Genomic DNA, 53,974 nt, shown 5'->3' with positions numbered 1-53,974 from the left:
CGGCCGGTCGACTCGGAGAACAGGGCGGATGCGGCATCCACGCCGTTGCTCTCGATGATCTCGTTCAGCCAGACGCGGGCGCCGACACCGAAGCGCATGACACCCTCGGCGAGAGCCTGCGCGAGGCCGCCTTCCGAGACGTCGTGCGCCGACGAGATGAGCCATTCGTCACGGGCGGCCGAGAGCAGACCCGCGAGGCGCTTCTCGCCGGCGAGGTCGACCTTGGGCGGCAGTCCACCGAGGTGGTCGTGCACGACGTCGGCCCAGGCCGAACCCGAGAGCTCGGTCGAGGTGGTGCCGAGCAGGTAGATGTTCTGACCCTCGTCCTGCCATCCGGAGGGGATGCGGCGCGAGACGTCGTCGATGATGCCGAGCACGCCCACGAGCGGTGTCGGGTGGATCGGCACGTCGCCGGTCTGGTTGTAGAACGAGACGTTGCCGCCGGTGACCGGGGTGCCGAGTTCGTAGCAGCCGTCGGCCAGGCCGTCGACCGTCTGGCCGAACTGCCACATGACCTCGGGGTTCTCGGGAGAGCCGAAGTTCAGGCAGTCGGTGATGGCGGTCGGCACGGCACCGGTGACGGCGACGTTGCGGTACGCCTCGGCCAGGGCGAGCTGCGCACCCGCGTACGGGTCGAGCTGGCAGTACCGGCCGTTGGCGTCGGTCGAGATCGCGAAGCCGAGACCCGACTCCTCGTCGACGCGGATCATGCCGGCGTCGTCGGGGAAGCTCAGGGCCGTGTTGCCGAGCACGTAGTAGTCGTACTGGTTGGTGATCCAACTCGTGTCGGCCAGGTTCGGGGAGGCGACGAGCGCGAGGAACTGCTCGCGCAGCGTCTCCGGGTCGTTCGCGCGGGGCAGGTTCTCGGCGGCATCCGCCTGCAGGGCGTCGATCCACGTCGGGTACGCGACCGGACGGTCGTAGACCGGGCCGTCGACCGCGACGGTCGAGGGGTCGACGTCGACGATGCGCTCGCCCTGCCAGTCGATGAGGAGGCGTCCGTCGCCGGTGACCTCGCCGAGCACGGAGGTCTCGACCTCCCACTTGTTCACGACGGCCATGAACGCGTCGAGCTTCTCGGGGGCGACGATCGCCATCATGCGCTCCTGCGACTCCGACATGAGGATCTCCTCAGCCGTGAGCGTGGGGTCGCGCAGCAGCACGTTGTCGAGCGAGACCTTCATGCCGCTGTTGCCGTTGGCCGCGAGCTCGCTGGTCGCGCAGGAGATGCCGGCGGCGCCCAGGTCCTGGATCGCCTCGACGAGCTCGCCACGGTAGAGCTCGAGGCAGCACTCGATGAGCACCTTCTCGGCGAACGGGTCGCCCACCTGCACGGCGGGGCGCTTGGTCGGGCCGGTCGAGTCGAAGGAGTCGGAGGCCAGGATGCTGGCGCCGCCGATGCCGTCGCCACCCGTGCGGGCACCGAACAGGACGACCTTGTTGCCGACGCCGGTCGCGTTGGCGAGCTTGAGGTCTTCATGGCGCAGCACGCCCACCGCGAGCGCGTTCACGAGCGGGTTTGCCTGGTAGACGGAGTCGAAGACCGTCTCGCCGCCGATGTTCGGCAGACCCAGGCAGTTGCCGTAGAAGCTGATGCCGCTGGTCACGCCGTGCACGACGCGGGCGGTGTCGGGGTGGTCGACCGCACCGAAGCGCAGGGCGTCCATGACCGCGACCGGGCGGGCGCCCATCGAGATGATGTCGCGGACGATGCCGCCGACGCCGGTCGCCGCACCCTGGAAGGGCTCGATGAACGACGGGTGGTTGTGCGACTCGGCCTTGAAGGTGACGGCCCAGCCCTCGCCGACGTCGACGACGCCCGCGTTCTGGCCCATGCCCACCATGAGGCGTTCCTTCATCTCGTCGGAGACCTTCTGGCCGAAGCGGCGCAGGTAGTTCTTCGACGACTTGTACGAGCAGTGCTCCGACCACATGACGGAGTACATCGCCAGCTCGCCCGACGTGGGGCGGCGGCCGAGGATCTCCTTGATGCGCTCGTACTCGTCGGGCTTGAGTCCGAGGGCCGCGTACGGCTGCTCCTTCTCGGGCGTCGCGATCGCGTTCTCGACGGAGTCGGGGACGTGCTGGGGGGAAGGTGCAGGGGCGGTGGTCACGCGCACTCCAAAGGACGGGGCCGGCGGGGCATGCTCAGTCTACCGGCGCGGGTGGGGCGGCTCTCCCGCGAATGCGGGAGGTCAGATGCGGTCGGCGCGGATGGCGTCGAGGATCTGTGCGGATGTCTCGTCCTGGCGCTGCGGTGGGTGCGACAAGGCGCCCTTCTTCGTGGGGAGAGTGACCCTTCCGGTGCGCACGAGTCGCGACCACGCGGTGTCACGATCGCTCTCGGAGAGGGCGGAAGCGATGTCTCTCCTCGTGTGAAGCACGCGATGGACTCGCACGGCGTCCGGATCATCGGTGTAGATGACGAGATACGGATGGTTTCGAAGAGGGAAGGCGCGGATGTCGGGAATCTCGGTCACCAGCTCGAAGCGCGCCGATCCCAACGAGGGAAACGCGGCGAGCCGACTCATCGCATGCTGGAGGTCGTCGATGAACGCGATCGCGACCGGCGGCCCTGCTTCGTTGAGGTAGCGGGTGACCGCGCCGTCGATGTCCTCATCCGCCCGCCTGCTGGTGACGACCCGCCCCGCAGTCACGCGTCGGCGGCGTCTGCGTGGACGCGGTCTCGGAGGCGATCGAAGTACGCCTGGTCCACTTCGGAACCCGGCCCCGACGTCATCCCGTCGACGACCAGGGATCGCAGCTGCTCGCGGGCCTGCTCATGGCGGATCAACTCGCGCATGAACTCGCTGATGTTGCTGTAGCCGCGCTCGACCACCTGCGTTTCGACGAAGTCCTTCAGAGCGTCCGGAAGAGAGATGTTCATCGTGGCCATGCCTCCACGCTAATGCCAATGGCAAAGTTTGTCATCGTCCCAGTGGACCTCACCGCGGGCAGCGATTCCGTCCCGCGGAGGCGCATTTGCAGAGAATGAGGAAAGGTCGCAGGAACTCCTGGATCAGGAGGACAAGTCCTCCCTGCCTGCCGCCGCGAACCGCCCCGCCAACATCCCCGCGGCCTCGCGCAGCGGCGCAGGGCCCACCACCGTGAACGGCGCATCGAACCGCGCGACCGCGGCGAGCACGCCGACCCACGACCAGGAGCCGATCGTGATCCGGCACGAACCGTCGGCGAGCTCCTCCAGCTCGCCGTCGCCGACCCAGGGCGCGACCTCGTGCGCCGGGAGTTCGACCACGACCTCGCCCGCGCACGGCCAGCGGTCCTCGGCCGCCGACCCCTTCGCCCGTGCGGCGAGATAGGTCTCGGCGTCCGCCGCCGGCAGCGGGCGTGGGGTGAACGTCGGTCCCGTGGGGATGCGCGGCTGCATCCGATCCAGCCGGAACGTGCGCCAGTCCGCGGCATCCAGGTCCCACGCGAGCAGGTACCAGCGGCCTTCGCGGGCGACCACCGCGTGCGGCTCGGTGCGTCGGGCCGGGCGATCGCGGTCGGAGCCGTAGTCGAAGCGCAGCACCTGCCGGTCGCGCACGGCCGCGCTCGCCGCTTCGAGCACCGCCGGATCGACGCGCACATCGGCAGCGGCACCCGAGAAGCGGATGCCGTCGACACGGTGCCGCAGCCGCGAGGGCATGACCTGCCGCACGGTGGCGAGTGCCCGCGCCGCGCCCTCCTCGATGTCGATGCCGCTGGAGGGGACGGTCTGCAGCGCCACCGCGATCGCCACCGCCTGGTCGTCGTCGAACAGCAGCGGCGGCAGCTCGGATCCGGCCGCGAGACGGTAGCCGCCGTCGGGGCCCTTGATCGCGCCGATTCGGTAGCCGAGCTCGCGCAGCCGATCGACGTCGCGGCGCACCGTGCGCGGGCTGACCTCCAAGCGTTCGGCGAGCACGTGGCCCGGCCAGTCGCGCGGTGTCTGCAGCAGCGACAGCAGCGCGAGCATGCGCGACGAGCTTCCGGTCATGGGATTCAGTCTGCCCGAGGTAGAGGACAGAAACCGACCGCTACCCCTGTGATCGTTGCACTCAGGCGATTCCGAACGGCGGGCCGTATGAGAAGGAGAGACCGATGACCATCACCACCACGACCCACCTGAACTTCCGCGGCACGGCTCGGCAGGCGCTCGAGTTCTACCGGTCCGTCTTCGGCGGCGAGGTCACCGCCGCGACCTACGGGCAGTTCGGAATGCCGGAAGGGGTGCCCGGCTTCGACAAGATCGTGTTCGGGCAGCTCGAGTCGGACGGCCTCCGCCTGATGGCGTACGACATCCCCGGACTGGACGACCCCGACCCGACGGCGACCGCCGGCACCACACGCCGGGAGAACGGCGCGACGATCACCGACCGGACGTTCTTCCAGTCGCTGCGGGCGGACTCGCTCGACGAGATCCGCGGCTACTGGGACGGTCTGGCCGACGGTGCGACGGTCATCGAGCCGCTCGCGGCCTCGGCGTGGTCGGCCGGGTTCGGGATGCTCACCGACCGTTTCGGCGTGACCTGGGTGCTCGACGTGCAGGCCGGCTGACCCCGCTGCCGAACCACCCCCTTCCGTTCGACCCGGCCCCTTGTGTGCGCACGCAAGGGGCCGGGTCGGACGCAGAGGGCCGGGACGGCATCACGCACGCGGCCGTGCGAAGACCGTCACGCGGGAGGCCACTGCGGATGCCGCGCCACCGCCACCCGCGCGGCCAGATCCGCGCGGACGGGCGACCCGGCACCGCCGAGCCCGACCGCCTCGGCCCACCCGAGCGCGAGCAGGGCATGCCCCGCCGCGTTCGGGTGGAACGCGTCGTCGAGCAGGCCCCACGGCATGCCCTCGTTGCCCGGACCGGTCCCCGCCGAGAACTCCGCGAACGCGGCGTACTGATCCACGACCACCACGCCGTCCCGCGCGGCCACATCGCGGATCGCCTGGGCGAACTCGCCGATACGGGCGCGGTCGGGGGCGTGCAGCAGGTCGACGGTCGGCGGTGTCTGCAGCACCGGCACCGCACCGCCCGCCCGCACCCGCCGCACGAACTCCGCTATCGAGTCCGCGAACGCCGACATCTCGATCACGGGGTCGAGCCACTCCGTCGTGCAGTCGTTCGTGCCGATCATGAGCGTCACCACGTCGGGCCGCCAGTGCGCCACGCGACGGTCGAAGTCCCCGAGGATCAGGTCGGCCCGCCACCCCGTGATCGCGGTGTTGATCACGGCATCCTGCACCCGGCCGGCATCGCCGCGGATCAGCTCGTGCAGGTGGTCGACGTAGTTGCGGGCCCCGCGGGTGTGGATGAGGCCGTGGGTGATCGAGTCGCCCGTGAACACCCAGGTGACCGGCGCCCCGGAGGCGAGCAGCCCCCGGAGCGCCGCACGATCATCCGTCATCCGGTGACCTTCAGCTGCACGTCGATGAACCGCGGCCGATAGATCGAGGCGTCGTCGTACACGTCACCCACGTTGTCGAAGGTGTTCACGTTGTAGGAGACGAGGATGCGGTTGCCCTGACGCAGATTCGGATGCTCGTGCGCGTTGTAGGTGAACACGTCGGGGTCTCCGTAGCTGCCGAGCGCCCCGGTCTCGGGCGTGCGATACAGCTCGACCGGGTCGGTGAACGGACCCGTCGGCGAGCACGAGGTGCGCGCGACGATGCGGGTGCTGAACAGCTCGGACGTGTCCTGCGTCACCAGCAGGTACCCGTCGCGGAAGGGGGCGACGCTGAACTCGTTGGCGACGTAGGGCACCACGGGCACGGCATCCGCCTCGTCCGCCACCCACGTCGAGCCGTTCCAGTAGGTCCATGTGCCCTTCAGGCCGTCTTTGCCCTGCACCTTCGCGACGTACGCCGAGCGCACGCCACCGGGGTCGGCGATGCCGTAGATGTAGGTCGTGCCGCGCTCCTCCAGCGTCCACGATCCCCAGTTGATTCCGGTGGCCGAGGGCAGATCCACGATGCCTTCCAGCTGCAGCGTCTGCCCGTCGAGCGTGGCGAGCCGGTTCGCGGTCCACGCGAAGTCCCACTGCCCGGTGCCGGTGCGCGCGAACTGCAGCAGCGGCACCTGCACGGTGCCGTGACGGCCGGGCGTCGGGTCGCCGATCCAGTACCACTTGCCGTCGGGTTCGGGCGGGATGATGCCGGCCGGGTCCTCGGGGGTGCCGCCGGTGATGGTCGTGAGGTCGCCGCGGCGGTCCTGCACCACGACGGAGTTGTTCACGAAGGGCGAGTCGGTCGGGCGCGACCCGTCGGGGTTCACGGTGCCGAGGAACGTGTCCGAGAAGAACCAGCCGGTCTTCCCCTTGCCGAGCGGCATCGAGTAGGTGCTGTCGCCGCCGGTCCACTCCCCGCCGGTGTTCCCGTAGGTCGTGAAGGTCTCGGTCAGGTTCTGGTTCACGCTCGATGTCGCCGTGAGCGTCTTGTCCACCAGCGAGCACTGGCCGGGTCCGTGTCCGCCGCCATGTCCGCCCCCGGCCGGAACCGTCGCGCTCGCCGGGGCGGCGAACAGCGCTCCGGCACACAGGGATGCGGCGGCGAGACCCGCCGCGATCATGCGTCTTCTCATCTCGATCACTCCTTCGTGTTCGTGTAGGTACAGCGTGGTCCTGCGGTTCGTGCAGTGCTCAGGCGGTCGTGCTCAGCGCCCGGCGGTCTCGGCGATCCCTCCCGAGGCGTCGATGTCGTAGGTCTTCTCGCCCACCCGCAGCCCGCGCAGCACCGCATGCGGGTCGAGTGCGGCGACACAGCCGGCCGCGCGCACCGTGCCGTCGGTCGTGACCGAGACGCCGAAGAGGGCCTCGATCACGAGCTCGACCCAGGCGCCCGACGAGGAGCACGACCAGTCGATGATGTACGGCAGCTGTGGCGGGGCCTTTCGCGCGCCGCCGTTGATCCCGGGTACGGCTTCCTCGACGAAGTGCGCCTGCCCCATCGGGCCCTGGTTCGCCGTGCGCGACAACCCTTCGACCCACGATGTGAGCACCTCGGGGGCACCGAGGGCGGCCAGGGCTCGTCCGGCATCCGCGGGCCAGGCGGGGTAGGCGCCGTTCCACTGATGGTCCGGGCGGGGGCTGTAGCTGGCGTCGGGGTCCCACGGCGAGAGCGCGCGCATCCAGTTGTCGGTCTGCAGTTCGCGCTGGAAGAACGAGACCATCTCGTCGCGGATGCTCGGCGCGAGGTCGTCGGCCACGGTCGTGCCGACCACGCTGAAGTCGTAGCAGTGCCGCACCGGCAGCTGCGTGCCGTCGGGTTGTCCGGCGGCGAAGATGCCCTGACCCGGGAGGTAGCGCTCGATCACGGCCGGGAGCAGGGCGTCGGCCTCGGCGCGCAGTTCCGTACCGCCCGACGCGTCGCCCCGCAGGTCGGCGAGCGAGGCCGCCGTCCGCATGCTCCACACGTTCGCGGCGTTGAGGCTCGCGACCTCGTGCGTGTACGAGCTGACGCACTCGAGCAGGTTGTCGATCTCCCCGTAATCGGCCAGGGCGCTGCCTCGGCGTAAGTCCTTCCATGCCATCGCCCACTGCCGCACCGACGCGGCGACGGTCTGGTCGCCGACGATCTCGTCGAGGAACGCGGTGTCGCCGGTGAAGCGCACGTAGTCGTGCACGAGCCGGGTCATGGCGTAGTCGTTCACCGAGTACCAGCGCCCGACCGGCCCGCCGGTGAGCGAGGAGGTGCCGAAGTGCGAGTGGATGTCGAGAGAGATCCAGTGCCGCACCTGGTTCCGCATCTCGGCGGGGTCGAGCAGCGCGTGGCTGACCGAGCTCAGGCTGTAGTCCCAGATGAACGTGGTGGTGCCCCAGTAGTTCGGCATCAGGGTGTCGTACGAGCGGCCGAGCACGTTGCCGGCGAAGTCGCGGCGGAACCAGATCACGCCGAGCACCGCCCACCAGTACAGGCGGCGGAGCGGAGCGGATGCCGTCTCCAGCACCGGCAGCGCGCCGGAGAACTCCCCGTCGTCGGGGTCGAAGGCGGCGTGCAGCTGCCGGTTCCAGAAGTCCTCGGCCGCGGCGACGGCACCGGGCACATCGGCGATCACGGCGTCGTACGTGCGCGCCGCGTCGTCCGCAGAGATCCCGACCGCCTGCACGTACGCGGTGCGCGCGACGCCCCCGTCCGGCACGGCGAGGGCCACGAACAGCTCGCCGCCACGACCGTTCCCGCCGATACCGGTGTCGAATTCTTCGGGCAGCGAGGCCACCCCGCTCAGCGCCGCCGATCCGCCCGCCAGGCCCTGCACGCTCCAGGCCGCGGCATCCGCCGACGAGAACACCAGGCGCTCGCCGTCGACGGTCGCGGTGTCGCGCTCCGAGGGCGACTCCGCGTCGAGCCAGGCGTCCGGCGAGCGCGTGACCCGGGCAGCCGCCGAGAGCCCGATCCGCACCTCCCGATCCTGCGATCCGGTGTTCCGCACCGCGATGTCGATCGCCACCGCCGTCTTCCCCGGCACGCACACCGTCGTGGTCTCGATCTCCAGGTCGCCGACGGTCGCCCGCCGCACCACCCGATCCGCCCGCCACTCGTGTGTCACGGGCACGCCGTACGAGGCGAACAGCCGTCCGTCGACGAACAGCACCGCGGTCTGGGTGAGCCCCTGCGACACGGGCGGGAACTGCACCGCGCTGATCGCGGTCAGGTCGTGGTCGACGCGCACGGTGCCGAACATGTTCGTCAGCCCGGTCGGCGCGATCAGGTCGTCGTAATGGTGGGTGACGGCGTCGGCGGCGAGGTCCTCGACGGTGGGGATGAGCGGATGCATGATGCCTTTCGAGGGGCGGGAGAGAGGGTCAGTACTGGCCGAGCGCGAGGCCCTTGGCGAAGAACCGCTGGGTGCAGAGGAACAGCACCACGGTGGGGAGCGAGACGAGCACGGCCGCGGCGAGCACGACCGACATCTGTGCGCCGCCGTAGGTGCTCTGCATGCCGGACAGCGTCGTGATGATCGGACGGATGTCGTCGGACTGGCTGAGCGTGAGGCCGAGCAGCAGGTCGTTCCACACGAACGTCGCCTGCAGGATGAAGATCGCGACCAGCGCGCTCGACGCCATCGGCAGGTACAGCCGCACGAAGATGCGCCAGGTGGTGGCGCCGTCGAGCACCGCGGCCTCGAACACGTTGTGCGCGACGCCGGTGAAGAAGTTGCGCATCACGAAGGCCGAGAACGGGATCGAGATCACCGTGTAGATGATCACCATGCCGACGCGGGTGTCGAACAGGCCGATGCGCGAGTAGGCGTCGAACAGCGGCAGCAGCACCATCTGCAGCGGGAACACCGTGCCGCCGAAGATCACCACGAACCACAGGAAGCCGCGCTTGAGCCGCAGGGCCACGATCGCGTACCCGGCCGCGGCGCCCACGAGCACGGCGATGGTCGGCGAGACGATCGAGTAGATCAGGGTGCTGAGGATGCTGTCGCCGAGGCCCGACAGCTCGAACGCGTCGGCGATGTTCTGGAACAGGTGGAAGTCGGTGGGGATCCACGACTCCTTCGAGGTGAAGGTCATCGGGTCCTTCATCGCGTTCACGACGAGGAGATACGCGGGCAGCAGCCACACGAGTCCGAGGATGACGAGCACGGCGGTGCGGATGATCTTCGACATCACATCTCCTTCTTCGGGGAGAGCTGCTGACGCAGGTACAGCACCGACGCGACCAGGGTGATGACGGTGAGGAACACCGCGATCGCCGAGCCGAGTCCGTAGTCGCTGTTCACGAACGTCTCCTTGTACATCGTCAGCGCGAGGGTCTCCGAGACCGTGCCCGGTCCGCCCTTGGTCATGCCCCAGACGATGTCGAAGGTCTTGAGGCTCGCGACGATCGAGAGCCCGACGACCACGGCTGTGAGCGGGCGGAGCATCGGCCAGAGGATGCTGGTGAACAGCCGCACGCCGCCGGCGCCGTCGATGCGGGCGGCCTCGAGCGGTTCCTTCGGGATGGCCTGCAGGCCGATGGTGAACAGCAGCGCGTTCACGCCGACGCCCTGCCAAGACGAGGCGATGATCATGACGATCGTGTTGAGCGGAGCATCCAGCAGCCACCGCGGCGGGTCGGTCACGCCGAACGCGGCGAGGGCCTGGTCGAGCGCTCCGCCCGAGGAGAGGATGAACGACCACACCACGCCGACGCCGATGCCGGAGAGGGCGTAGGGGATGAGGAAGGGGAGGCGCAGCCAGATGCCGCCGCCGAGGTTCCAGGTGAGCAGCGCGATCGCCAGGCCGATGCCGACCGGGATGATCAGGGTGCCGATCACCCAGAGCACGGTGTTCATCGCGGAGCCCACGAAGTCGCCGTCGGTGAACATCTCGACGTAGTTGTCGAGCCCGATCCAGTCGGGGCTGCCGAGGCCGTTGTACTGCGTGAAGCTGAGGAACACCGTCCACAGCAGGGGGAGGTAGAGCAGGACCGCGACCAGGATCACGCCCGGGGCGATGAAGCCCCGGGCGGACCACTGGTACGGCGACTTCTGATGCGCCATCCGGTGCTTACTCCTGCTCTGCCCAGTACTTGTCAGCCGTGGCCTGGATCTTCTCCAGGAACGGCATCGGGTCGCCGGGGTTGGCGTTGAAGGCGCCGAACTGCTCGATCGCGGTGGTCACGATCTCGGTCGGCATGGCCTCGAAGAACCGGTCGTACAGCATGTAGTCGTCGCCGGCGATCTCGGTGCCGAGCTCGGCGAGCGCGGGGTCTGCGACCTTCGCCTTCGGGTTGAACGCCACGTCGCCGTGCGCGTCGTTCCAGGCGGTCTGCGCGTCGGGCGACATCCACCATTCGGCGTAGGCGAGTCCGAGGTCGCGCTGCTTCGAGTTCTCGGCCGTGCAGATCGGGCCCGACTCGACGGCGACCGGGGTGGCCTCGAGGTCGTCGCTGACGGCCGGGATCGCGAACATCCCGTAGTCGTCGGTGGTCATGCCCGCGCCCTCGAGGTTGCCCGCGAAGAACGTGCCGAAGTTGATCATGGCGTAGTCGCCCTGCTTGAGGCCGACCGCGGGGTCGGTGGTGCTGCCCGCGTCGCTGAACCAGCCGGCCTCCTGCTCTTCGAGCCACAGGTTCATGACGTCGACGATCTCGGGGTCGGTGTACTTCACGTCGCCCGTGGTGAGCCCGGCGTACAGGTCAGGGTCGGTCGAGGCGACCAGGTGCTGGAACCATTGGAACGTGAAGAGCACGCTGGTCTGGTAGTACGGGGTGACCCCGGCATCCTTCAGCGTCTCGGCGGCGTCGTTCAGCTCGTCCCAGGTGGTGGGCACCTCGATGCCGTTGTCGGCGAAGGCGGCCTTGTTGTAGAACATGATCCAGTAGGCGATGTTCATCGGCACGCAGTACTGCTTGTCGTCGAACGTGTAGCTGTCGCGCAGGTCTTCGCTCACCCAGCCCTCGTCGACGGCCTTGGTCCAGATGTCGGTGGTCTCTGCCACCAGGCCCTCGTCGACCAGCTGCTTGAGCGAGTCGCCGGTGTGCCAGGTGAACAGGCCCGGTGACTTGTCGGTGCGGAACGACTGCTTGATGAAGGCGTCGTACTGGTTCGCGTCCGAGTAGCCGGTGGTCTTGAGGGTGATGTCGACGGCCTCGCCGCTGACCTCGTTGAGCGACTCGAAGTCGGGCTTCCACGCCGCCTTGTCGGTGTAGAAGTTGAGCGTGCCGGTCACCTCTCCGGCGTCTCCGGATCCGGAGTCGCCGGAGCACCCGGCCAGAGCCAGGGTGCCGAGGAGGAGACCGGCCGCGGCAGCGGCGATCGTGCGTCGCGAAATCATTCAGAACTCCCTTGTTCGTTTGGTATCGTTACCAGAAATCTGGTTTCACGCTACCAAGGTGATGAGTGCGGTGCAAGGGATTCCCTCGCGGGATCCTCGCGGGTGCTGCGTCATTGCGGATGCTGCTTCGGGTTGCTGTGTTCGGTTGCGTGTCGGTGCGTGTTCAGTTGTCGCTCGTGCGCGAGCCGCGCACGTACGCCTTGACGGTCGCGAAGCGGGCGCTGCGCGAGTTCTCGGTGCGCTCGATCCGGTACGCGCCCACCGCGGCGGGGACGATGAACGTCTCGGCGTAGTGGATGACGAAGGGCTCGAAGGCGCCGGTCGGGCTCACCACCTGCACCTCATCCCCCTCGACCAGGTTGAGCACGTTGACCGTGCCCTCGGTGTCGTGGTCGGCGCCGTCTGCGAACCAGTGCCGGCGCACCTCGATGAACTCGAGCTCGTGCAGGCCCGTGCTCTCCTCGATGACGTCGCCCTCGGTGCGGATGGTCTTCACCTGGCCGAGGAGGTTGTCGCCCACCCAGGTGGTGTCGCGGTCCCACTGGATGTTGCGGGCGCCGTGGTCGAGGTGCACGGGGCGGGGGATGCCGTCGAGGCCGACGCGGCCCCAGTCCCAGAGCTTGAAGGTGAAGATGAACGGCGTCGCCGAGATCTCCAGCACCATCGAGTTCGCGCCCGAGCAGTGCACGGTGCCGGCCGGGATCGCGAAGTGATCGTGCTTGCGGGCCGGGAAGGAGTTGACGTACTTGTCGGCCGGGAACGGATGCTCGCCGTCCTGCGCCGTCGCCAGATCCTGCAGCATCTCGGTGCGGTCGATGCCCTCCTTGGTGCCGAGGTACACCACCGCGTCGTCGCCGACATCGAGCATGTAGTAGCTCTCGTCCTGCGTGTAGTGCATGCCGAACGTGTTCTGGATGTAGTCGGTCAGCGGGTGCACCTGCAGACTGAGGTTGCCGCCGTCCATCGTGTCGAGGAAGTCGAAGCGGATCGGGAACTCGGCCCCGAAGCGGGAGAACGTCTTGGCGCCCAGCAGGTCGACCGGGCGGCGGAAGACCAGGTCGAGGGCGGGGATCTCGATCACGCCGCCCTCTCCCTCCAGCAGCAGCGAGTTCTCCTCCGGCACGCAGTCGAAGCACCACGCGTAGTTGTCCTTCGAGGGGTCGAGGCCGATGAGGTTCTTCATCCACTGCCCGCCCCACACTCCGGGGTCGAAGAACGGCACGACGCGGAACGGCCGATGCGCGGCATCCTTCAGCGCCTGGCGGAAGGCGGTGCCGGTGATCATGCCGGCTTCGGGGGAGTCCGGATGCCGCTCGGCCGGGGCGATCGCGTTGCCGTCGAGCACGAAGTCGACCGTGTCGAACAGGCTGCGCTTGTGGCGGTCGGCGACGCGCCACTCGACGAAGAAGCCGCGCTTGTACTTGCGCAGGTTGTCTTCCGCGGCGTTGTCGGCGCGCCAGTTCGTGGCGCCCTTGCGCTGGCGCAGCTGGATCTCCCAGCGGGCCATGTCGACGAGCACGGTCGCTGCGGCACCGTCGAGTCGGGGGCGGAGGAGCTCGGCGCCCCAGCCGATCACGACGGTCGGGTTCTGCGCGATGCTGCCGGCGAGGGCGTCGAGCTTCGCGGCGTCGTAGAAGTCGGTCAGCGTGAAGTGGCTCATCACTCCGAAGACGCGGTCGTCGGTGAGGTTCGGGGCGATCAGCTGCTCGACCTCGGCGACCGGGCGGGCGGCGGTCTCGACGTCGACCACGGTCCAGTCCGGCAGGGCCGCGCGCACCGCAGCGGTGAGGGCGGGGACATCGACTCCCGGGTAGGTGTCCACCAGCAGTACCGGAGCGGTGCCCGTCACGCGGGCGCAGGCCTCGGCGAGTTCGGCGGCGGCGGTCCAGCCCTCGGCGCCGCGGAGGATGCGCTCGCCCGCGGGGAGCGCCACGGTGGGCTGGGTGTCGTAGCGACCTCGGGTGGTGTGCCCTTCGTGCATGTCGCTGATCGGGGTGGTCACTGTTCCTCCTGCGGTGTGGCGGTGCGTGTGGTGTTGACGTGTGTGGTGCCGACGTGTGTGGTGCCGACCCGGCCCCTTCCGTCCGACCCGGCCCTTTGTGTACCGCCGTAAGGGGCCGGGTCGGACGAAAAGGGGTGGGTCGAGGGGGGTGCGGTCGTGGGGGGTACGGTCGTGGCGCGGGCGAGGACGCTGAGTCCGCGGGCGACGGAGAGCTCGGGCTCGGGCGGGACGACGAAGCGCGGCGGCGTCATCGAGGGCCAGAGGTGTGCGCGGACGTGGGCTTCGATCGGGGCGCGGACCGCGTCGCCCGCACGCAGGATCCCGCCGGACAGGATCACCACCGCCGGATCGTACGAGTGCACGAGCGAGGTGACGACCGCACTCCACGCGTGCAGGAAGCGTTCGCGGATCGCGGGGTGCGCGTCGGTCGTGAAGACCTCGGTCATGGTGGTGCCGGCGGGGAGCGCCCATGTGCTCGCGAGCGCCTCTCCGCATCCGATGTTCCCGCACGGGCAGACCGGTCCGTCGAGGTCGACCGTGAGGTGTCCGCCGAGGATGCCGGCGTGCCCGGTGCGTCCGCGCAGAGGCGTGCCGTCGATCAGGGCCGCGGTGCCGATCCCGGTGCCGAGGGTGACGAGCGCCGCATCGCGCTCGCCGGCCGCGCTGCCGGTCGAGGTCTCGCCGATCAGGGCCGCTCTGGCGTCGTTCTCGACCACGGCGGGTAGGCCGAACTCGGTGAGCGCCCAGGCGTTCAGGTCGAAGTCCTCGAGGAAGTCGTACTTGGCGTTGGCGTGCAGCATCCGTCCGGTGCGGGGGTCGACGACGCCCGGGACGGCGATGGCGACTGCTGTGGCTGTGGCGCCGGGTGCGGTAGTGGCGCCGGATGTGGTGCCGGATGTGGTCTCGGCCAGGAGTCGGCGTGCTTCGACGACGGCGGCGGGCAGGTCGGCAGGGCTGCCGAGCACGGGGATGCTGCTCGTTGCGACGACACGGTCGCCGTCGGTCACGGCGAGCTTGATCTCGGTGCCCCCGAAATCGATGCACAGCTCCATCCGGCCTCCTCGTCGCCTCATCCGACTGCCTCGTCGATGATTGGTAACGTTATCAACGAGGTGTGGGGGTGTCAACACCCGACCGAATGTCGGGAGTTCTGCCGAGTGCACGGCCTCCTTGCGGTGATTCTCCCGACGGGTGTCCGAACTCCCGACGGGTGGACCTGATCCCGACAGGTGGACGTGCCCCCACGGGTGTCCGAACTCCCGACGGGCCTTCCGAGCCCTTCGCGGCGACGATTCGCCGAGATGATGACGATTCGCCGACTTTTCGTCACGAAACGTCCGGGAATTGTCCGACCCTCGGCGAATCGTCCGACCTCGGCGCGGGTCGTCGCCCGCCCCACCCGTCCCGGGGCGGCGAGTCAGCGCACGCTGCGGAGCGAGACCGGCAGCTCGACCTCGCGCGGCGCGGTGTCCCGGTCCCCTCCGTCGAGGCGGTCGAGCAGCAGGCGCGTGGCGGTGCGGCCGAGCTCGCGGGGGTCGTGGTCGATCACGCTGATCGGCACAGGCGAGAGTTCGGCGAGCTCGAAGTCGTCGAAGCTCATGATCTCCGGGAAGTCGGCGGGCGTCCGCAGTCCGGCGTCGAGCTGAGTGCTGATCTCCTTGAGCGCGCCGATGGCGTTGCGGTTGTTGGCGCAGAAGATGGCGGTGGGCGGATGCTCGGCACCGAGCAGTGCGCGCGTGGCTTCGCGGGCCTGGTCGACGGTCTGCTGGTTGGCGGCGACGAGGTGCGGGTCGACGGCGAGCCCGCGTTCTTCGAGTGCCCGCGCGTAGCCGGCGTAGCGGCGCTCGCCGGTGAAGATCGAGAGGGCGTTGCCGAGGTAGCCGATGCGGGTGTGGCCGTGGTCGATGAGCGCGATCGTTCCGCGGTAGGCGCCGTCGTCGTCGGCGAGCACGACGCTGTCGACCGCGAGTCCGTCGATACGGCGTGAGGCGAGCACGACGGGCACGCCCTGGTTCTGCGAGTGCGCGAGGTGGGCCGAGGTGGGGCCGGCCGGGACGACGATGAGTCCGTCGACGCGGCGACCGAGGAAGTCGCCGACCAGGTCGGCCTCGCGCACGGCATCCTCCGACGTGTTGCCGAGCAGGATGCGGCGGCCGGTGAGTGCGGCCTCCTCTTCGACGCCGAGCGCGAAGGTGCTGTAGTACGGGTTGGCGATGTTGGTGATCGCGACGCCGATCAGTCCGCTGCTGTGGCCGGGGCGGATGCTGCGGGCGTTCTCGTTGCGGTGGTAGCCGAGTTCGGCGACGGCTTCCATGACGCGCTGCTGCACGTCGGGTTTGACGTTGAGTCCGCCCGAGAGCGTGCGCGAGACGGTCATGGGGCTGACGCCCGCTCGGATGGCGACCTCTTTGACGGTCGGGCGGCGCGTGCGTTCGCTCATCCTGCCCTCCGACGTGTCGTGCCTGCGATCTAGGGAACGTTACCAGCGGGTTCTGGGATCCACGGGGCCGTCGCGGGATGCCGCGCCCACCGTCACGGACGGAAACGCGAGGTGCGACCGCGCCGGAGCGTCCGTAGATTGGATGGACCCCGCTGTGAATGGAGTCTCCCGTGCCCGCCATCCGTGCCCCGCATCCGACCTGTACGAACGCCGTCGGCTGAGCCGGCGGAACCACGACGATGACCGCGCACCCCTCCCCGCATCCGTTCGACGAACGCACCCGCCTCTTCCTCGACCGGCCGCAGAGCCGCAAATGGAGTCTGCATCCCGGTCGCATCGGGGCGTGGGTGGCGGAGATGGACTTCGGGGTCGCGCCCGAGATCGCCGAGGCGCTGCACCGGGCTGTCGACGACGAGAACCTCGGATACCTCTCTCCGCCGCAGGCCGCGGAGCTGGGTGAGGCCACCGCGGAGTGGATGCAGGGGGAGTACGGCTGGGCGGTCGACCCGGAGCGCGTGCATCCGGTCTCCGATGTGATGGCGGCTCTCGGCGTCGCGGTGCAGGAGTACGCGCCGGCAGGTTCGCCGGTGATCGTGCCGACTCCGGCCTATATGCCGTTCCTGACATATCTGCCGGCGATCGGACATCCGGTGATCGAAGTTCCCGGTGTGGAGGTCGACGGACGCTGGCAGCACGACCTGCAGCGCATCGATGAGGCGTTCGCCGCGGGTGCCCGGACGCTCGTGCTCTGCAACCCGCACAACCCGACCGGAACGATCGTGGGTCGTGAAGAGCTGGCGGCCATCGCCGAGATCGTCGAGCGGCACGGCGGCCGGGTGTTCGCCGACGAGATTCATGCTCCGCTGCGCTACGACGGCGCGCCGTTCGTGCCGTATGCGTCGGTGTCGGAGGCGACAGCGGCACACACGGTGACGGGCACGAGCGCGTCGAAGGCGTGGAACATCCCGGGGCTGAAGACGGCGCAGCTCATCACCTCGAACGAGACGGATCAGCAGCTGTACAAGCGGTTCGGGTTCGCGGTGCAGCACGGGGCTTCGACCCTCGGCGTCGTCGCCTCGACGGCCGCGTATCGGGCGGGCAAGCCTTGGCTGTCGGACGTGATCGACTACCTCGACGGGTCCCGGCGGGAGCTCGCCGCGCTGGTCGCGGAGCATCTCCCCGGCGCTGTGTACCGGGTGCCCGAGGCGACCTACATCGGCTGGATCGACACCCGTGCGCTCGGTATCCCGGGCCCGCCGGCGGAGTTCTTCCGCGAGCGGGCCGGGGTCGTGCTCACCGAGGGTCGGCTGCTCGGGCGGGGTGCCGAGGGCTTCGTCCGGGTCGTGTTCGCGACTCCGCGCCCGATCCTCGAAGAGGCATTCGCGGCGATGGGCGATGCCGTGCGGCGGGCCGGCTCCGCGCGCTGAGGCGCCCGGGTCGGACACCTCAGCGGAGGGTGTCAAGGGGCTCTGTGGTTGTCGGTCGCCTGTCGTAGAAAGGGAGGCGAGAGAAGGGATCCCGCATGGCCGCAGGTGATATCGAGACGTTCCATCGCAATGGCATCTGGTTCAACCGCATCGAGGGTGAATCGCAGACGTTGGGCGCGAGTTTCGAGACCGAGGCCGAGGCGGTGAAGGCCGGACGTGGTGCGGCGATGGCGCGCCAGGTCGCCCACACGGTGCGCACCGAAGAGGGCCCCTCCAAGGACGAGAGCGCGTACGAGCGACACCCGCGAGACCTGATCGGATGAGCGTGCCGCCCGAATCCACACCCGCTGCCGGATCCGAGCGGCGGATGCTGTTGCAGGCATGTGTCAACGGCGCCAGGGATCCGGCGGAGCATCCGTGGCTGAGCCTCGACGAGGGCGTGGTCGCCGACGATGCCGCCCGGGCGGTGGCTGCCGGTGCTCGCGAGGTGCACGTGCACCCGAAGGATGCGGCCGGGCGCGACAGTCTGGCTGCCGACGATGTCGCGCGATGGGTCGCGGCGGTGCGTCGAGCGGCGCCGGGTGTGCCGGTCGGGGTCACGACCGGCGAGTGGGCCGAGCCGGAGGTCGAGCGTCGCCTGGCCGCGATCGAGTCGTGGACCGAGCTGCCCGACCACGCATCCGTCAACTGGCATGAGTCCGGCGCCGACGAGGTGGCGGCCCTGCTGCTGCGCCGTGGTGTGGCGGTCGAGGCGGGGCTGTGGGATGCGGCGGGCTTCGAGGTGTGGAAGCGCTCGCCCGTGCGGGCACAGTGCTTGCGAGTTCTGATCGAGCTGCCGGATGAGCCCGCCGAGACCGTTCGCGACCACGCCGAGGGGATGATCGCGCACGTGTCGCTCGAGGAGCCCGATCTGCCGGTGCTGTTGCACGGCGAGGAGGGTTCGACGTGGCCGTTGTTCGACCTCGCGGTCGAGCTCGGCTTGGATGCGCGCATCGGCTTGGAAGACACGCTGCTGCTTCCCGATGGGAGCACGGCGCCGGGGAATGCGGCCCTGGTGCGCGCGGCAGTGGAGCGGATGCGGGGAGTCTGACGCGAGGTGTCGTGGGTCTGCGGCATCCTGAAGCCATGTTCGGCGACAGCATCCTCCTCATCATCCTGTTCTGGTCGGCCGTGATCCTCATCGGCGTCCTCATCACGTGGCTGGTGATCTACTCGGCCGTGCGTGCGGCTCTCACGTCGCACCGGCAGGCGATGGCGAGGGATGGGCGTCCCGGTCAGGTCTGAGCAGCGGGCGGAGCGACGGACGGCGGGGGTCGTCGTCTGCTCGCGGATTCGGTCGCGCCTGCCTTGAGCGGCGGGTTCCATCTGGCAGGGTCTCCCCATGACCGAAATATCGCCCGCTGCCGATCAGCCCGCGCGCGCTCGCGCCCTGGCCTTCGCGATCGGGGTCGGCGGGGGTGTGCTGGGGATTCTGCCCTGGCTGATCGGCGGGGGCATCCTTCCGCTGCAGAACCTGTGGGCGGCGGCGACGATGCCCGAGGACATGCCGTTCGTGCTGCTGCCGCTGAGCCAGTACTTCGCCACGTTGCTCTTCTCGGTGCTGCTTCTGGGCGGAGTCTTCGCCGGGTTCGCGGTGCATTTCGTGGCGCGCCGTCGCGCGGTCGCCGTGTGGCCCGCGGCGCTCGGGGTGCTGCTCGTGCACGCGATCGCGGTGGTGCAGAGCTTCGCCGTGCTGGCCGGAGGGCTCGGGCTCGGTCGCGGCGGCGACAGTCGGGTGATGCTCTACTTCGCCGGGCTTCTCGGTGGTGTGGTCGCGGCGATTCTCCTCGCCCAGCTGGGCTTCTGGATGACATCGCGGCGGTCGGTGGGCGTGGTCGCCCTCGGGGTCGTGCTCGCGGCGGTGCCGTTCGCCACCTGGGTGGGCCGCTGTTTCCTGGCCGTCACGGGCGACGCATTCCCGCCGGTGTTCCTGCCCTATCTGTCGCCCTGGCTGCCGGCGATCGTCGTCGGTGCGGCGCTGGTGTGGTGCGGGGTGCGGCCGGCCTGGCGGATCGTGGTCTGGGTCGCAGGTCTCCTTGCGGTGTGGGTCGTCCCGGCGCTGTTCACGGCGATCCAGTACGGACTCGGCATGCGGGTGCTCGACGGCAACCTGCCCGAGATGGCGCAAGCGGCGGTGCAGGTGTTCCCGATGGTGCTCGCCGAGGTGTGGCTCCCGGTGGTCGTGGCGCTCGTGATCGGCGTCGTCGGCACGGTGGTGCGGATGGTGGTGGAACGGGATCGGACGCCCGCGGTCGTGCTGGAGGACTCAGCGCGCATCCAGTGACTGCCAGAACTCCACGATGCCGGCCGCGAGTTCCGCGGGCTGTTCGACGGGAACGAGGGTGCGCGCGCCTTCGATGACGAGGGTCCTGGCGTCGGGGATCCGGGCCGCGGCGGCATCCATCACCTCGGGTGTCCATTCGCCGCGGTCGTCGCCGGTGACCAGGAGGGTGGGCGCGGCGATGCGTGGCAGACGGTGGGAGGCATCACCGCGGTTGATGATGAACGAGGTGACGGTGGCGGCGATGCTGCGTCGCGGGGCTCGGTTCAGGGCGTGATCGATGACGGCGGTCATCGATCGGTCCTTCACGTGCGGCGGGATCAGCTGGGCATCGTGGATCACGTGCCGGAGGTGGGCGATGGGCCCGAAGTGGGCGAGGATCTGGTTGGCGATGATGAGCTTGATCCGGAACACGGGGTCGATCGGCTCGACGGGCGAGCTCACGGCGACCAGCGAGCGGAGGGTGTCCGGGAAGAGCGCGGCCATGGTCATCCCCACGTGACCACCCCAGGCCGCACCCACCCAGTCGACGCGTCCGTCGCCCCCGAGCTGCTCGATGATCTGCGCGCCGGCTTCCGCGCACTCCTCGATCGAACTCACCCGCGACAGCGGTGTGCTCGCACCGTAGCCGGGGCCGTCGAGCACGACGAGCGTCCGGTGCGGGGCGAGTGCCTCGACGACCGAACCCCAGGAATCGCCGTCGACGAACATGCCGTGCCACAGAACCGCATAGGGGCCGCTGCCCATGACGGTGGCTGCGATGTCGCCGAGCGAGGTGCGGAACCGGGTCTGAACAGGAGCATCTGTGTGATTCATGGCTCCAGCCTGGGGCTCGAAGGGCGACTCGATCCTGGCTCTCGACCGGTTGCAACGTTCGTGCAATGATCGGCTGTGGCCACCGCGCGCGTGCAGCTTCTCGACCGGATCGACGCATCCGTCGACGGCACCCGAATCGAGATCGGGGGGCCGCTTCCTCGCGGCCTGATCGCTCGGCTCGCTCTCGAGCGCGGCGCGCCGATCACCCTGGACGACCTGATCGACGACCTGTGGGCCGAGCCGCCCGCGCAGGCGCGGACGACCGCGCGGGCGTACATGTCGCGACTGCGCTCGACGGCGCTCGGCCCGTGGCTCGAGGGCGGGCGAGGCGGCTATCGTCTCGTCGACGATCCCGGGATGCAGGTCGACCTCTGGGCGTTGGAGGATGCCGTGGCCGGGGCCTCCCCGCCCGACTCCGAAGAGGTGCGATCGCTGCTGCTGCGGTGGCGGGACTCGCCGCTGCAGGGGTTCGGCGATCCGCCCTTCGCGGCTCTCGCGCGCGCGCGGGTGCGGAGCGTCGTCGACAGGGTGCGATTGCTCGGTGTTCGTGCCGACCTGGAGGCCGGCGACAACGCCCGTGCTCTGGTGACGCTGCAGGGTTTGCGGGCCGCTCATCCCGAGGATGACGATGTTCTGGCGCTGCTGCACACGGCGCGTGCGCGGGCCGATGCCGGGGATCGAGCGATGGCGCGCCTGGGTGGGGGTGTCGTGTCGCAGCGCGATCGCAGTCGTGTCGCCCACCCGACGCCGAATCACGGGGCATCCGCGGGCCGCATGTTCGGTGTGCCGGCGCCGATCGCCCCGATGGTCGGGCGTCGGGAAGAGCGTGCGGCACTGACAGCCGCGCTCGATGTCGCGCGCCTCGTCACGCTCACGGGTGCCGCGGGCGTGGGCAAGACGAGGCTCGCGGTCGACTGGCTGGGCAGTGATGCGGTCGCCGGCGAGGACCACATCTGGTTCGTGAGCGTCGGTGCTGGTGTCGACGTCGGCGGCGGAGACGAAGCCGATGCGACCGTCCGCGAGGTGATCGCGTCGGCCGTCGGAGCACCGGATGCGGAGCCGGCGACGATCGCGGAGCATCTGGCCGACCGGCGCGGCATCCTCGTGATCGACGGGGCGGAGGGGGCGAGCTCCGGGGTGGCATCCGTCGCGGTGGCTGTGCTCGCGCGGGCCCGCGGAATCGCGGTGCTCTCGACATCGCGGCGGACGCTCGGCGTTCCCGGCGAGAGCGTGCTGCGGGTCGATCCCCTGCCCGCGGCGGATGCGCGCGAGCTGTTCGAGATGAGGGTCCCTCCTGCTGCGCGCGTGGCGGATGCCGGTGCTGTGCTGCAGCTCGTCGACACGCTGGGCCGGCTTCCGCTGGCGATCGAGCTGGCGGCCGCGCGGACCGCGGTGATGCCGCTCGCGGAGGTGGCGGATTCGATGCTGCGCGAGATCGACCGCTCGGAGGAAGCCGGGGAACCTCCGTTGGCTGCGGCGCTGCGGTCTTCGCTGCAGCTCTTGACGACTGCGCAGCGCGACACCCTGCGCAGCCTCGCCGGGTTCGCGGCGCCGTTCACTCGCGAAGCCGCAGCGGCCGTGTGCGGTAGCCGGTCGCGCGACCGCGACCTCGATCAGCTCGTGTCCTTCTCGCTCGTCTCGGCGGAGGAGGGAGGAGCGGCGCCGGTGTTCCGCATCCCTGCGCTCATCCGGCGGGCTGCCGTCGGCGGTGAGCCGCTCGACGAAGAGTGGCATCGGCGGCATCGTGCGTGGTTCGCGTCACGGGCTGCCGAGGCCTCCGTCGCGCTCACTGCCGACGGCTCTGCGGAGGTGATCTCGCAGCTGCAGGTCGAGTGGCCGGATGTCGTGGCGGCGTTCGACTCCGCGATGCTCGTCGGAGACGGGGAGGCCGCGGCGACCATCGCCGGGGGTTTGCTGTGGTTCGGCGTGCGGGCGGGGAGGCAGCAGGAACTGCTCGAGATGGCGCGCCGGGCTTCGGCTCTGTCGGCGACGGCCACTCCGTCTCTCGAGGCGGCGCTGAGTCTCACGAGGGGGTTCCTCGCGTATCAGCTGGGTCAGATGTCCGAGGCGGCGACATGGATTTCGGCGGCGCGGATCCCGGCGGAGCTCTCCGGAGATCGTGTGCTGCGGGGTCTCGCTGCGGCGTTCTCCGCCTACCTCCACACGCTCAGCCCGGAGCCGACGGGTGACCCGGTGGCGGAGGTGGCCACAGCGCTCGCCGACGTCGATGAGATGCCGGATGCTGCCGCGGCGATGATCCTCCTCATCACCGGCCAGGTGCATCGGGCGTCGGGGCGTTCCCGGGAGGCGATCGAACTGCTGGGGCGTGCGGGTGCGCTCGCGTCGAGATGCGGTCACGAGTGGGTCATGCTGATGGCGCCGGTCGTCGCGGCGAAGGTGCGGCTCGATCTACGGCAGGGGGCGGCGGCGATGGCCACGCTATTGCCGGCGGTGCGGCGGAGCGCTGCCGGCGGTGATCCGGTGTCGCTCCTGATCGCCGTCTCGGTCGCGGCGGGGGCGGCGGCTGCGCTCGGCGCGGATGCGACGGGGGCGCGGATCATCGGAGCCGTCGATGCGATCGGCAGGCGCTACGGATTCGACCCTCGAGCCAACGAGCCCGCCGACTTCGCGCTGTATCGCCGTCGGGTACGCGAGGGACTCACGGCCGAGGAGTGGCGGCGGGCGTATGGTTCCGGTTTGCTCTGCGAGATGGACGAGCTCGTCGAGATGGCGGAGACGCTCGTCCGGGTGTGAGGCGGTGTGTGACCGTCAGCGGCGGTCGCGCTCCCATCCCGACCAGTCGGGGCGGTCGACGATGCAGAACCGGTTGCCCTCGGGGTCTTCCATGATCACGTAGTCCGCGTCGGCGGGGCGTCCGTCCCAGTGCACCTCGCGGGCACCCAGCTCGGCCAGCCGGCGCACTTCGGCGGCCTGGTCTTCGGCGTAGATGTCGAGGTGGATGCGCGGCGGCAGCACCCGTTCTGAGTGGTGTGCGTCGAGGGAGATGCAGGGGGCGTCGGCGTCGCGGGGTTTCAGCACGACCCAGTCGTCTTCCGCCGGATCGCGTTCGACGTAGTCGAGGGCGGCTTTCCAGAAGCGTGCCTGTGCGGGGAGATCGTTCACACGGATCACGATCGATGCGAGCTTCAGCATGCGGTCGAGTGTAGGGCGGGGTGAGGCGTTCGGGGCTCAGCCCCCTTGCATCCGGGGCGACAAGGTGCGGAGTCGGCGGCATCCCGCTGCGACCAGCGGTTGTCACCGCGCCGACGACATGGGATCCTGGCCGCGTCGATTGTCGGGCTGATGGGGGGAGAGAGTATGAGTGTCTCGGAGCAGAGGAGCGGGGTCATCCGCCCCCGACCGCACGTGGTGAGTCGTCTCGCGGTCCCTGCGGTCGCCGCCGTTCTGGCACTTCTTGCGGGCATCTCGACAGCGGCGGCACTGCCGGATCTCACCATCCGCTACCTGAGTTTCGCGACGATGATCGCTGCCGTTCTCTCCGGTGTGGTCGCCGTGCGCCGCGGAACGGCGTGGGTGCGGGCCGTGAGCGCGATCGTCGCCGTCCTGACCCTCATGCTCGGATCCACCTTCTTCGGCCTGACCTACTCGTAGACATCGCTCCGCCGAGAGGCGGGATTCGTCCCGCGAGGTCGGTGCATTCGTCGGGGAGTGGCGAAAGGCTCTGCCTCGGAACGCGAAACGCCCCCGCCGTTCGGGTCGGCGGGGGCGTTGGTTTCGCGGGTGCGGCTTACTGCACCGACCATCCGCCGTCGGAGGCGAGGATGGCGCCGTTGATGTTCACGGCGTCGTCCGACAGCAGGAACGTGATGGATGCCGCCAGGTGCTCGGCCGTCGCGACGGTCGGGATCGCCTGCTGGAACGGGGCGAGGCGGCCGGAGCCGTACTCGGACATGTTCGGGGGCATCGGGATGCCGGTGGCGACGCCGCCCGGGGCGACGGAGTTCACGCGGATGCCCTTCGGCCCGTACATGAAGGCAGCGGACTTGGTGACGCCGATGATGCCGTGCTTGCTGGCCGTGTAGGCGTTGCCGGAGGCGTTGCCGCGCAGTCCGGCTTCGCTCGAGACGTTGAGGATGGCGCCGCGACCGGCTGCTTCCATGACGGGGATGACCGCGCGCATGAGCTTGAACGGAGCGGTGAGGTTGATCGCGATGACGCGGTCCCAGACGGCATCCGGGGTCTCGCCGGCGGGGGAGAAGTCGTCGTTGATGCCGGCGACGTTCGCGAGGCCGTCGATGCGGTCGCCCGCGGCGGCGATGACGGCGTCGATCGCGTCCTGCTTCGTGAGGTCGCCCGCGACTGTGACGATGTCGGCATCCGGCAGCTCGGCTTTGAGGGCGTCGAGCTTCTCGGCGGCGATGTCGCTGGCGATCACGCGTCCGCCTTCGCGGGCGATGCGCGAGGCGGTGGCCTTGCCGATGCCGGAGGCCGCGCCCGTGACGATGACGGTCTTGCCGGCGAAGCGGCCGGAGGTGACCTTCTCGGTCCAGCCCTCGGAAGCGTCGTCTTCGGGGATCTCGCCACCGTTGGCTGCGCGCACCAGGTCGTCGACGACCGACTGGGGGAGCTGGCCCTGGCTCATCGCGACGAGCTGCTGCAGCGGAAGGCCCAGCACGGGGGTGAGGAGTTCGGGGTCGGCACCGGTCTGCTCGAAGAGTGCGCGGATGAGGGGCCCGCCGGTCGGGTCGTTCATCCAGTCGCCGATGGTGGAGTGTGCGGTGAGGGCCATGCTCTTTCTCCTTGTTCGAGTTTCGCAACGCGCCTATTTCGCAACGGTGCGTCTACTTATATTCCAGTGTACGCCTGAGTACGCTCGAAAGGTGCCCCGTCCTCGTAGTGAAAAAGCCCGCCAATCCGTGCTGGAGGCGATGCGGCGCGCGCTCGCCGCCGACGGGTACGAGGCCGTGACGATCGAGGGTCTCGCCGAGTCGGCGGAGGTCTCGAAGCAGACGATCTACCGGTGGTGGCCGTCGAAGGCCGCGATCCTCGGAGAGGCGCTGCTCGAAGGCGGGTTGCCGGGGGCAGACGTGTCGGTGCCTATGACGGCCGACCTCGGGGCGGATCTGCGGGCGTGGTTCTCGGCGATGTCTGACGGGCTGGCTCGGCCCGAGGGCGTGGCGCTGGCGCGGGCGCTCATCGAGGTGACGGCGGCCGATCCCGAGCTCGGGTTGGTATTGAACGAGCGGCTGGCGGCGCCGATCCGCGAGTGGGTCGCGGAGCGAGTGTCGCGCGGGCGTGATGCGGGAGATGTGCGAGCGGATGTGGATGCTGCCGCGATCGCGGATCAGTTCATCGCGATGGCCTCGTACTCCGCGCTGATCGGACAGCCGTTGAGTGCGGAGCGGGTGGAGGAGACGGTGGTGCGGTTGCTGCGGGGGATTGCGGAGTAGGGGAACGGTGACACCTACTGCCTCGCCTGCCCGACAAACAACGGCCTGAGCGCCAGTCGTGTCCACCATTCTGCCTACAGACGAGCTGTTCGCCGGTTGGGATACTTGCCGGTGCCCGATATCTCCGGGCTCGTTTCGAATGGAGAACGTCTTGAAGATGAAGCTCATTGAGGCCGTCGGCACTGCCGTCGCGGCGGTGCTGTTGTGCGGCGGCGGGGTGGCTCACGCTGCAACGCCCGAGTCCTTTGCTGACCCGAACACGACGACAACCGTTGAGTTGCCGGCAGAGATGACGGACACGGAGCTGCAGTCCCTCCTGGCGGCGAACGACAGAACCTTGAACTTCACCTCAGAGTCAGGGATCTCCGCGCGTGCGGGAGGTGACTACTGCCTGATTTTCCCGGGGAACATGTGGAGCAGGACGTCCGGGAACATCTACAAGTACGGCACGGTGGGATCCAAGCCGCGCTTAGGCAACTGCACGGGCGGTGTCGTCAAGACGAAGCTGGAGAGCTACGTCTACAAGCGGACTGGAGCGGGCTGGACCAAGGTGACAAAAGCGTTCCTGAGCTATGGCACCGGCAACATGGAGCAGAAGTCCGTGAAATACATCTGCAAGGGCAAGGGGACTAACACGTTCCAGGTGATCAGCGTAGGCACGGGAACGAACTCTCGTGGACAGAGCGCCGTGGGAACTGATTCCACGGGCTCATTCTCGCTGAAGTGCTCGTGATCTAATCGCGGTGGGCCGGAGCCAACGTATGCGCTCCGGCCCACCGCGCCGTCGTCACACCTCTATGCGAGTGGCCCTGTCCGTCAGGCGCCACGGCACCGAGTACTCCGCATACTTCATGCCATTCGAGGACATGTGTTTGACCTCCTCCGCAAAGGCCGCCGCATCCTCAGCGTTGTCGAAGACGCCGTAGATGCCAGCGTCATCCTCGTCATCGAACACAATCCACACAGAGCTCATACCTACATTCTCCAACAGGCGAGCATGATCACGGCGGCGGCGGCGGCGGCAGCGATCGCGAATCAGTTTCTGGGATCCGGGCTCAGGAATCGCTGGAGCGTGGCTCGCGCCAGATGATGCGCAGCGCCACGGCCAACGCTCCGACAGTGAGGACGAGCGCTGCGAGCCAGAAGACCCACACGACGTCCTGGAACAGGGGCAGATTGGCGGCGACAGGAAGCGCCCCGCCGACGAGGATCATCGCCACGACGATCGCGCGCTCGAGCGCCGTGCCGCGGACACGCTGAATCGTCACGAAATCATCGCCTTCGGTACGCATTCCCCTGCAGCGGAAGGTTCGAAGATCGTCATTGTTGCTCCTTCGTTGATCGACCCCGCCCTGACCGTTAAGACGTTATTGGTGTCCAGAGCGCTGAGCGACGTGAGGCACGAGCCCCCAATGTTGCCCTGGGTCCGTCGCAGACGAAGTATATCGGCTTGTCCTCATATGTGTGCTTTGATGGCTCGCATGAAGGTGAGCAGGCAACTTCGGGGCCCGCGGACGCATCTCGATCCTTTGAGCGGTCGGCATCGGTGGGCCGTCCGGGTGCGGAACTGCTGAGCCCGAAGCCATGGGTTACGTCGGCGCAGGAGTAGCTCTTCTCCTCTGGGGAGCCTTGGCTGGACGAGCGGGGCGGAAGGTAGGGACTGTTCTCGCACTCATCCCTATTGCGGTGTGGTTCGGCTTCCTGGCGTGGTTCGGGTGGGCAGACGGCCTTGATAGCCCGGCCGGAGATGCGCTTCCCGCGTACCTTGTGATCGGGCTGCTTGCTTTCTTTGTCGGATCGAACCTCGCGAGCGGGGCCGGAGCTTCGCGGAGCGCCCGTAGGGAGCAATGACCTGCTGATGGATTGGGGAAGACGATCGTGACGATGAGTATCGAAGGCGAGATTCTGACGTACGTGTTGACGGCTGCTCTGGCCGTGAGCGCGGGCCTTGTGCTCGGAGGGGCGCCATCGACGACCTATAGGAGGACGGGCTTCATCCCAGGTCTTCTGATCATGGGAGTGGTCGTCGTGGTGGGCTTCGCTCTCGGGGCGCGCGCACCGTGGATGGGCCCAATCTTCGCCATGGTTTCCTTGCTGACCAGCACGCTCGCGGCCGCGGCTGAGAAGAGGAACGAGTCGGCGTTCGCAAACGAAACCTTCTGGAACCGCGTGATCGCGGTGCTCAATGTGCGTCGCGGTGTGCCCCTTGATGAAGTCGGCCGCAATGTGCGGGATCCTGAACTGTGAACGACGCTGCCGTTGCGTATTCGACCTTTCCTGAGGAGCGTGAAGTATGACCGCATCAATGTTCAGCTGGTGGGGCCTCGTCATCAGCGTGGTCGCTCTTGTCGTGATCGTGGCGATCGTGTTCTTCGTCGTGCGGGGGATCGTTCGATTCTTCCTGCGACGCCGTCCAGAGCGACCGGGCGCGTCCCCTTCATCTGTGGAATGAGCCGGCAGCGGATCGAGATTCGATCGACGGACTACTGCTCGACGCTGGCTGAAGACTGCGCCTCGGTCCGTCCCTCGGCGAACCGCGCTTGCGCCCGGTCCTGACGCCGTCCGACCTCGACGAGCTCCGTCGCCTTCGGCAGGCCCATCGGCTTCGTCGAGACGTACACGCTCTCGGCGGTGTCGACGCGGAATGTCTCGTGCCAGACGCCGACCGCTCCCGGAGCCTTGCGGGCTGCGCGGTTGAAGGCGGTCCAGGCGGGGCGGTGCTGCTGGTTCGGGCTGGACGCGTAGGCGTAGAGCTTGTCGACGGATGACCAGTACTGCACGACGTAGGGTCCGCCCGAGCCGAACAGCAGGTGGTAGCCGAGCATGCCTGAGTCGGGGTCGGTGCTGACTTCGCGCAGCATCCCCGGCATGGCGAAGAAGGCCGGCATCCACAGATCGGGACGCCACCAACGGTTGATCTGCATCCCGATGTGGAACACGACGAGCTCGCCCTCGTGGCGGTGGGTCATGCGGCCCGTGATGACTTTCGACATGATGACTCCTTGCTTGGATAGTTTCACTATCCATAATGGATAGCGCTACTATCGAAGTCAAGAGGTGGCCATGAGAATTTCCGAACTGTCAGCCCAGACCGGCGTGACCGTGCCGACGATCAAGTACTACCTGCGCGAGGGGCTGATGCCCGAGGGCGAGCGCAGTGCGCCGACTCAGGCCGCGTACGGTGAGAAGCACGTGGAGCGGCTGCGGGTGATCCGGGCGCTGCTCGACGCGGGGGTGAGCATCGCCGAGACGCGACGGGTGCTTGCGGCGTTGGATGAGCCGCCGGAGAGTGCGCACGACCTGTTGGGGACGGCGCATGCGGCGATCACTCCGCCGGTGGATGAGTCTTTGGATCTGACGGACGCTGAGGCCCTTGTGGCAGGGCTCGGGTGGAAGCCGGGGATGTGCGACGAGGCAGTGCTGCATGCGGTCGCGCGGGCGCTGCAGGGGTTGGAGCGGGTCGGGTTCACCGTTCCGGATGCGGCGATGGCGGAGTACCTCGCGAGCATGCGGCGGATTGCGGATGCGGAGATCGCGGGGGTGCCGGAAGAGTCTGCGGAGGCCGCGGTGCGGTACGTGGTGCTGGGGTCGGTGCTGGTGGAGCCGTTGTTGCTGGCGTTGCGGCGGGTGGCGCAGCAGGTTAGCTCGGGGGAGCGGTTTGGATCCAATCCCGCCTGACACTCCTTGCGGCACAGCGTGCTGTTCGAAGCGTCGGTTCCACGCTGCGGAGGGCGCACGCGGTGCATCCGATCGCGGCCGTGCAGTCGGAGATCTCGCTCTTCGCCCGCGACATGCTGCGCATCAATGGGGAGGCGACGGCCCACGAGCCCGGCACCGGGGTGGTGGCATCCTCTCCGCTCGGGCGCGGGACGCTGACCTCGGGCATTCGTTCGCTGGACGAGCTGGCGCCCGAGGATGCGCGGCGCGGACTGCCGCGCGTCCAGCCGGAGGCCTTCGCGGCGAACCGTCGGCTGGTGGAGCGGGTCGCGGAGGTTGCGAGGGAGCATGGGGCGACGGTCGCGCAGGTGGCGCTCGCGTGGGTGCTATCGGAAGGCGTGGTGCCGATTCCGGGGACGCGGAGGCGGGACCGGTTGGAGGAGAACGCGGGGCGGCGGAGATCGCATTGAGTCAGGACGAGCGGATGCGGTTGGCGGATGCTGTGCCGGTGGCCGAGGCTGTGGGATCGGAGGATGGGGTCGATGCGGGGGTGGGGTGGACCGGTGGGCGAGAGAAAGCCCCAGACAGCAGCATGCACCGGCATTGGGGTCGCAGTGACCTCGCGCGCTCGGCGGTCGAGCCTCGTTGGCTCGCCACGCACTGATCGCTGTGTCCATGGATCTTCGATCTCGGCGGCCGGTCCCTGTGCCAGCAGTGCCTTGGTCCTATGTCGTAGTTCCATCATGCGACGCGACTGAATGAGGCTTATTACCGACTGCGATCCCTCCGCAACCATCATGCGCCCTCCATAGACTGTGGTTGTGAATCTGGGCTTCAACGCGTACATCCGCGAATCGGAAGGCCGGGGTCGAGTATGACTTCCGGATTGGGAAAGAGCCACGAGGATGTGGCGGTCTCCGCCATTCTGGAAGACGCCGGCTTCGTTGTGCGATCTGCCCTTGCGTTCCGAAGGCACTCACCTGAGCAGCTATCCGTTCTCGGGATGGCCATGCTGCCTGCATTCGGTTTGATCACTTACGAAACTCGAAAATGGCTAACCCGACATCGACCGGACCTTGCGCAGACCTTGCCTGATGCGGAGCTGGAGCTTGTCGAATCCATCCGCAACGCATCCAAGTGGTTTGATGCGAGCGAAGATGGGCAAGATGTCGCAATCGAGCGCTTTCGCGCTCTCACCGTGGATCACAAGTCGCAGTTCATGGGCAAAACTCCGTTCTCGTGGGCACGAAAGTGGGAAACCGACCTTGGCCTCTACACGCATCGCGGGGTCGATGTCCTCGACACGCACCTAGTCGGGACGATTCTGGGAGCCGACGCATTGGAAAAAGCTACAGTCGTGCGCGATATGTCGGCGACGGTGTCGGCGCAGGCAGCTGTTCTGACGAGCGAACGTGAGGATCTCCCGTCATTCATGGACGCGTTGCAGCCCTTCGGCCGGCGGGATGTACGAAGCGACGACTACTACTCGGCTGCTGGAATGGATGATATCGCCGAGAGCGGATACCTTCACTTGCTGCGCTCGACCTTGGGATTCTTGGAGCTGCTTACGCCGGCTAGTCCCCACGACGAGGGAGTGCTGTTCAAACTCCAGTTCGTTGGCCTCTACCATGCGACGCGCGCCATTCGACGCTTGGACGCAAGAGTCGCACCTCCGAACCTGCTGACGGACGGGGATGGGCCTAGGCAGCTTCGAAACGATCTCGTCCACTATTCGCCTAACCATGCGTACCCGATCTCTGCTCTCGACGGAGCGCGGCCCAGGCAGGCGCTGGCCGAGCACGCATTCAACGATCGCTTCTCGAGCGTGGCCGGGCAGGTGCGCTCTTCAGTTGCCACGCTTCACGCACAGCTGCGTGCACGCCTAGGGCACTGAGCGCCGAGCGGACTCGGTCTCGGTCCGAAGCGGACCCGGTGGGTCATTGCTGAAGCGCTATTTTCTCCCGGCCGCGGCGGACTGAGCTGTCCCGCGACTGTCCGCCCCTCCGCAAACCGCGCCTGCGCCCGGTCCTGCCACTTCCCCATCTAGACCGTCTCCGTCGCCTTTGGCAGCCCCATCGCCTTCGTTAATGGGCTCCAACCTCTCAGTAGTGTTTCAGGATGTACTTCCAGGCCGACTCCATCGGCTCGCCGGTGCGCGGCAGGGAGTACTTCTTGAACAGGGCGTTGAGCTCGCGCTTGACGGCCTTCATGGACGACTCCTTGGTGGTCCACTGCGGGTGCACCGCGTGGCTGACCAGCTGGTCCACCTCCTTGGCGATCTGGCTCACCATCACCGTCATCCCTGCGGGCTTGTGCTCCTCGAAGATGCGGGTGAGCATCCCCACGTTCGGGTCCGGCAGGTCGGCGAGCACGCCCTCTTCGTCCGAGTCCTCCACGGTCTTCAGGTCGGTGGCGACGCTGAACAGCTTCACAAGCCAGGCAACCGAGTCGTCCGCGTCTGAGATCACTCTCTGCCGTAGCTGGTCCAGCCGTTCGGCGATCGAGCTGTAGGCGCCGACGTTCGCGCCACCGCCTTCGAGCTTTTTGCGGATCCTCGCCGTGAGGGAGTCGACGATCTCCTGGGCAGACTTGCCCTCGTACTCGGTCGGCACGGGCGGCAGCTGGCCAGAGTCCGTCATCTTCCGGATGGTCTCGGCGTCGGCGATCACCACGGCGATGTTGCGGTCGTCGACCCGAACGTTGCGCATGTGCGCGTGCACGAGCTCGCGGGTCTTCGGTCCCAGACGCTCCCAGAGGATGTCGTCCTCATCACCTTCGCTCGGGATCGCGGCATACACCTGCGCGTACCAGCGGTAGTCGCCTTCCCAGTCCGAGAGCTGCTCGTCGGGGGCAATGGTTTCCCACAGCCCCTGGGCGTACAGGTACTCGGCGCGGTACTCGGCGCGGTCCTCGCTGTCTTGCGGGACCCGTTCCAGGGCCTGCTGAAGCGAGTCCATCGACCCGTCGCGGGTGATGCCCACGAAGCGGCGACGCATCTCCTTCAGTGCGGCGTCCAGGCTCTGCAGTAGCGCGTCGGTCTCGATCTGCCGCTGTGCGTGCTCGGGGTCGCTAGGGGCGATCGCGCGCGCGAACGCACCGCCGAGGCCGACATAGTCGACGATCGTGCCATACCGCTTCGTGAACCCGGTGCCCGGGTGTCGCCAGGGCCTGTTCGTGCGGGTGATCGTCTGGAACAGCGTGTGCAGCTTCATCGGCTTGTCCAGATACAGCACACCCTCGATGGGCGCATTGAAGCCGGTGCCGAGCTTGGCGGTCACGACCAGGAACTTCAGGTCGTCTTCGACGTCCCGGAACCTGTCCAGCAGCGCCTCCTCCTCGCCCTCGGAGAGCTTGTACGACTCGAACTCGGACTTGCCTGTGGCGGAGATCACTACTGCTACTTCTGCGGCTCTACCAGCCGCCTGCAACTGCTCCCGTAGTGCCAGCACATACAGGATGCACAGCTCCTGGTCGGCGACGACGACCTGCGCCTTCATCCCGTGCGGATCGATCGAGGCGTAGAAGTGCGCGACGATGTCGGCCGCGACCTGCTGGATGCGCTCGGGGTTATGGAAGATCGCCCGGGCGTTGGCGACCCGGCGCGCGAACGACTCCTTCTGCGTGTCGCTGAGGTCTTCCTCATCCGCCAGCGCGTCGAACGCCGCGTCCAGCTCCTCCTTGGCGACGTCGAACCGGACGGGCCTGGGGATCACCCTCATCGGCACGGTCGTGCCGTCGGCGATCGAACGATCAGAGTCGTAGGTGTCCAGCGCCCAGCCGGGATCCCGCTCGTCACCGAACAGCTGATAGGTGTTTCGGTCCAGGTCCGCGATCGGGGTGCCCGTGAACCCGAACCGGTGCGCGTTCGGCAGGGCAGCCCGCATGTCGGAGCCCAAGGACCCCTCTTGTGTGCGGTGCGCTTCGTCCACGAGGAGGATGACGTTCTCTCGCTCGGTGAGGACCCCGGCGCCGGCGAACTTGTGTACGGTCGCGGCGATGATGCCCCGCGCTCCATCTCGGAGGGCCTGCTGCAACGCTGCGGTGCTCTGGGCCTTCACCGGCTCCGGCACGCCCGCGGAGGCGAACTGGGCGAAGGTCTGAGTGACCAGCTGCGTGCGGTCTGCCACGGCGACGATGGTCGGGTTGTGCATCCGCGGGTCGAAGTAGAGCCGGGTCGCCACCCACGACATCGTGAGCGTCTTCCCCGACCCCTGCGTGTGATAGATCAGGCCCCGAGAACCTGCCGCGCTGGTCGCGCGGGCGAAGATCTTCTCCACCGACTCGTACTGGAAATAGCGTGGCAGCAGCTTGATGGTCTGGCCTGAGCCGCCGTCCTGCCGGTCGTACATCGCGTAGTGCTCGATTAGGTTCAGGACCACGCGCGGCGCCAGGAGGCCGGTGACGCTCATCACGACCCGGTCCCAGCCCTCGATGGTCGCCGGCACGGTGCTGGATCCCCACCTCTGCCAGTGATCGAGCGGAGTGCGCACGCCGGCGTACCGGAAGTCCTTGCCCTCGGTGGCGAAGGAGAGCACGTTCGGGACGAAGAACTCGGGCTGGTGCTCCTCGTAGGACACGTAGATGTCCTTCGCGCCGTCCTTCCAGCTCTTCACCACCGACACCGGCGTCTTCGTCTCGCCGATGACCACGGGGATGCCATTGATCCAAAGCACCACGTCGAACCGGGCGCCGCGGTAGGTCACCTCGTCCGAGACCAGCAGAGTGTTCTTCTCTGGGTTCTCGAAGTCCAGCAGTTGGAACGGCTCATCGTGGTTGGTGTCCGGCATCAGCACCGTGCCGCCGCCGCGCAGCAGGTGCGTGAACTCCTCGTTCACGACCATGAGCCCCTCGGACTCGGCCGACAGCGCCACCTGGCGCACCTTCGCGAGCACGGCATCCGTCCTGCCGGTGAGCTCCGGGTTCAACCTCTCGATCGCGTCCCGCAGGTCCGCTTCGATGAAGACCTGCTGCGTCGTACGCGGAAGGTTCTTACCCTCGACGTGCGTCCAACCGGTATCCACCAGTAGGTCGATGAGCGCGGACTGCACGGTGCCCTTCTCGGTATAGCCGGTCATGCGGCAACCTCCTCGTTAAGGTTCAGGAGTTGGTCATAGCTCGAGGGGATCTCGTGCTCGCCCGAGAGCAGGACGGTGAGCAGGTTACTGCGGAGGGTTCGCAGGGCTTCGGCGGTGGCGCGGGCCGCTTCGGCGCTCGCGTGAATTGCCGCCACCTCAGCGACGATGCGCTCCTGCTCATTAACGGGAACAAGCGGAATCCGGACGCGTGCCAGTTTCTCGCCGGTCAGATGCTTGATCGTCGATCCAGAAACAAAGTCGTCAAGTTCTCCGCGTGGCGCGGCGTACTCGAAATAGGCCTGAAGGTAGTGCGGGACAAGATCGTGGTTACAACGAATCCGATGCAGAGCCTTCTGGAAAAAGATCCCCTCAAGGTCCTCAGCCAGAACTGCTGCCCGGCCGATCTCGCCCCCTTCGCACACGAGGACATCCCCTCGGAGCAGGCGGAATTCGACGCGGTCTGCAGCGGTGAACGGCATCGTCTTGAGGTCGCGAAGGTCAAGTGAGCCCCATCGGACGTTGCTGTTCCTAAGATAGGGCGCATCAGTTCCAGTATTCTGCGCCTTGGACAACATCTTCCCCAGCCGCATCTTGGCGAGAGATCCAAGTGGCACTCGCCGGTCGGCATTAGCGAAGTGTTGTGCGAGCAATTCCATACGGAGCTGGGCGGCCGAACCGGCCTCGATGCCAGCCACCTCGACCGCATCATCGACAGCCCCGAGCAGGTCCACGATCCGGCGCTGTTGACCAATGGGCGGCAGTGAGATCGGGATCGACTCGAATGCGCCCTTGCTAAGCGTCTTGCGCCTCAAAACCGTCCCTACGCAACGCGTTGACATCTCCTCGTGGAACTTCGGCCATGTCGTGAGAAGCGCCATGTAGCCCGGCAGAATCTGTGTGCGATCAAGCACGTAGACCGGGAAAGTCTGTGGTGTGACGAACGATTTCTCGAAGTCCGTCGTGACCACCGAGCTCGGTGCCTCGAACGCGGTGATCGTCCGGTAGACGAGGTCGTCCGCGTGCAGTTCCATGAGCTTCTCGAACTTCATCGAATCGCCGCGCGCAGGCTCTCGATCAACGAGACCCCAGCCACTTCGTTGCACGCCGACTATCCGGTAAAGCTCGTCTGCGCGAACAGGGGTGAAGTCGGACCGTCGCGTGGCCACGTCCCCCAAGCAAACCTCCCGCCACCCCTCACGCATCGAAGGCCGCCTCCCGTAGCCGCAGGTCCAGCGCCGCGCGCGCAGCGTCCATGGCCTCCTGAGCCTCACGCAGCGACGCCAGTGCTGCATCGACGTCAGCCTCCGCGCGAGTCTCCGTCTGGATGTACCGACCGATGTTGAGGTCGAAGCCATTCTCGCGGATGTTGTCGCGGTGCACGAGCTCGAGAGCGAGCCCGCCCGCACCGTCGATATCGATGCCGCTCTTGTAGGCCGCGTCGATCGCGTCGACGTCGTCGTCGCCCAGGGTGTTTTGGTTCTTGCCGGGCTTGAAGCGAGTCCGCGCGTCGATGAACAGCACGTGCTTCTCGCGCTCGCCGCTCTTCTGCGCGCGGAAGATCAGCAGACAGACTGGGATCGTGGTCGAGTAGAACAGGTTGTTCGGTAGACCGATGACAGCCTCGAGCTTGTCCTGCTCGATGACCCACTGGCGCATCTCGGCTTCGCGGCCGCCGCGGAAGAGCACACCGTGGGGCATGACCACGCCGACGCGCCCGGTGTCTTCCTTCATGGTGGAGATCATGTGCTGGATCCACGCCCAGTCGCCGTTCTTCGCCGGCGGGACGATGCCGCCCAGCGCCCGCTTGTAGCGGTCCTTCGCCCAGGTCGATGCCGGCCAGTTATCCAGCGAGAACGGCGGGTTGGCGATCACGACGTCGAACTTCCGCAGGCGTCCGGCGTCGTCCTTGAGCTTCGGGTCACGGAACGTGTCGCCCCGCTTGATGTCGAAGTCCTCCACGCCGTGAAGGTAGAGGTTCATCCGCGCGATGCCCGCGGTGGTGAGGTTCTGCTCCTGGCCGTACAGGAACAGCGACCTGGGGTTGCCGCCTGAGAGCTTCACGGCTTCGGTCGTCTCCACGAGCATGCCCGCAGAGCCGCAAGCGGGGTCACACACGGAGTCACCCGCCTGCGGGTTCAGGATCTTCACCAGCAGGTGCACGACGTGCCGCGGGGTGAAGAACTCGCCAGCCTTTTTGCCCGATGCTTCTGCGAACTCGCGCAGCAGATACTCGTACGCTGATCCAAGCATGTCGCCGGAGACGTGGTTGGGGTCGAGCGTCAGCTTGTCGAAGACCTGCATGAGCGCCCGGAGCGCCGATTGCGGGATGCGCTCCTGGTTGGACCAGTTCACGTCCCCGAAGACGCCGGCGAGCTTGCCCGGATTGGCTTCCTGGATGGCGACGAGGGCCTTGTTCAGCGCCTTGCCACTATTCTTCGTGACCTCGAACGTGTCATCCCAGTGAGAGCCTTCGGGGATGACGAAGGTCTGATAGTCCTCGTCCTCGAACTCCTGCGACCATTCGTCGCCCAGGTCGTCAAGCGCCTGCTCATGGTGGAAGTCGTAGACGTCGCTGATCCACTTGTAGAAGAGCACCGGGAATACGTAAGCCTTGAAGTCGCCGGGATCGACGGGGCCACGGAGCGCATTCGCAGCTCCCCAGAGAGCCTGCTCCAGCTCTCGCTGCGTGAGGTGGTTAGGGTTCGCAGGCGCGAGTGTCATCGGGTCTCCTTCTCACGAATGCGCGGCCCCTCACCGCGTCACTCGATCCCTACCGTATCGGCCTACCTGCGTCCCGAGCTTTGCTCCCAGGTCGGAGAGATCCATCAGACCACGTGTCGTGGCGCTCAGCTAGTTCTCGCCTGCACGAACTTTGCAATGGTCATGCCCTCCACCAGCTCGCTGGCATCAACATCGAGCGCTTCGGCGATGCGTGCCAGCGACCGCACGTTCATCAGGCCTCGCCCGCCTCGTAGCCGTGGATGTTGGACGACTCGATCTGACTCGCTTGCGGCGGCAAGCTGATCGATGGTCATCGAGCGGTCCTTGCGAGCGGAGATCCGGGAGCCGATGTGAGCGGCATGAGCACCTGGAGGCCCTCAGTTCAGATTCATCCCATGCGCTCGGCTGTCCAGTGCGTTCTTCCAGAACGACTCGCGCGCCAGGATCGTGTCAGCCCGGGTCTTCGGGTCGAAGATCTCCAGGATGGAGTACTGGAAGTTGTCCACGATGTGCGCATCGCCGAGGTCCTGGCGGAGCTGTTCGAGCTCCCGGTTGCCGCCGGTGAGGTTCTTCAGGTGCGCGTAACTGGACCAGCGCTGCCACAGGCCGTTAGCCTCCCCGGACGCTACCCCACGTACAACCGCCCGCAGCTGAGGTCGGTGATCACATAGACGCCCTTCACGCTGGAGAGCGCGTCCTTCCAGCTGGGCTCATCGCCGGCGATGATGCGCTGCAGCTCGTGATGCCGCAGCCGGACGTTCTGGTATCCGGGGAAGGTGCCCAGCTTCACGTCCGGTGCGAGCTCGTAGACCTCCGGTGCAAGGCTCTCCTGCAACCCCACGTAGTGGCGGAGGTACGGGGCCCGACCGATGGGCCGGTCGAGCTTGATGATCAGGCGCTTGATGTAGTCGTCGTGCAGCTGGAGCGGGGTCAGCTCATACCCCAAGCCGTCGAAGCGATCGGGCTTGATCTCCCGCACCTCGAATGCGCCCCCGAAGATGAAGTACTGGGGTCCATAGGGGTAGTACTGCGCGAAGGAGAGCAGGTAGCGAGCACCACCCATGTTGTTGTTCGTCTGCTTCGTTCGCCACTGATTCAGCCGGAGCCAGTGGTCATGGTCGTCCATGAGGAAGTCCCACGCCTCACCGCTGCCATCGCCGGCGCGCATGTTGAGCTTCACCTTCGTGAGCTGCGGCTCCGGGACTGGCAGGAAGTCGGTGAAGGTGATCACGAGTTGCTCCCATCAGGCTGGCGGCGAGCGAACGGACGCTCCCAGAAGTCACTCTACGGATACGCCCCAGTCCCAGATGAGCGGTGGCGCAACGACACCCACTCGACGCGCTCGCGCTCGTCCTTCGACCGACCGTCCAACCGATATGCTCGCGATGACCCGGCGGCGAGTTGTTCTCCCGGGACCAGGAGAGGGAGAACCCGATGACGGACAGTGGCGTGCGCGCTGAGGCCGAGACCACGAAGTACGACACCAGGAGCGTCCAGACGATCCGCGGCACCGAGAAGCTCACGATCGCGAAGTGGGAGAAAGATGGCTGGGAGCTCGTCACCCAGAACAGCGGCAAGCTCCGCACCGAGCTCGTCTTCCGCCGCCCCAAGCCTCCGTTCCAGTGGAAGCCGCTCGCGATCATCGGCGGAGCGCTCGTGGTCCTGGGCATCTTCATCGGCATCATGGTCGCCGTCACCGGCGGCGACAAGGGTGACACCCCGGCGCCGGCGGACACCCCCAGCGCCGAAGCTGTCGCGCCGCGAGACGAGCCGTCGACAGAGCCCGAGGAGCCCATCGCGACGGCTCCCGCCGAGGAGCCTGCGCCCGATCTCTCCGCTGCCGTGCCGATCACCGTCGACGAGCTGCTCGACAGGCTCAACTCCACCGACATGGGAGGCATCACGACTGGCGACCTCTTCAAGGTCACGGGCGAGCTGTTCATGTCTGATCTGTGGATGACAGGGGCCACCGGCGACTACTTCGTCATGCTGAAGGCGCAGGGCGGCGCCCAGGACCTGACAGTCTTCACCGACGAGTCCGAGGCTGCCAGTTGGACGGACGGCACGAAGGTCGAGATGGTGCTGCGATCAGAGGAAGCCACGATCGACGGCGAGACGAGCGGCGGTTGGCTGCGCGCAGTGTCGACTACGGTGCTCCCGTAGGAACACTCCGAGGCTCTCTTCCCGAGCGCGCCGGCGGATCTCTTCCATCGTCTCCCGTCGGTGGGAGGATCGCACGATGAACACCTCGCGCGCAGATGACCGCCATGCCCGCGCCGCGATCGCTGCTTTCGATCTCATCGAGACGGAGGTCCGCCCGCATCTGGCCGCCGGCGGCAACCTTTGGACCAAGGGGTCAGGAGGGTACCCGCGCCGGCTTCGGCAGATGCTTCGTGCGCTTGACGACGGCCATGCGGTGACCTTCGCGACCCGGGACGCGATGCAGCTGTCGCCGGGCGAACGGAAGGTCGAGCACGTGATCCCGTTCAAGCGGATCATCGTGGAGATCGTCGATCCGAGCCAGGCTGATCCGCGATCGAACACGCGCCAAGAGCCGATCGCAGGTGGCCCGGCCACGTCGCCAGAGCACCTGCTGTCGATCTTCAACCAACTCCTCCAGAAGTGCTGGGTCACCAAGGACGAGCACGACCGCCTGAACCGCGCCGGCAGGAGTCTTCAGTGGGATGCGCCCGACGGCGACGGCTGGGCGCGGTATCGCCTCGCGGATGTGGTCGCGTACCCACTGGCCTAGCCCTTTCGGGCACACGCACAGTCATCGGGGTGGGCGCTTCCGGTGTGACACCGCGGGGTCTGCCATCTCTGCGGCAGATAACTCCCGGCTGGGGAGCTCGCCGCCTACGAACCCGCCGCACGTCGAGTGCGCTGCTTGACCTGCCCCGCTGAGCCTCTCTGGCAGCACGCTCAGATCGCTCCATCCTGGAGCGTCCCGCTCGGGCAGATCCGCTTGAAGTGGATCGATTTCGAGCGTCGACAGGGCACCCGCTCGGCGTCGATTGCGTCGGGTGTCTCGAAGTGTTTCACTGCGCAGACGACGATGGGTGGTCAAGTCCCCGGTAGTCGTGTATCGCTGTCCTTGGTGTGAGGGGTAGGGCGCTGAGCTGGAGGATGGTGTCGGTCGCCTCCTCGTTTCCGGTGTCGCGGACGAGGGCGAGTCGGCCGTTGGCGAGGATGTCGGCGCGGGCGGCGTCCAGGTGGGCGTGCGCGGTGGGGAGCTTGTCTTCGACGTACTCCAAGAGCCGGTCGAACTGTGCGTGGACGCTGGCGGCGTCGGGCTAGTGGTAAACGGAGTGCAGCATCGCTTTGAGTGCCGGCCAAATGCTCTTCGGACATACGTCTAGGTGTGCTTGCACTCCGGGAAGGTGAGCGAGTCTGGTGGAAGCGTCTGTTGCGCGCAACCTGCAAATGTTTAACATGGACCGTTCGAACTCGCGTGCTCCATAGTTGTCGCCGGTACACGGATTACGGCCCCGAGCACGCCGGGGAGTAGTCTCGCTTCTGAGATTCCGATCACGGGCTGACGATGGGGTGAGTTATTTGAGGCAGGACGTGCTCTCCTTTTCGGTAGGTCAGCTTGTTCGGATGATTGATGATGGGGTCATCGGCCTACCGAACTTTCAGAGAGACTTTGTCTGGCCGCCTGCTCGAGTCGCAGCGCTCCTCGACAGCGTGGCGCGCGACTGGCCGATCGGAACTCTACTGTTGGTGCCACCGGTTCCAGAGTTAGCGATGCGCCCGATCTCTGGCGCGCCGACCTTGCGCCGCGACGGTATCAGGTACCTAGTGCTGGATGGACAGCAGCGCCTGACTGCGCTTTATCAGGCAATTGCTGGCGTGGGCGAATACGGCTTCTTGCTCAATCGAGCTCGCGGCACGGATATGGACCAACTCTTTGACTGGGAGTTGACATCTTCCACTAACCGAATGGATGCACGAGATCAGTTAAGCCGGCTAGCTCATTACAATCTTCCGTGCGTCGTGCTCGAACGCGACATAGAGGTATACGAGCTGGCACAGATCTTCGAAGCGATCAATACGCCGGGAGTGCCGATCGACGTCTTTGACCTCGCAAACGCCCGCGCGGGTGCGATCGGAATGGACCTGCGAAAGAGCTGGGACGAGCTTGGGGAAATTCATCCAATCCTGTCCGATTTCCGCGTGACAGCGCTCGAAGTTCTCCGCCTTGTGGCGCTCCGCGCGGCCAGCGAGGACGTTCCTGCCGTAAAGGGCCTGCGTGCAAGTGACCTGCTCGATATCCCACCGCAACATATTGCGTCCGCCTGGCCGGGGGCGATCGAGGATTACGCGAATGCGCTGACATTTCTGGTCGCGAACGCGGGTGTGGTCGAGCCCGCCGATTTGCCATCGAGTCGCGCCGCCTTGCTTGCCGCTGCAGAACTTCCTCGCATCGGCCCTGCGGCCACTCTGGACACGTATTGGAACTCCGTCCTGAGGCCAGATGACCTTTCGGATGCTGATGTTCTCAATGTCGTTCGCAAGCGCGACACGATCAAGACCCGAGAGACAGCACGATTCTTGAACGCCCCGCTGGAGCACGTATCTCGCGGCGGTAGCCGCACCCTGACGCGAGCAATTCGCGGGCTAGCGCGGATCAATGGGGGGCGAGACCCATTTGACGATGGCGAACTTGCTCAGCGCGAGCTGCGGGAGTTTGAGTACCACCCGGGCTACGGCATCGTCGGTCCGGCCACCGCAAGAACTGAGCTCGCGAAGGTCATCTATCTGAGCGGCTCCAGCGCCACGTCCGTCCGGCTACGCCTGCGGACGGCGGCAGCTGTTCCTGAGTACGCGCTCGATCCGGCGGCGCTGGCGTCGCAGGGTTTTGAACTTGGCTCACGCGACGCCGACGGGCGTCTTAAAACGCTGTTGAGATGGGTGAGAAGTGTCGTCAGTGAAATTCTCTAGTGGTCAAACGCAGGCACGCCGTCCGATGCGCCCGTGGCTCTGGTTCTGCTCGTTTCTTATTGCAGTAATCCTGGCACTCGCAGCGATGGTTGGAGTCGTTCTGGCTCTGCACGGTTGGCTCACTGACTGGGGGAAGCCCATTGACGAGTTGGGTGTAGTTGGCGACATGTTCGGGGCCGCTACAGCCCTCTTTTCCGGTATGGCCTTCGCGGGCCTGATCATCGTTCTGGTGTATGACATGCGCGAGCGGGAGCGCGATCTATCGGATCGGATGGAGTCACGTCGGCCCGTGCTTACCGTTCGATTCGGCGAGGGTGAAAGCGACGGGGATGTCGCGCAGGCTACCGTATCTCGTGCGGTACACGAGTCAGGGCGCGGCGTTGACCTTCGGCTGGAGATCACGATTCCACTTCAGTCGCTGGCAGACGTGGCTCTTAAGCCCGCATTCGAGCTCACAATCGTGAGCAGTGGTTCTGACATCTGGACGGAGTCGCGGGCGATTGGTTTGCCGATCAACTCGGGTGACAGCCACGAAATGCAATTCGTGGCACAGTTCTCTGGCGCGGTCGGCCGTGCACTCCTCACCAACTTGGTTACAGACACCGGTGCTCGGCTGCGGGCCACCGCTAACTACGACTCCGTATCTGGAGTGCGATGGCACACGATCGTAGAAGCGGAGCTTCAAGTGGCGCCGGAGGACGAGGGGTTCGCCCGTCAGGTTCTCTCGGAGACGGGCGCTGTTGACAAACACGCGCCTGGACGGGTTGCCGTTTCGCTTAAGACGGACGTGAGCGTCGACGCGTCTACCTGGAAGCATGGAGGGGTGGGTGCGTCTTCTTCCTGAGTCCCCGCTCTTGAACCACCTGCTTCTTGCGGAGCAATCGTCCGCAAACTTCTGAGAGTCCCAGCCGATAAGACCGCCCCCAGTATCTGGGCTGTGCTCGAATCGCTCGCTCAAGAGCGCGATGCTTCATTCGGGGTGGCGCCGCGGTGGATGCGCAGAAGTTACATCATCTGGAGGAGCGCAAGTGTCCCCCGGTCGACACCAGGTGGCTCTCGGGAACCAAAGGACGTCAGTCAACGGTTAGCATCTGTCAGGCGTTAATCCTGAGTCTCCTATGCAGCGGGACGTGGGGATCATCCGGCACGGGTCGAGCTGCACTGTCGGGATGGTTCCGCTCTCGATGCCGAGCTTGATCTTGCAGTAGGCGGCGCCGACGAGCGTGCTCCACGCGCTCGAGCTCGCGCCGGGGAGGTATAAGCCCTCGGCCTGCCGACCCATCACTGCACCAGTATTGGTGGCTTCCGAGACGCATTGAGCGCTGCCGGTCTGCTCCCGGAGTCTCGTTACTCAAACCCACCCGTCAACCGCCCGCGCATCCGCGAGCTGCTCTCATTCATCCCGACGATCTCCACCGTCTTCCCCAACGCCTGATACTTCGTCTCGATCGCATCCAACGCGGCAACGGTCGACGCATCCCACACATGCGACCCCGACAGATCCACGACAACCCGCTCAGGGTCGTCCGAGTAAGAGAACAACGTCGTCAGGTCGTTGCTCGACGCGAAGAACAGCTCCCCTTCCACGACATACGTCACCACGTCGCCCGCCTCACCGAGAACCCGAGTCACCGACACGAAGTGCGCCACCCGCCGCACGAACAGCACCGACGCGACCAGCACCCCACCGACAACCCCGACCGCGAGGTTGTGCGTGATCAACACCAGCACCACCGTCGCCACCATCACGAACGTCTCGCTCTTCGGCATCCGCTTCAACGTCGACGGACGCACGCTGTGCCAATCGAACGCTCCGATCGCGACCATGATCATCACGGCCACGAGGGCTGCCATCGGGATCGTCCCGACGAAGTCGCCGAACACGACCACCAACAGGAACAAGAAGATCCCGGCACAGAACGTCGAGATGCGGGTCCGCGCGCCCGAGGCCTTCACGTTGATCATGGTCTGACCGATCACGGCGCAGCCGCCCATGCCGCCGAAGATCCCCGACAGCACGTTCGAGACGCCCTGCCCCCACGCCTCACGACTCTTGCGCGAGTGGGTATCGGTGATCTCGTCGACGAGCTTCGCGGTGAGCAACGACTCCATCAGCCCGACCAGCGCGACCCCGAGCGCGAACGGCGCGATGATCGTGAACGTCTCCCACGTGAGCGGAACGTTCGGAATGAGCAGCTCCGGCAAGCTCTTCGGCAGCTCGCCCTGGTCGCCGACGGTGGGCACGGTGATGCCGAACGCGAGAACGACGCCCGTCACGATGACGACCGACACGAGCGGCGCCGGCACGATCTTGGTGATCTTCGGCATCAGGATCATCACGACGATCCCGAGCGCGACCAGCGGATACACCAGCCACGGCACGTCGATCAGTTGCGGGAACTGCGAGCTGAACACGAAGATCGCCAGCGCGTTCACGAACCCGACCATGACGCTGCGGGGGATGAACCGCATGAGCTTCGCGACGCCGATCACCCCGAGGATCACCTGGAAGATGCCGGCGAGGATGACCGTCGCGATGAAGTAGTCCAGCCCATAGGCCGGGGCGACGGGTGCGATGACGAGCGCCACGGCTCCGGTCGCCGCGGTGACCATCGCCGGACGCCCGCCGAGGAACGCGATCGACACCGCCATGATGAACGACGAGAACAGCCCCACCTTCGGGTCGACGCCCGCGATCACCGAGAACGCGATCGCCTCGGGGATCAGCGCGAGCCCCACGACGAGCCCGGCCAGCACCTCGCGGGTCAGCATCCGCGGATTCTTCAGCGCCTGAAGCACCGTGGGGTTCGCCCGGTACCGGGCACGATCGTCGATCGTCGTTTGAGACATGGATGCTCCAGAGGAAGGCGCCTCGAGATGAGGCAGACGTTCCAGCGTAGATCCGATGCTGCGGATGCGGGGCTCCTCCGCCCTTCCTTCCCGCGAACTCCTCCGACAGGATGAAGAGGACCGACCTCGAAGGAGACCGCCGTGTCGCTCACCCCGCCCTCACCCGCGCAGGCCGACGCCGCCGTCTCCGGGCTCCCCTTCGCCGCGGTGATCGCGGGCATCCGCCGAACGCTCATCTGGACGATCGTCGCGGGACTCGTGTACGCCACCTTCATGACCGGTAGCAAGGGCATCTGCCCGGGCGGCGTCGACGCCGACGGCGGGTTCATCGACGCCGACGGTCGGTCGGTCGACCAGGCTCCGCTCTGCGTCTCACTGACGCTCCGCCCCAGCGTGTTCGTCTACGCAGGCATCGCGCTGATCGTCCTGATCGCGATCGGCCGCGTCGCCAAGGCATCCGACGAGCGTGCAGCCCTGCGGACGCTGGAACGCGCGATCCAAGGAGCTGGCCTGCTCGTCGCCATTGCGCTCGTCGTGTCGCACGTGTGGTTCCAGCTCACCCCGCTCGATCAGTTCAACTCTGGATCCTGGTCGGTCTTCAGCCCCTTCCCGCTCGGGGTCATCGACGTCGTGACCGAGCCGATGACGGGGTCCTGACGGCGGCATCGAGCATTCGACGCGGCAACTCGCTGAGGCGCGAGCCGGGCGGTTGTCACTCCTTTCGTTGTGACACATGCACTGAAGCCTCGTAAGTGGGCGCGAGATATCGGGTCGATTCGAATCGGTGGCGCCGTGATCGCTAGCCTCGAAGTCGTATTGATCAGATCTGAGGAGCGGCACAGATGCAGTGGGGCTGGAATCCGGACTCGATCGCAGCGATCACGACAGCACTCGCCGCCCTCGCTGCGGCCTTCGCTGGCTATTACGCGTGGGGCGCCTACAAGCTCGAGCGCGACCGTGAGAAGCGCTCGTCAGAGAAGTTGAAGCGCCAGCAGGCCGAGATGGTCTCCGCATGGAGCGTTGTTCGAGAAAGCGATGACGGCGAGTTTCATATCGAGCTCCTCGTGCAGAACCTGGCCTCCGCTCCCATCTACGAGGTGAGGCTCGGGCTGGAAATCGGCGGACCCTGTTTCTACGCGGGTTGGGCGCGAATCGTTCCACCCAGCGTGCGCGATCCGTTGCTGGTGCCCGTTGCAAAGAGCGGGCACGAAACATGGCGCAAGTGGGTGAAGGGCCGACCGACGAAAGCTGCACCATACGTCGAGCTGACGTTCTGTGACACAGCAGGGACGTGGTGGCACCGGGACACCCGCGGTGCGTTGGTAGAGATCGACGCTCGCGACAACTACCGCTACGAGAAAGCGAGCGCTGCAGCCTCGGCGTGATCGCCTGACGCCTACCGCCCCGCCCGCACCCGCAGCCCGAACGCGACCCCCGCCAGCGCGATCACCACGACCCCGTATCCCACGCACACGGCCTCGAGCCCGACCACCCCCACCAGCGCTCCGGCGATCACGGCCGGCACCCCGAACGCCAGATACGCCAGCAGGTAGATCACGGCGAAGGTGTCGGCGCGCTGCGTCGCCGGGATCCGCGGCGCGAGCGAGGCGACCACTCCCGAGAACGCGGTGCCGAAGCCCATTCCGGTGACCGCGGCCGCGACGAGGTAGAACGGCAGCGAGCCGACGCCCAGCGCGATCAACGACAGTAGGGTGCCGACCGCGAGCGCCGACGTGCCGAACAGCACCATCGACCGCGCGGCGATCTTCCGCAGCACGAACGCCGTCACGGCGCCGACCCCGGCGAGCAGCACGACCCCGAGCCCCTGCCACACATGCGCCTCGCCGCCGAGCTCGCCGCGCACGATGTTCGCGCCCAGCGACAGGAAGAGTCCACCCGTCGCCCACCCGGCGATCACGGCCGGAGCCCCGCGCCAGAAGTCCGCGCGAATCGCCGGCGGGATCGACAGCCGGAAGCTCAGCGACGCCCACACCCCCGGCTTGCGCGGCGCCGTCTCGGGCACGAGGAAGAACAGCGCCGCGAGCAGGATGTACGCCGAGCTCAAGGGCGCGAACACGTCGAGCAGCGCCTCGCCGCTGACATCGAGCACTACAGCCGACACGAGCGCCCCGAGCGCGAGTCCGATCCCCGGGCTCAGCGCGTTCCACAGCGCCGCGACCCCGGCGCGCCCGCCCGGCGCGAAGTCGAGCACCGTCGCCGACAGCGCCGAGATCAGCAGACCGCTCGCGACCCCCTGCAGGATGCGCGCGAGGAACAGCATCGCGACGGCATCCGCGTGCCAGAACAGGAACATGCTCCCCGCCAGCAGCAGGAACCCCGCGATCACGACCGGGCGACGGCCGACGTGGTCCGAGAGCGACCCGGCGGTGAGGAGGGTGAGCAGCAGCGCCACCGCGTAGACGGCGAAAACGGCGCTGATCACGATCGCCTCGAACCCGATCTCCTGCGCGAGCACCGGGTAGAACGGCGACGGCGCACTCGCCCCGACCATCATCAGGATCTGCGCCACGATCGCGAGCACGAATCCGAACCGCGTGCGGGGGACGGCGCCCGACGAGGCGCTGCCCGCGATCGACGGGCGGATGATCGGCGCGGTGCTGGTCATGGCGACTCCTCATAAGGTTCGAGAATCATCGAACTATCGGAGCGTACTCGCCATCCATCGATTGTTCAACTATTCTCGAACCATGCCTGGCGATCTTCCGCACCCGGAGCGCTCCGAGATCCAACTCACCGACGTGCTCTTCGCGCTCAGCGACCCCGAGCGCCTCGCCATCACGCGCCAGCTCGCCGACGGCCCCCTCGACATGGCGTCCTGCCACGCCACCGACCCGAACCTGCCGAAGTCGACCAAGTCGCACTTCATGAAGGTGCTGCGCGAATCCGGCGTCATCCGCAACGAGCCGAACGGGCGCCGACGGATGCTGACGCTGCGGCGCGACGACCTCGACGCGCTCTTCCCCGGGCTGCTGGACTCCGTGCTCCGCTGAGAGGCGCGTCACTCGCCTTCCGATGCCGTCGCTGACTTCGGTCCGCTCCCTGGTCGAGAAGGTGAAATGTTAGTACGGTGGTGCCTCGGGGATCAGGCCAGGAGGGGCATCATGCGCATCAAGGAACCGTCCGCCAAGCTCGGGTATGTGCTCGTCGTCGTCGTCGGACTCACCCTCACTGGGATCCCGCTCTCGACCATCAGCATCGGTCTCGGATTCCTGTGGGGACTGGCGTGCCTTGTGGCGGCTGTCGTCGTAGCGGCTCGGATTTTCCGTGGCGCAGGAGAATCCGACGCTCCTCGACCCTGGTGGAAGATGACGAGCACGCGAGGGGGCGGAATCCTCCTCAGCGCGCTGTTCCTCATTCAGGGCGTCACCGCATCCGTCGGCGTTTTCACCTTGTCGAACCCGCCATTCGCGCTCGTCGGTGCTCTGGTGGCGCTGATCGTGTCCGCCTTCTACCTGAACTCGGCGATCAGGACTCGGCCGGTCCCGACATCGGCCTAGAGGGAAGCGGGCCGCCGGATACGGCGCGGAGGAGTCCGACCGCGGGTCCTCAGCCCTTCTTCCGGCTCCCCGCTGACCGCGGCGGGTTCGCCCGCAGATGCGCACTGACCTGCGTGAGCACGCGCTCGAGCCCGTCGACATCGTCGGCGGTGAGCGAGTCGAACAGCAGGCTCTTGACCGTCTCGATGTGCCCCGGGAAGACCGCCGCGAGCACGCCGCGTCCCTCCTCGGTGATCGTGACGTTCGTGCTCCGCTCGTCCTCCGGTGACGGAGTGCGGGTGACGAGGCCGCGCTGCTCCAGCAGCTGCGCCTGATACGTCAGGCCACTCCGGCTGTAGACGACTCCGTCGGCGAGGTCGGTCATGCGCTGGCTCCCGCCCGGGGCGTCGCCGAGCCGCGCGAGCAGCTGGAACTGCACATAGCTGAGCTGCCCGGCATCCTTCAGCTGCTTCTCGACCGAGTGCCGCAGCAGGCTGCTGACCTCGGTGAACGCGAAGTACGCCGAGAGCTCTTTCGGCGACAGCTGGGCGGGAGTGGGGTTCATCCGTCCAGTATACGTGTTGCTTCGAATTCGAAGCAGTGCTATTGTAACGTTATTGCTTCGAATTCGAAGCATCGACGAAGGAGAGAATCATGAAGGCAGTACGGTTCCACGAGGTGGGCGGCCCCGAAGTCCTGCAGTACGGCGAGATCGAGCAGCCGAACCCCGGCGCGGGTCAGGTGCGGCTGCGGGTCGCGGCCTCGGCGTTCAGCGCAGCGGACAACGGCATGCGGGCGGGCTTCCTGCCGATCCCGCTGACGCTGCCGCACATTCCCGGCTACGACGTCTCGGGCACGGTGGATGCCGTCGGCGAGGGCGTCACGGGCTTCGCGATCGGCGACCCCGTGATCGGCTTCCTGCCGATGGGTGAAGACGGCGGCGCGGCGGAGTACACGATCGCGCCGGCGGATGCCCTGGTGCCGGCCCCGACGAGTGTTCCGCTCGCCGACGCCGCGGCATTCCCCTCGGTCGTGCTCACCGCGCGGCAGGCGCTCTTTGACGACGGCGACCTGCAGGCGGGCCAGCGCGTGCTCATCGTCGGCGCCGGAGGAGTCGTGGGGAAGTACGCGATCGCGCTCGCGGCCAGGGCGGGGGCGCATGTCATCGCGACCGCGAGCCCGCGGAGTGCGGAGGCGGTCCGCGCCGCCGGTGCGCACGAGATCATCGACCACACGGTCACGCCGGTGCTCGATGCGGTCTCCGAGCCGGTCGACATGCTCCTCAACCTGGCCCCGATCGAGCCGGAGGAGTTCACCGCCCTGGTCGCGCTGGTCCGCGACGGAGGCGTCGTCGTGAGCACGACCGCCTGGATGCCGGCGCCCGACGACGCCGACCGCGACGTGCGCTCGGTGGTCGTGTTCGTCCGCAGCGATGCCGCACGGCTGGCGGAGCTCGTCGGACTCGTCGATTCGGGTGATCTGCACCTCGAGGTCACGCGGCGCATCCCGCTGGCTGAGCTCCCGGCGCTTCATGCCGAGGCGGCTGCCGGGCCGATCGCCGGCAAGGTGATCGTCGTGCCGTGACGACGGTGTGCGAGCGGGATGCCGGGCCGACGGTGGTCGGTCCGGCACCCGCACGCCGTGAATGGTCGAGAGCGAATCGATAACTTGGTTGCGCCACAACTGGGCGTAAGAACGAGTAAGCCGGGGGAGCAGCTTGTCATATTGCTCCTAGATTTGGAGTGGATGCCGCGATGGGCGGATACTTCTGGCATCCGGACCGCCCCCACTCGGCCGGGGAATCGACATGCAGACCTCTTCCTCACTCGCGCCAGGAACGACCATCGCCATCGTCGGCGCCGGTCGTCTCGGACGCGTACTCGCCCGCTCGCTGCGCGGGGCCGGATTCGACGTCCTCGGACCGCTCCGCCGTGACCAGTCGATGCCGAACGCCGACGTCGCGCTGCTCTGCGTCCCCGACGCCGCGATCCCGGCGGTCGCGTTCGTCGCTCGGCCGCATGTGCGGCTCGTCGGACACGTCTCGGGTGCCACCTCGCTCGACGACGTCGACTTCAGCCTCCACCCGCTGCAGACCTTCACGGGTGCGGAGACGCCCGACGTGTTCCACGGCATCGGCGCCGCGGTCGCCGGCCGCACCGACGACGCCCGCGCGGTCGCCGAACAGCTGGCCCGGGCTCTGGGGGCTCGTCCCTTCACCGTCGACGACCGCGGGAGCTATCACGCGGCGGCATCCTTCGCCTCGAACTTCGTGCTGACGGTGCTCGATGCGGCGGAGCAGCTCGCCGCGGCCGCCGGCATCCCGAGCGACGATGCTCGCGAACTCCTCGCCCCGCTCGTCGGGCAGACGGTCGAGAACTGGAAGGGCCTCGGCGCGCAGGACGCCCTCACCGGACCGATCGCGCGCGGCGACGCGGAGACGGTTGCCCGCCAGAGGTCGGCTGCCGAAGAACTCGCCCTGCAGGAACTGTTCGACGCCCTCGCCGCCGCCACGCGAACGATCGCCTCTCGCGCCGAAGACCCGGTACGGATGTCGGGAGAAGGTACGGATGCAGGAGGAAACGCGGCCGTTCCGACCGACATCCGTACATTCTCCCGACAGGTGGACGGTGAAGCGACCGGCGAGGGGACCGGCGAAACGACCGGCGCCCCGAAGGAGCCTTCCGCATGAGAATCCTCCGCACCATCCCCGAGGTGCGCGCGGCCGTCCGCGAGGCTCGGCTCGCCGACCGTACGGTCGGCCTCGTCCCGACGATGGGCGCCTTCCACGACGGGCACCTCTCGCTCATGCGGGCCGCGCGCGCGGCATCCGATCTCGTCGTCGTCTCGCTCTTCGTCAACCCGACCCAGTTCGGCGCGAACGAAGACCTCAGCACTTACCCGCGCGATGAGGCCCGCGACGCCGCGCTCGCCGAGGCCGAAGGGGTCGACATCCTCTTCGCACCCGCGGCATCCGAGATCTACCCCGACGGGTTCGCGACGAACATCCACGTCGCGGCGCTCACGGATGTGCTCGACGGCGCGAGCCGCGGAGCGCACCACTTCGACGGCGTCGCCACGGTCGTGACCAAGCTGTTCGGGATCGTCCGGCCGGATGCGGCGTACTTCGGGCAGAAGGATGCGCAACAGGTGCTGGTCGTCCGCCGCGTCGTGCGCGACCTCGACCTCGACGTGCGGATCGTCGCGTGCCCGATCGTGCGGGAGGCCGACGGGCTCGCCATGAGCTCGCGCAACGTCTACCTCGACGATGCTTCCCGTCGGCGGGCAACTGCGCTGAACCGGGCGCTGGATGCGGCGGCATCGGTGCTCGCGGCGGGGGAGCACGGAGCTGACGGCATCCTGTCGGCGGCGCATCGGGTGCTCGAGGATGCCGGGATCGCCCCGGAATATCTGGAGCTTCGCGATGCCGAAACTCTGGAGCAGGTGACCCGCGTCGAGCGGGATGCACTGCTCGCGGTCGCCGCACACGTCGGAGCCGCCCGACTGATCGACAACCATGTGCTGTCCGCTGTCGATCCGGATGCTGCCGATTCGGCTGCTGCCGATTCGGCTGCTGATGATCCGGATGCCGCCGATCGGGATGTCGTCGATTCCGTGACCACCGACCCGGATGCTGCCGACCTGCACGCCACCACTGAACCGAAGGGCGACGCCTGATGCGACGCACGATGCTGAAGTCGAAGATCCATCGGGCGACCATCACCGCCAGTGATCTGCACTACGTGGGCTCGATCACGATCGACCCCCTCCTGCTCGAGGCCGCCGACATCCTGCCGCAGGAGCAGGAGCAGGAGCAGGAGCAGGTGCACGTCGTCGACGTCGACAACGGCGCCCGCTTCGAGACGTACACGCTCGTGGGGGAGCGCGGATCCGGGGTCATCCAGGTCAACGGCGCCGCCGCCCGCCTCGTGCACACCGGCGACACGATCATCGTCATCTCCTATGCCGACTATTCGCGCGAAGACCTCGAAGGGTACGAGCCAGTTGTCGTGCATGTCGACCGGGACAACGCGATCATCCAGGTCGACGACGTCGTCGACCGTCTGCTGACGGGGGCCCGCGCATGAGCGCGCACGCCGCCCCGCGAAAGCGCGTCACGCTCGCCGCCCTGGCCGCGAAGAAGGATGCCTCCGAACCGATCGTCATGGTCACCGCCTACGATCACCCGAGCGCGCAGATCGTCGAAGCTGCCGGTGTCGATGTCGTGCTCGTCGGGGATTCCGCGGCGATGACCGTGCTCGGCTACGACAGCACCGTGCCGGTCACGGTCGATGAGATGCTGATGCTCACCAAGGCGGTGCGCCGCGGGCTGACCCTTCCGCTGCTGGTCGGCGACCTGCCGTTCGGGTCGTACGAGGCCTCGGACGAACTCGCCATCGCGACCGCACAGCGCTTCATCAAGGAAGCCGGCTGCGATCTGGTGAAGATCGAGCGCGGCGGCACGACCGTCGACCGCGCGCGGGCGCTCGTGCAGGCCGGCATCCCCGTGGTCGGGCACGTCGGGCTCACTCCGCAGACGGCCACGGCGCTCGGTGGCTACCGCGCTCAGGGTCGCACCGCCGAGGCCGCGCTCGCCGTGATCGACGACGCCGTCGCGCTGCAGGCTGCCGGGTGCTCGATGCTCGTGATCGAGGCGGTGCCGTCCGAGGTGACCGCCGCGCTCGTGCCGCTGCTCGACATCCCCGTGATCGGCATCGGGGCCGGAGCGGATGCCGACGGGCAGGTGCTCGTGTTCCACGACCTGCTCGGGCTGTACGACGGCGGGGCGGCCAAGTTCGTCAAGCGGTACGCGGAGTTGCGGGCGGCCGCTATCGGCGGGGTGGAGGCGTATGCGGTGGAGGTGCGCGGGGGCGTGTATCCGGCGATCGAGCACGGGTATGCGATGCCGGAGGGGGAAGCCGTGCGGCTCGGGGAGTTGCTCGCCGGGCGCTGAAAGGACTAGTGGATAGTTTCGAGGCTAGTGGTGTCTGTGGAGGAGTGGTCGCGGGTGCCCTGTCGTGGTTTTCTGCGGAATTCTGGGATGCGATACGGAGATAACTACGAAGGTAGCGTGTT

At 67.4% G+C, this 53,974-nt stretch carries 56 protein-coding genes and 1 pseudogene (1 of these 57 cut by a window edge); 28 read left to right on the top strand and 29 right to left on the bottom strand.

From position 1 onward, the window contains the following. From purL to AC6CHX_RS06270, 4 genes are all read right to left on the bottom strand, one after another. On the bottom strand, positions 1-2,114 hold the 5' portion of the coding sequence (gene purL / locus AC6CHX_RS06285) for a phosphoribosylformylglycinamidine synthase subunit PurL (protein WP_498272092.1). Its footprint begins 217 nt before the window's first position; only the first 2,114 of its 2,331 coding nucleotides appear in the window; its start codon is at positions 2,112-2,114; the stop codon falls past the left edge of the window. 81 nt (positions 2,115-2,195) lie between these two features. Further along, positions 2,196-2,657 (bottom strand): type II toxin-antitoxin system RelE/ParE family toxin, encoded by a 462-nt coding sequence (locus tag AC6CHX_RS06280; RefSeq protein WP_498272091.1) that lies wholly within the window; start codon positions 2,655-2,657, stop codon positions 2,196-2,198. Next, complete coding sequence (locus AC6CHX_RS06275; RefSeq protein ID WP_498272090.1) at positions 2,654-2,896, bottom strand: ribbon-helix-helix domain-containing protein; 243 nt, start codon at positions 2,894-2,896, stop codon at positions 2,654-2,656. The genes AC6CHX_RS06280 and AC6CHX_RS06275 overlap by 4 nt, the downstream gene beginning before the upstream one ends. Positions 2,897-3,019: 123 nt before the next feature. Then, positions 3,020-3,979: a helix-turn-helix transcriptional regulator gene (locus tag AC6CHX_RS06270; protein WP_498272089.1), complete on the bottom strand. Its 960-nt coding sequence runs from the start codon at positions 3,977-3,979 to the stop codon at positions 3,020-3,022. A gap of 104 nt (positions 3,980-4,083) precedes the next feature. Here AC6CHX_RS06270 and AC6CHX_RS06265 point away from each other — a divergent pair, with 104 nt between their 5' ends. Beyond that, positions 4,084-4,539, top strand: a complete 456-nt coding sequence (locus AC6CHX_RS06265; protein WP_498272088.1) for a VOC family protein — start codon at positions 4,084-4,086, stop codon at positions 4,537-4,539. A gap of 116 nt (positions 4,540-4,655) precedes the next feature. On the opposite strand, the gene AC6CHX_RS06260 is transcribed toward AC6CHX_RS06265, so the two are convergent. From AC6CHX_RS06260 to AC6CHX_RS06220, 9 genes are all read right to left on the bottom strand, one after another. After that, positions 4,656-5,384: an SGNH/GDSL hydrolase family protein gene (locus AC6CHX_RS06260; RefSeq protein WP_498272087.1), complete on the bottom strand. Its 729-nt coding sequence runs from the start codon at positions 5,382-5,384 to the stop codon at positions 4,656-4,658. Beyond that, positions 5,381-6,556: a DUF5005 domain-containing protein gene (locus AC6CHX_RS06255; RefSeq protein WP_498272086.1), complete on the bottom strand. Its 1,176-nt coding sequence runs from the start codon at positions 6,554-6,556 to the stop codon at positions 5,381-5,383. The genes AC6CHX_RS06260 and AC6CHX_RS06255 overlap by 4 nt, the downstream gene beginning before the upstream one ends. A gap of 72 nt (positions 6,557-6,628) precedes the next feature. After that, entirely contained in the window at positions 6,629-8,749 is a 2,121-nt protein-coding gene (locus AC6CHX_RS06250; RefSeq protein ID WP_498272085.1) for a glucosidase family protein, read from the bottom strand. A gap of 28 nt (positions 8,750-8,777) precedes the next feature. Then, the gene (locus AC6CHX_RS06245; protein ID WP_498272084.1) at positions 8,778-9,590 is read right to left on the bottom strand and encodes a carbohydrate ABC transporter permease; all 813 of its coding nucleotides are present in this window, start codon (positions 9,588-9,590) and stop codon (positions 8,778-8,780) included. Beyond that, positions 9,590-10,465, bottom strand: coding sequence for a carbohydrate ABC transporter permease (locus AC6CHX_RS06240; protein WP_376102188.1), 876 nt, complete (start codon positions 10,463-10,465; stop codon positions 9,590-9,592). Before AC6CHX_RS06240 ends, AC6CHX_RS06245 begins: the two co-directional genes overlap by 1 nt. Before the next feature lie 7 nt (positions 10,466-10,472). After that, positions 10,473-11,741, bottom strand: a complete 1,269-nt coding sequence (locus AC6CHX_RS06235) for an ABC transporter substrate-binding protein (RefSeq protein ID WP_498272083.1) — start codon at positions 11,739-11,741, stop codon at positions 10,473-10,475. A 163-nt stretch (positions 11,742-11,904) separates the two neighbouring features. Beyond that, positions 11,905-13,743, bottom strand: coding sequence for a class I mannose-6-phosphate isomerase (locus tag AC6CHX_RS06230; RefSeq protein ID WP_498272082.1), 1,839 nt, complete (start codon positions 13,741-13,743; stop codon positions 11,905-11,907). Continuing rightward, positions 13,740-14,795 carry an ROK family protein gene (locus AC6CHX_RS06225; RefSeq protein ID WP_498272081.1) on the bottom strand — a complete coding sequence of 352 codons (1,056 nt, stop codon included), beginning with the start codon at positions 14,793-14,795 and terminating at the stop codon, positions 13,740-13,742. Before AC6CHX_RS06225 ends, AC6CHX_RS06230 begins: the two co-directional genes overlap by 4 nt. Positions 14,796-15,160: 365 nt before the next feature. After that, positions 15,161-16,183 carry a LacI family DNA-binding transcriptional regulator gene (locus AC6CHX_RS06220; protein WP_498272080.1) on the bottom strand — a complete coding sequence of 341 codons (1,023 nt, stop codon included), beginning with the start codon at positions 16,181-16,183 and terminating at the stop codon, positions 15,161-15,163. 239 nt (positions 16,184-16,422) lie between these two features. Between AC6CHX_RS06220 and AC6CHX_RS06215 the strand changes: the two genes are divergently transcribed. From AC6CHX_RS06215 to AC6CHX_RS06195, 5 genes are all read left to right on the top strand, one after another. Then, positions 16,423-17,610: a MalY/PatB family protein gene (locus AC6CHX_RS06215; protein WP_498272079.1), complete on the top strand. Its 1,188-nt coding sequence runs from the start codon at positions 16,423-16,425 to the stop codon at positions 17,608-17,610. Between the two features lie 95 nt (positions 17,611-17,705). Further along, the gene (locus AC6CHX_RS06210) at positions 17,706-17,933 is read left to right on the top strand and encodes a DUF2188 domain-containing protein (RefSeq protein ID WP_167633666.1); all 228 of its coding nucleotides are present in this window, start codon (positions 17,706-17,708) and stop codon (positions 17,931-17,933) included. Beyond that, positions 17,930-18,700, top strand: a complete 771-nt coding sequence (locus tag AC6CHX_RS06205) for a 3-keto-5-aminohexanoate cleavage protein (RefSeq protein WP_498272078.1) — start codon at positions 17,930-17,932, stop codon at positions 18,698-18,700. The genes AC6CHX_RS06210 and AC6CHX_RS06205 overlap by 4 nt, the downstream gene beginning before the upstream one ends. A gap of 35 nt (positions 18,701-18,735) precedes the next feature. Further along, entirely contained in the window at positions 18,736-18,894 is a 159-nt protein-coding gene (locus AC6CHX_RS06200; RefSeq protein WP_156027153.1) for a hypothetical protein, read from the top strand. Between the two features lie 97 nt (positions 18,895-18,991). Beyond that, the gene (locus AC6CHX_RS06195) at positions 18,992-19,933 is read left to right on the top strand and encodes a hypothetical protein (protein ID WP_498272077.1); all 942 of its coding nucleotides are present in this window, start codon (positions 18,992-18,994) and stop codon (positions 19,931-19,933) included. Here the strand turns inward: AC6CHX_RS06195 and AC6CHX_RS06190 are convergent. Then, positions 19,916-20,746, bottom strand: coding sequence for an alpha/beta fold hydrolase (locus AC6CHX_RS06190; protein ID WP_498272076.1), 831 nt, complete (start codon positions 20,744-20,746; stop codon positions 19,916-19,918). The two genes, AC6CHX_RS06195 and AC6CHX_RS06190, sit on opposite strands and share 18 nt — an antisense overlap. A gap of 75 nt (positions 20,747-20,821) precedes the next feature. Between AC6CHX_RS06190 and AC6CHX_RS06185 the strand changes: the two genes are divergently transcribed. After that, entirely contained in the window at positions 20,822-23,500 is a 2,679-nt protein-coding gene (locus AC6CHX_RS06185; RefSeq protein ID WP_498272075.1) for an AfsR/SARP family transcriptional regulator, read from the top strand. A gap of 15 nt (positions 23,501-23,515) precedes the next feature. Here the strand turns inward: AC6CHX_RS06185 and AC6CHX_RS06180 are convergent, their stop codons facing one another. Continuing rightward, positions 23,516-23,899, bottom strand: coding sequence for a VOC family protein (locus tag AC6CHX_RS06180; RefSeq protein WP_498272074.1), 384 nt, complete (start codon positions 23,897-23,899; stop codon positions 23,516-23,518). 165 nt (positions 23,900-24,064) lie between these two features. Between AC6CHX_RS06180 and AC6CHX_RS06175 the strand changes: the two genes are divergently transcribed. Then, entirely contained in the window at positions 24,065-24,358 is a 294-nt protein-coding gene (locus AC6CHX_RS06175; protein ID WP_498272073.1) for a hypothetical protein, read from the top strand. Between the two features lie 136 nt (positions 24,359-24,494). Here AC6CHX_RS06175 and AC6CHX_RS06170 read toward each other — a convergent pair whose 3' ends face one another. Beyond that, positions 24,495-25,496 carry an SDR family NAD(P)-dependent oxidoreductase gene (locus tag AC6CHX_RS06170; RefSeq protein WP_498272072.1) on the bottom strand — a complete coding sequence of 334 codons (1,002 nt, stop codon included), beginning with the start codon at positions 25,494-25,496 and terminating at the stop codon, positions 24,495-24,497. A gap of 91 nt (positions 25,497-25,587) precedes the next feature. Here AC6CHX_RS06170 and AC6CHX_RS06165 point away from each other — a divergent pair, with 91 nt between their 5' ends. Then, on the top strand, positions 25,588-26,157 hold the full coding sequence (locus tag AC6CHX_RS06165) for a TetR/AcrR family transcriptional regulator (protein WP_498272071.1): 570 nt from the start codon (positions 25,588-25,590) through the stop codon (positions 26,155-26,157). Positions 26,158-26,308: 151 nt separating this feature from the next. Beyond that, positions 26,309-26,890 (top strand): hypothetical protein, encoded by a 582-nt coding sequence (locus AC6CHX_RS06160; protein ID WP_498272070.1) that lies wholly within the window; start codon positions 26,309-26,311, stop codon positions 26,888-26,890. Between the two features lie 54 nt (positions 26,891-26,944). Here AC6CHX_RS06160 and AC6CHX_RS06155 read toward each other — a convergent pair whose 3' ends face one another. Both AC6CHX_RS06155 and AC6CHX_RS06150 read right to left on the bottom strand, forming a co-directional pair. Next, positions 26,945-27,130, bottom strand: coding sequence for a hypothetical protein (locus tag AC6CHX_RS06155; protein ID WP_498272069.1), 186 nt, complete (start codon positions 27,128-27,130; stop codon positions 26,945-26,947). Positions 27,131-27,212: 82 nt separating this feature from the next. Then, a complete protein-coding gene (locus tag AC6CHX_RS06150; protein ID WP_498272068.1) occupies positions 27,213-27,425 on the bottom strand; it encodes a hypothetical protein in 213 nt (70 codons plus the stop codon). Between the two features lie 616 nt (positions 27,426-28,041). Here AC6CHX_RS06150 and AC6CHX_RS06145 point away from each other — a divergent pair. Both AC6CHX_RS06145 and AC6CHX_RS06140 read left to right on the top strand, forming a co-directional pair. After that, on the top strand, positions 28,042-28,404 hold the full coding sequence (locus tag AC6CHX_RS06145) for a hypothetical protein (RefSeq protein WP_498272067.1): 363 nt from the start codon (positions 28,042-28,044) through the stop codon (positions 28,402-28,404). A 46-nt stretch (positions 28,405-28,450) separates the two neighbouring features. After that, positions 28,451-28,609, top strand: a complete 159-nt coding sequence (locus tag AC6CHX_RS06140; RefSeq protein WP_498272066.1) for a hypothetical protein — start codon at positions 28,451-28,453, stop codon at positions 28,607-28,609. Positions 28,610-28,640: 31 nt separating this feature from the next. Here the strand turns inward: AC6CHX_RS06140 and AC6CHX_RS06135 are convergent, their stop codons facing one another. After that, positions 28,641-29,150 (bottom strand): DUF4188 domain-containing protein, encoded by a 510-nt coding sequence (locus AC6CHX_RS06135; protein WP_498272065.1) that lies wholly within the window; start codon positions 29,148-29,150, stop codon positions 28,641-28,643. Positions 29,151-29,220: 70 nt separating this feature from the next. On the opposite strand from AC6CHX_RS06135, the gene AC6CHX_RS06130 reads away from it, so the two are divergent. The 3 genes from AC6CHX_RS06130 (at position 29,221) to AC6CHX_RS06120 (ending at position 31,708) form a co-directional block, all read left to right on the top strand. Continuing rightward, positions 29,221-29,835, top strand: a complete 615-nt coding sequence (locus AC6CHX_RS06130; protein ID WP_498272064.1) for a MerR family transcriptional regulator — start codon at positions 29,221-29,223, stop codon at positions 29,833-29,835. 80 nt (positions 29,836-29,915) lie between these two features. After that, positions 29,916-30,284, top strand: a complete 369-nt coding sequence (locus AC6CHX_RS06125) for an aldo/keto reductase (RefSeq protein ID WP_498272063.1) — start codon at positions 29,916-29,918, stop codon at positions 30,282-30,284. A 533-nt stretch (positions 30,285-30,817) separates the two neighbouring features. Next, positions 30,818-31,708: a hypothetical protein gene (locus AC6CHX_RS06120; protein WP_498272062.1), complete on the top strand. Its 891-nt coding sequence runs from the start codon at positions 30,818-30,820 to the stop codon at positions 31,706-31,708. A 208-nt stretch (positions 31,709-31,916) separates the two neighbouring features. Here the strand turns inward: AC6CHX_RS06120 and AC6CHX_RS06115 are convergent, their stop codons facing one another. From AC6CHX_RS06115 to AC6CHX_RS06090, 6 genes are all read right to left on the bottom strand, one after another. Continuing rightward, positions 31,917-34,889 (bottom strand): type I restriction endonuclease subunit R, encoded by a 2,973-nt coding sequence (locus AC6CHX_RS06115; protein WP_498272061.1) that lies wholly within the window; start codon positions 34,887-34,889, stop codon positions 31,917-31,919. Beyond that, positions 34,886-35,938: a restriction endonuclease subunit S gene (locus tag AC6CHX_RS06110; protein WP_498272060.1), complete on the bottom strand. Its 1,053-nt coding sequence runs from the start codon at positions 35,936-35,938 to the stop codon at positions 34,886-34,888. Before AC6CHX_RS06110 ends, AC6CHX_RS06115 begins: the two co-directional genes overlap by 4 nt. 145 nt (positions 35,939-36,083) lie before the next feature. Further along, positions 36,084-37,610: a type I restriction-modification system subunit M gene (locus tag AC6CHX_RS06105; protein WP_498272059.1), complete on the bottom strand. Its 1,527-nt coding sequence runs from the start codon at positions 37,608-37,610 to the stop codon at positions 36,084-36,086. Between the two features lie 125 nt (positions 37,611-37,735). After that, positions 37,736-37,924, bottom strand: coding sequence for a hypothetical protein (locus AC6CHX_RS06100; RefSeq protein WP_498272058.1), 189 nt, complete (start codon positions 37,922-37,924; stop codon positions 37,736-37,738). A 63-nt stretch (positions 37,925-37,987) separates the two neighbouring features. Further along, on the bottom strand, positions 37,988-38,116 hold the full coding sequence (locus AC6CHX_RS06095) for a GIY-YIG nuclease family protein (RefSeq protein WP_498272057.1): 129 nt from the start codon (positions 38,114-38,116) through the stop codon (positions 37,988-37,990). Positions 38,117-38,235: 119 nt separating this feature from the next. Beyond that, a complete protein-coding gene (locus AC6CHX_RS06090) occupies positions 38,236-38,841 on the bottom strand; it encodes a hypothetical protein (protein WP_498272056.1) in 606 nt (201 codons plus the stop codon). A gap of 203 nt (positions 38,842-39,044) precedes the next feature. Here AC6CHX_RS06090 and AC6CHX_RS06085 point away from each other — a divergent pair, with 203 nt between their 5' ends. Next, on the top strand, positions 39,045-39,773 hold the full coding sequence (locus AC6CHX_RS06085) for a hypothetical protein (RefSeq protein ID WP_498272055.1): 729 nt from the start codon (positions 39,045-39,047) through the stop codon (positions 39,771-39,773). Positions 39,774-39,849: 76 nt separating this feature from the next. Beyond that, on the top strand, positions 39,850-40,362 hold the full coding sequence (locus AC6CHX_RS06080; RefSeq protein ID WP_498272054.1) for a hypothetical protein: 513 nt from the start codon (positions 39,850-39,852) through the stop codon (positions 40,360-40,362). Positions 40,363-40,792: 430 nt separating this feature from the next. Here the strand turns inward: AC6CHX_RS06080 and AC6CHX_RS06075 are convergent. Next, a pseudogene (locus AC6CHX_RS06075) lies at positions 40,793-41,029 on the bottom strand (transposase); the annotation flags it as partial. 127 nt (positions 41,030-41,156) lie between these two features. On the opposite strand from AC6CHX_RS06075, the gene AC6CHX_RS06070 reads away from it, so the two are divergent. Beyond that, the gene (locus tag AC6CHX_RS06070) at positions 41,157-42,554 is read left to right on the top strand and encodes a DUF262 domain-containing protein (RefSeq protein ID WP_498272053.1); all 1,398 of its coding nucleotides are present in this window, start codon (positions 41,157-41,159) and stop codon (positions 42,552-42,554) included. Positions 42,555-42,579: 25 nt separating this feature from the next. Next, entirely contained in the window at positions 42,580-43,398 is an 819-nt protein-coding gene (locus AC6CHX_RS06065; RefSeq protein WP_498272052.1) for a hypothetical protein, read from the top strand. Positions 43,399-43,901: 503 nt separating this feature from the next. Here the strand turns inward: AC6CHX_RS06065 and AC6CHX_RS06060 are convergent. Then, positions 43,902-45,404, bottom strand: a complete 1,503-nt coding sequence (locus AC6CHX_RS06060; protein ID WP_498272051.1) for a SulP family inorganic anion transporter — start codon at positions 45,402-45,404, stop codon at positions 43,902-43,904. Positions 45,405-45,545: 141 nt separating this feature from the next. On the opposite strand from AC6CHX_RS06060, the gene AC6CHX_RS06055 reads away from it, so the two are divergent. Together AC6CHX_RS06055 and AC6CHX_RS06050 are read left to right on the top strand one after the other, a co-directional pair. After that, positions 45,546-46,061, top strand: coding sequence for a hypothetical protein (locus tag AC6CHX_RS06055; protein ID WP_498272050.1), 516 nt, complete (start codon positions 45,546-45,548; stop codon positions 46,059-46,061). 185 nt (positions 46,062-46,246) lie between these two features. Beyond that, complete coding sequence (locus AC6CHX_RS06050) at positions 46,247-46,789, top strand: hypothetical protein (protein ID WP_498272049.1); 543 nt, start codon at positions 46,247-46,249, stop codon at positions 46,787-46,789. Positions 46,790-46,800: 11 nt separating this feature from the next. Here the strand turns inward: AC6CHX_RS06050 and AC6CHX_RS06045 are convergent, their stop codons facing one another. Next, a complete protein-coding gene (locus tag AC6CHX_RS06045) occupies positions 46,801-48,030 on the bottom strand; it encodes an MFS transporter (RefSeq protein ID WP_498272048.1) in 1,230 nt (409 codons plus the stop codon). A gap of 82 nt (positions 48,031-48,112) precedes the next feature. On the opposite strand from AC6CHX_RS06045, the gene AC6CHX_RS06040 reads away from it, so the two are divergent. Continuing rightward, a complete protein-coding gene (locus tag AC6CHX_RS06040; protein ID WP_136041847.1) occupies positions 48,113-48,415 on the top strand; it encodes an ArsR/SmtB family transcription factor in 303 nt (100 codons plus the stop codon). A gap of 111 nt (positions 48,416-48,526) precedes the next feature. Beyond that, complete coding sequence (locus AC6CHX_RS06035) at positions 48,527-48,922, top strand: hypothetical protein (RefSeq protein ID WP_498272047.1); 396 nt, start codon at positions 48,527-48,529, stop codon at positions 48,920-48,922. Positions 48,923-48,971: 49 nt separating this feature from the next. Here AC6CHX_RS06035 and AC6CHX_RS06030 read toward each other — a convergent pair whose 3' ends face one another. Beyond that, the gene (locus AC6CHX_RS06030; RefSeq protein WP_498272046.1) at positions 48,972-49,466 is read right to left on the bottom strand and encodes a MarR family winged helix-turn-helix transcriptional regulator; all 495 of its coding nucleotides are present in this window, start codon (positions 49,464-49,466) and stop codon (positions 48,972-48,974) included. A gap of 89 nt (positions 49,467-49,555) precedes the next feature. Between AC6CHX_RS06030 and AC6CHX_RS06025 the strand changes: the two genes are divergently transcribed. From AC6CHX_RS06025 to panB, 5 genes are all read left to right on the top strand, one after another. Then, complete coding sequence (locus tag AC6CHX_RS06025) at positions 49,556-50,485, top strand: NADP-dependent oxidoreductase (protein WP_498272045.1); 930 nt, start codon at positions 49,556-49,558, stop codon at positions 50,483-50,485. 223 nt (positions 50,486-50,708) lie between these two features. After that, entirely contained in the window at positions 50,709-51,590 is an 882-nt protein-coding gene (locus tag AC6CHX_RS06020; protein WP_498272044.1) for a DUF2520 domain-containing protein, read from the top strand. Further along, positions 51,587-52,576, top strand: coding sequence for a pantoate--beta-alanine ligase (gene panC / locus AC6CHX_RS06015; RefSeq protein ID WP_498272043.1), 990 nt, complete (start codon positions 51,587-51,589; stop codon positions 52,574-52,576). Before AC6CHX_RS06020 ends, panC begins: the two co-directional genes overlap by 4 nt. After that, a complete protein-coding gene (panD, locus tag AC6CHX_RS06010; RefSeq protein WP_498272042.1) occupies positions 52,576-52,986 on the top strand; it encodes an aspartate 1-decarboxylase in 411 nt (136 codons plus the stop codon). The genes panC and panD overlap by 1 nt, the downstream gene beginning before the upstream one ends. Further along, positions 52,983-53,852: a 3-methyl-2-oxobutanoate hydroxymethyltransferase gene (gene panB / locus AC6CHX_RS06005; RefSeq protein WP_498272041.1), complete on the top strand. Its 870-nt coding sequence runs from the start codon at positions 52,983-52,985 to the stop codon at positions 53,850-53,852. Before panD ends, panB begins: the two co-directional genes overlap by 4 nt. Positions 53,853-53,974: the final 122 nt, after the last annotated feature.

Source organism: Microbacterium sp. GQ128 (assembly GCF_059758615.1).
This window is presented reverse-complemented; position numbering and strand designations above follow the sequence as displayed.

What these genes read in the sequence shown, in the direction of transcription:
- AC6CHX_RS06040 (WP_136041847.1), top strand. Translation starts at nt 48,113, where the DNA reads ATGCCTGGCGATCTTCCGCACCCGGAGCGCTCCGAGATCCAACTCACC.
- panD (WP_498272042.1), top strand. Translation starts at nt 52,576, where the DNA reads ATGCGACGCACGATGCTGAAGTCGAAGATCCATCGGGCGACCATCACC.
- AC6CHX_RS06140 (WP_498272066.1), top strand. Translation starts at nt 28,451, where the DNA reads ATGACCGCATCAATGTTCAGCTGGTGGGGCCTCGTCATCAGCGTGGTC.
- AC6CHX_RS06195 (WP_498272077.1), top strand. Translation starts at nt 18,992, where the DNA reads ATGACCGAAATATCGCCCGCTGCCGATCAGCCCGCGCGCGCTCGCGCC.
- AC6CHX_RS06120 (WP_498272062.1), top strand. Translation starts at nt 30,818, where the DNA reads ATGGCCATGCTGCCTGCATTCGGTTTGATCACTTACGAAACTCGAAAA.
- AC6CHX_RS06270 (WP_498272089.1), bottom strand. Translation starts at nt 3,979, where the DNA reads ATGACCGGAAGCTCGTCGCGCATGCTCGCGCTGCTGTCGCTGCTGCAG.
- panC (WP_498272043.1), top strand. Translation starts at nt 51,587, where the DNA reads ATGAGAATCCTCCGCACCATCCCCGAGGTGCGCGCGGCCGTCCGCGAG.
- AC6CHX_RS06245 (WP_498272084.1), bottom strand. Translation starts at nt 9,590, where the DNA reads ATGTCGAAGATCATCCGCACCGCCGTGCTCGTCATCCTCGGACTCGTG.
- AC6CHX_RS06210 (WP_167633666.1), top strand. Translation starts at nt 17,706, where the DNA reads ATGGCCGCAGGTGATATCGAGACGTTCCATCGCAATGGCATCTGGTTC.
- AC6CHX_RS06250 (WP_498272085.1), bottom strand. Translation starts at nt 8,749, where the DNA reads ATGCATCCGCTCATCCCCACCGTCGAGGACCTCGCCGCCGACGCCGTC.
- AC6CHX_RS06080 (WP_498272054.1), top strand. Translation starts at nt 39,850, where the DNA reads ATGAACACCTCGCGCGCAGATGACCGCCATGCCCGCGCCGCGATCGCT.
- AC6CHX_RS06235 (WP_498272083.1), bottom strand. Translation starts at nt 11,741, where the DNA reads ATGATTTCGCGACGCACGATCGCCGCTGCCGCGGCCGGTCTCCTCCTC.
- AC6CHX_RS06110 (WP_498272060.1), bottom strand. Translation starts at nt 35,938, where the DNA reads ATGAAGTTCGAGAAGCTCATGGAACTGCACGCGGACGACCTCGTCTAC.
- AC6CHX_RS06220 (WP_498272080.1), bottom strand. Translation starts at nt 16,183, where the DNA reads ATGAGCGAACGCACGCGCCGCCCGACCGTCAAAGAGGTCGCCATCCGA.
- AC6CHX_RS06115 (WP_498272061.1), bottom strand. Translation starts at nt 34,889, where the DNA reads ATGACCGGCTATACCGAGAAGGGCACCGTGCAGTCCGCGCTCATCGAC.
- AC6CHX_RS06225 (WP_498272081.1), bottom strand. Translation starts at nt 14,795, where the DNA reads ATGGAGCTGTGCATCGATTTCGGGGGCACCGAGATCAAGCTCGCCGTG.
- AC6CHX_RS06260 (WP_498272087.1), bottom strand. Translation starts at nt 5,384, where the DNA reads ATGACGGATGATCGTGCGGCGCTCCGGGGGCTGCTCGCCTCCGGGGCG.
- AC6CHX_RS06145 (WP_498272067.1), top strand. Translation starts at nt 28,042, where the DNA reads ATGAGTATCGAAGGCGAGATTCTGACGTACGTGTTGACGGCTGCTCTG.
- AC6CHX_RS06135 (WP_498272065.1), bottom strand. Translation starts at nt 29,150, where the DNA reads ATGTCGAAAGTCATCACGGGCCGCATGACCCACCGCCACGAGGGCGAG.
- AC6CHX_RS06100 (WP_498272058.1), bottom strand. Translation starts at nt 37,924, where the DNA reads ATGACCATCGATCAGCTTGCCGCCGCAAGCGAGTCAGATCGAGTCGTC.
- AC6CHX_RS06240 (WP_376102188.1), bottom strand. Translation starts at nt 10,465, where the DNA reads ATGGCGCATCAGAAGTCGCCGTACCAGTGGTCCGCCCGGGGCTTCATC.
- AC6CHX_RS06030 (WP_498272046.1), bottom strand. Translation starts at nt 49,466, where the DNA reads ATGAACCCCACTCCCGCCCAGCTGTCGCCGAAAGAGCTCTCGGCGTAC.
- AC6CHX_RS06255 (WP_498272086.1), bottom strand. Translation starts at nt 6,556, where the DNA reads ATGAGAAGACGCATGATCGCGGCGGGTCTCGCCGCCGCATCCCTGTGT.
- AC6CHX_RS06200 (WP_156027153.1), top strand. Translation starts at nt 18,736, where the DNA reads ATGTTCGGCGACAGCATCCTCCTCATCATCCTGTTCTGGTCGGCCGTG.
- AC6CHX_RS06215 (WP_498272079.1), top strand. Translation starts at nt 16,423, where the DNA reads ATGACCGCGCACCCCTCCCCGCATCCGTTCGACGAACGCACCCGCCTC.
- AC6CHX_RS06170 (WP_498272072.1), bottom strand. Translation starts at nt 25,496, where the DNA reads ATGGCCCTCACCGCACACTCCACCATCGGCGACTGGATGAACGACCCG.
- AC6CHX_RS06035 (WP_498272047.1), top strand. Translation starts at nt 48,527, where the DNA reads ATGCGCATCAAGGAACCGTCCGCCAAGCTCGGGTATGTGCTCGTCGTC.
- AC6CHX_RS06060 (WP_498272051.1), bottom strand. Translation starts at nt 45,404, where the DNA reads ATGTCTCAAACGACGATCGACGATCGTGCCCGGTACCGGGCGAACCCC.
- AC6CHX_RS06155 (WP_498272069.1), bottom strand. Translation starts at nt 27,130, where the DNA reads ATGAGCTCTGTGTGGATTGTGTTCGATGACGAGGATGACGCTGGCATC.
- AC6CHX_RS06190 (WP_498272076.1), bottom strand. Translation starts at nt 20,746, where the DNA reads ATGAATCACACAGATGCTCCTGTTCAGACCCGGTTCCGCACCTCGCTC.
- AC6CHX_RS06020 (WP_498272044.1), top strand. Translation starts at nt 50,709, where the DNA reads ATGCAGACCTCTTCCTCACTCGCGCCAGGAACGACCATCGCCATCGTC.
- panB (WP_498272041.1), top strand. Translation starts at nt 52,983, where the DNA reads ATGAGCGCGCACGCCGCCCCGCGAAAGCGCGTCACGCTCGCCGCCCTG.
- AC6CHX_RS06180 (WP_498272074.1), bottom strand. Translation starts at nt 23,899, where the DNA reads ATGCTGAAGCTCGCATCGATCGTGATCCGTGTGAACGATCTCCCCGCA.
- AC6CHX_RS06265 (WP_498272088.1), top strand. Translation starts at nt 4,084, where the DNA reads ATGACCATCACCACCACGACCCACCTGAACTTCCGCGGCACGGCTCGG.
- AC6CHX_RS06050 (WP_498272049.1), top strand. Translation starts at nt 46,247, where the DNA reads ATGCAGTGGGGCTGGAATCCGGACTCGATCGCAGCGATCACGACAGCA.
- AC6CHX_RS06025 (WP_498272045.1), top strand. Translation starts at nt 49,556, where the DNA reads ATGAAGGCAGTACGGTTCCACGAGGTGGGCGGCCCCGAAGTCCTGCAG.
- AC6CHX_RS06130 (WP_498272064.1), top strand. Translation starts at nt 29,221, where the DNA reads ATGAGAATTTCCGAACTGTCAGCCCAGACCGGCGTGACCGTGCCGACG.
- AC6CHX_RS06275 (WP_498272090.1), bottom strand. Translation starts at nt 2,896, where the DNA reads ATGGCCACGATGAACATCTCTCTTCCGGACGCTCTGAAGGACTTCGTC.
- AC6CHX_RS06175 (WP_498272073.1), top strand. Translation starts at nt 24,065, where the DNA reads ATGAGTGTCTCGGAGCAGAGGAGCGGGGTCATCCGCCCCCGACCGCAC.
- AC6CHX_RS06105 (WP_498272059.1), bottom strand. Translation starts at nt 37,610, where the DNA reads ATGACACTCGCGCCTGCGAACCCTAACCACCTCACGCAGCGAGAGCTG.
- AC6CHX_RS06085 (WP_498272055.1), top strand. Translation starts at nt 39,045, where the DNA reads ATGACGGACAGTGGCGTGCGCGCTGAGGCCGAGACCACGAAGTACGAC.
- AC6CHX_RS06205 (WP_498272078.1), top strand. Translation starts at nt 17,930, where the DNA reads ATGAGCGTGCCGCCCGAATCCACACCCGCTGCCGGATCCGAGCGGCGG.
- AC6CHX_RS06065 (WP_498272052.1), top strand. Translation starts at nt 42,580, where the DNA reads ATGCGCCCGTGGCTCTGGTTCTGCTCGTTTCTTATTGCAGTAATCCTG.
- AC6CHX_RS06045 (WP_498272048.1), bottom strand. Translation starts at nt 48,030, where the DNA reads ATGACCAGCACCGCGCCGATCATCCGCCCGTCGATCGCGGGCAGCGCC.